Below are 57,098 nucleotides of genomic sequence, written 5' to 3'. Positions count from 1 at the left end.
TAAACCAGAAATAGCGCTGCACGCCGCCACCGTAACACACCTCCGAGCCGCCCCGGCCCGGACCGGATTGGGCAGGTGGTCCGCCCTGCACCGATCCAGATGAAAGCCGCTACGCTGTCCGCGGACTGTGACTGCACTCTCCCTGCGAGGAAAGACGGAGGCAACAGATGCGTGTCGGTGTGCTGACGGGGGGCGGCGACTGCCCCGGCCTGAACGCGGTGATCCGCGCGGTGGTCCGCAAGGGCGTCGAAGTGCACGGCTGGGAGTTCGTCGGCTTCCGCAACGGCTGGCAGGGCCCGCTGACCGGCGACAGCCGGCCGCTCGGCCTCGCCGACGTCGAGGACATCCTCACCCGCGGGGGCACCATCCTGCGGTCGTCGCGGACGAACCCGTACAAGGTCGACGGCGGCGTCGACCAGATCCGCAAGGTGCTCGCCGACCAGGAGGTCGACGCGCTGATCGCGATCGGCGGCGAGGACACCCTCGGCGTCGCCAAGCGGCTGACCGACGACGGCATCGGCGTCGTCGGCGTGCCCAAGACGATCGACAACGACCTCGGGGCCACCGACTACACGTTCGGCTTCGACACCGCGGTCTCCATCGCCACCGAGGCGATCGACCGGCTGCACACCACGGCCGAATCGCACCACCGGGCGCTCGTCATCGAGGTCATGGGACGGCACGCGGGCTGGATCGCGCTGCACTCCGGCCTCGCCGGCGGCGCGAGCGTGATCCTGGTGCCGGAGCGGCAGTTCTCCGTCGACCAGGTCGTGCAGTGGGTCGAGCAGCGCTTCGAGAAGGAGTACGCGCCGATCATCGTCGTGGCCGAGGGCGCGCTGCCCGAGGGCGGCGAGGAGAAGCTGCTGACCGGCGAGAAGGACGCCTTCGGGCACGTCCGGCTCGGCGGCATCGGCAACTGGCTGGCCGACGAGATCTCCGAGCGCACCGGCAAGGAATCGCGCGCGGTCGTGCTCGGCCACGTCCAGCGCGGCGGCACCCCGACCGCCTACGACCGGGTCCTCGCGACGCGCTTCGGCCTGCAAGCGGTGGACGCGGTCGCCGACGGCGACTTCGGCGTGATGGTGGCGCTCAAGGGCACCGACATCGTGCGCGTGAAGCTGTCCGAGGCGACGGCCGAGCTGAAGACCGTTCCGCTGGAGCGGTACCAGGAAGCCGAAGTCTTCTTCGGCTGAGGCTCTCCCGTGGTAGGGGCAACCCCACCACAGTGCCGGGGGCGCGCGGTATTCCGTGCGTCCCCGGCTTTTTTCTACCCTCGGCTCGTGCGAATCTTCCTGGCGGGCTTGGCGATTCTCTCGGTGGCCGCGGCCCCTCCATCCACTATGGACGGTGTCTGGCGGACCGACGGGTACGGGCAGGTGGTCCACGTGTCCGGCGGCAAGCTGACGACTTACGACGTCACCGAGGTCAGTTGCTTGCCCGGCACGCTTTCCGGAACTGGTGACGGCACAACGTTTTCCACGAACGAAGGCTCGGTCGTCACCATCCGGGCGGGCCGGATGAGTTTCGACGACAACCTCGGCGTGCGGTCGTTGCGTCGCGTCCCGGGTGGATTGCCGCCCGCGTGCCAGGCTTCGTCCGCAGACCTGTTCGACGTCTTCTGGCACACCTTCGCCGAGAATTATCCCTTCTTCCGGGCGAAAGGCGTCGACTGGAAGTCCGAAGGGGACGCTGCCCGCCGCGAGATCGCCGCGCATCCGGAGCGGCTCTTCGACGTCCTTTGTGGACTGATCCGTCCGCTGCACGACGCCCATGTCGGTCTGCTCGCCGCAGGCCAGCACTGCTCTTTCCCGCGACCCGGCACTCCTGATCTGAAAACGACCGTCCCGCGCGCGATCGCCGTAGCCGATGCGAATCTCGGCGCGCCGATTCAGCATTGGGCCGACGGAGCCATCGCCTACGCAGATCTGCCCGAGGGTCGCGGATACCTGCGGATCAGCGGATTCCACGATTACGCCGACACTTTCGCCGCCAGCAGCAAGGTCCTGGCGAAAGCGCTGGACGAGATCTTCACCGCCGACCGGGTGCACAAGCTGCGCGGCCTGATCCTCGACCTGCGCGTCAACGGCGGCGGGGACGACCCACTCGGCTTGCAGGTCGCCGCCCGGCTGACCGATGTCCCGCACTTCGCCTACGCCAAACGTGCCCGCAACGACCCGGACGACCCGACGCGATTCACTGTCCCGCAACCGTTCTTCGTGCAACCAGCCGCGGCACCGCGTTACACCGGCCCGCTCACGGTCCTGACCGGCAGCCTGGACGTCTCAGCGGGAGAGACCTTCCTGCAAGCGCTGCTGAACCGGCATCCGCGGCCGGTCCTGATCGGACAGTCCACTCAGGGCGCCTTCTCGGACCTGCTGGAGCGGACGTTGCCTAAGCCGGGCTGGAAGGTGGCGTTGCCGAACGAGGAGTACCTCGACCCGCACGGCCGCACCTACGACGGCACCGGCATCAGCCCGGACCTGCAGGTCCCGGTCTTCGCCCCGGACGATCTCGCCGCCGGACGGGATCCGGCGCTGGCCGCGGCCCGCCGGTAAGGTGAGCGCATGGGGTCGGTCAAGCAGGTCCAGGTCACTTTCGATTGCGCGGAGCCCGAGCGCGTCGCCCGCTTCTGGTGCGAGGTGCTGGGCTACGTCGTGCCGCCACCGCCGGAAGGGTTCGCCGACTGGGCGGAGTTCGACCGTTCGCTGCCGGCCGAGCATCAGGGCTCGGCGTTCGCCTGCGTCGATCCGAACGGAGTCGGACCGCGGCTGTTCTTCCAGCGCGTGCCCGAAGGCCGCGTGGTGAAGAACCGGGTGCACCTCGACGTGCGCGCAGGCACCGGTCTGGTGGGCGCGGAACGACTGGCGGCGCTGAAAGCCGAGGCCGACCGGCTGGTCGCGCTGGGCGCGTCCATCGTGCAGGTGCTGGAGGCGGACGGCGTGAACGAGTCCTGCATCCCGATGCAGGACGTCGAGGGCAACGAGTTCTGCCTGGACTGACAGAAACCGCCGTGCCGCGCCCGAGGCGACGGCACGGCGGCTGCCGGGTCAGGAAACGGAAACGTTGGCCGGAGCGGTGAACGAGCCGCCCGACACCTGGTAGATCTGCGACACGGTGAGGCTGCCGCCCGCCGGGATGCTGTCCTGTCCGGTGATCACGACGTGCCCGGTCGAGCTGGACGCGGTGCCCGGGTTCGTGTTCGACAGCGATTCGTTCGTAGCCAGGTCGAACGACAGCGTCCAGCCGTTCGACGCCGACGAACCGCCGTTGGTGATCGTGAAGTGGGCGAAGGCGCCGAACCCGTAGTCGTAGTCGGTGGTGAACTTCGCGGTCAGCTTGCCCACCGGAGCCGTCGTGACGGTCCAGGTGAACGGAGCCTGCGCGGTCGCCCCGGCGGAGTCAGTGGCCGTCACGGTGACGTTGCTGGTGCCCGCGGCGCTCGGCGTGCCGGTGATGGAGCCGGTCTTGCCGTCGATGGCCAGCCCGGCGGGGAGGCCGTCGGCCGAGTAGGTGTAGGGCGAGGTGCCGCCCGACGCCGTGACCTTCAGCGAAACCGCCTTGCCCACCACGCTGTTCTGGTTGCCCGGGTTGCTGACGCTCAGCTTGCCGTTGGTGCCGCCGCCGGGGGTCAGGCCGGTGACGCCGTGCGGGGTGCCGAGGCCGGTCGGGCCGTCCCAGCCGGTGCCGGCGTCGCAGATCACCGTGCCGCAGCTGCCGTTGCTGCCCGAGGTGACATCGTTGAAGTCGCCGGTGTGCGCGTACGGGTAGGTCGCGGCGTTGTCGCCGTCCTTCGGCGTGCCCGCGAGTGCCCAGATGCCGGCGACGATCGGGGTGGCGAGGCTGGTGCCGCCGTACTGCGACTGCTGGCCGTTGACGTAGATCGTGATGCCGCTGTTGGGATCCGCGTCAGCCGAAATGTCCGAAGTGGCCCGATTGTCGCACGCGGTGCTGATCCCGTTCTGGAACGCGGGCTTGCTGAACTTGCTCGAACAGCCGCTGCCCGCCTTGCTCCAGGCGGTTTCGGAGTAGTCGCTGCCGGACGCGGTCAGCGTGGTGCCGCCGACCGCGACGACCTCGGGCGACGTGGCCGGGTATTCCGCCTGGGAACCGCTTTCGCTGCCCCAGTCGCCGGTGGCGCCGAGGATCGCGACGCCCGGGTGGTTGTAGTGCTGCTCGGCGTCCGAGGGGATCGCGCTCTCGTGGTCGGCGTAGCTGTTCGACACGATCTTCGCGCCGAGGCGGACCGCGCTGTCGACCGCCGCCGCGAGGTCGCTGTCCTCGTTGCTGTTGCCTTCCACCAGCAGGATCTTGCAGTCCGGGCAGAGCGCGCTGACCGCGTCGACGTCGATGGCCATCTCGGTCGCCCAGCCCGAGTCGGTCTTGGACGGCAGCGTGCTCGTGCCGTCCTGGCCGACGACGGTGAGGCAGCCGTTCGCCTTGGTGCAGGAGCCCAGGTTCCAGTGCGAGCGGTAGTCGTTCAGATCCTTCTCGATGCCGGGGTCGTCGAAGGCGTCGACGATCGCGACGGTGGTCCCGCCGCTCTTCATCCCGGCGACGCCGTAGGCCTTCTGCAGGTCGGCCGGGCTCATCGCGCTGGCCGGGCGGGCTCCGGACGAAACCAGTTGCACGGCCTGGCATTTCGCGTAGCCGGCGGGCGCGTTGGCACACGACGCCGGGCTCAGCTGGGGTCCGGCGTCCGCGGCCGGGGCCGACAGCGCCGCCACCCCCGCTCCGAGAGCGAGCGCGGCACCGGCGGCGGCCAGCCGTCTCAAGGTCATTCCTGCACGCATCATCGCGTCCTTCCTCGTACGCCGCTGCCCGGAAGACGGGCGAAAAGCGGTGCCGCCATTGGATTTCACCGAGGCGGTGCGGAACCAGGAACAACCGGCACAACCGGCTGTTGTGCCGGGAGGAGGAACCCGACCTTCGGAGGATGTCTCGCGCCCCGGCGCGAGCGACGATGGAGCGGCAGGAGGTGCGGGACATGCCGGACGGCGCTGCGGAAACGTTCGACCGGACACTGGTCCGGTTGCGCCGGGCAGCCGGGCTGACGCAGGAACAACTGGCCCAGCGCTGCGGGCTGAGCACGCGCGGCGTGGGGAATCTCGAACGCGGGCAACGGCATCCGCGGCGAGTCACCGTGCAACTCCTCGCCGACGGTCTCGCACTGCCCGAGGACAGCCGGGCCGAACTGCTCGCGGCCGCCCGGCGCGGCAGGCGACAGCCGTTGGACCACCCGGTTCCGCCGCCTCGTCCGGCGCCGGACCTCATCGGCCGCACCGAGGAACACGCCTTGCTGGACAAGCACATTTCCGGGACAGGAAGGCCGTTTCTGGTCTTCGCGGGACAAACCGGAATCGGCAAGACCCGGCTGCTCGCCGAAGCCGCGGCGCTGGCCGAGGCGCGGGGAACGGTGGTGCTCTCGACGGCGTGCTCGCGTTATGGCGGAGAGCCGTACGCGCCGCTCTCCGAAGCGTTCGCGCGGCACGTTTCCGAGCATCCCGCCGGACCCGGCCTGGCGTTCCTGCTTCCCGAACAACGCACGGCCGAACCGGCTCCGGCCCGCTGGCAGATGTTCGCCGAAGCAGCGCGGTTTCTCGACACCCTGGCGCGACGCCGCGGCGTGCTCGTGATCCTGGACGACCTGCAATGGGCCGGTCCGGACGGGCTGGCGCTGCTGGCTTCGCTCGTCCAAGACGCCCGGCCGGATCGCGTCCGCTTCCTCGCTGCCTACCGCGACACCGAGATCGCCGCGGCCGAGCCATTGGCCGACACGCTGCTCGATTTGTACCGGAAAGGCTTGGTGACACAGCATTCGCTGGCCCCGCTGGCGGACGAGGACGCGACGATGCTGTTGCACCACAGCGCCGGAACCGAGGTCGGGCAGTCCGCCCGCGACCGCGTGCTCCGACTGGCAGGCGGACTCCCGTTGTTCCTGGTCCAACTGGGACACGTACTGGGCAGATCCGGCAAACCGCCCGCGGAACTGCCGTGGGGACTTGCCCACGCGGTGCGGCGGCAGGTCGGTTCGCTGCCCGAACGGACGGTCGAAGTGCTCACGCTGCTGGCGGTGGGGCAGCAGCGGATGGACCCGGACGTCCTGGCCGCGGCTGCCGGGCTCGATCCGGCCGAATTGTCCGAAGTGCTCGCTCCCGCGCACACCGCACGGCTGCTGGACGAGAACGCCGAGGGCGTCCGGCTGACCCACGAACTGGTCGCCGAGGTAGTGAACGGCGACTTGCCACCAAGCCGTCGGCACGCACTGCACCGCAGACTCGCCGAAGCATTGGGCGGCGCGGCGGCGGCCTACCACTACACGCACGCACAGGACACTGAACGCGCCGCGCAGACCTTAAGGCACGCAGCGGAAAAAGCCAGCAGACAAGCCGCGCACGACACGGCCGCCCAGCATCTGGGTGCGTTGGTCGACCTGCTGGACCGCACCGGTTCCCAGGCCGCCGTCGCCGAAGCCGCCGAAGCCTGGGCGGACGCGCTTGCCGCAGCCGGCCGGTACGACGCCGCGCTCGCCGCTGCTGAACGCGCGCTTTTGGTGTACCGCAAGGAAGGTGACGAGGAACGGCAACGCCTCGTTATCGCGAGGATCGGGTACCTGCACTACCAACGCGGCACTCCGCGCGAAGGCTTGGCCCGGATCGCGCCGACCCTGACCGAGGATCGCCCCGGCGGATCGTCCGTGCGGCTGCGGCTGGCTCGCGCCGCGAACCTCTACCAGAGCACGCGCTACCGGGAATCCGTCGAGGTTTCCACGGCCGCGATCGTCGCGGCGGAGTCGGTGGGGGACGAGCATGGCCTAGCGGGCGGCCACCTGCGCCGCGGCCTCGCGTTGCGCCTGCTCGGCCGCAACGAGGAAGCACTGGCCGATCTGCACACCGCCGCGGCCACCGCGGAACTGTGCGGCGACCGGGACATCGTCGTCCGCGCGCTGACCGGGGTCGCCGTGCTGCACCACTACCGCGGCGAACTGACCCGGGCGGACCGGCAGTTCGAGCGAATCCTCCGGCTGGCCGAAGAACTGGGCGACCGGGAGCTGCTCGGCCGAGCCGTCTGCAACGTCGGCGCGAGCGCGGTCTACGTCGGCCGTTGGGGCGCCGCGCTGCGCCGGTTCAGCCAGGCACTGGAACTGGCGGGACACGGCCGCTCGCCCATGTGCGGCGCGATGGCCCTCATCGGCCGGGGCGCACTGTGGTCAGCCTGCGGCCGCTACGACGTGGCGGCCGACGACCTGACTCAAGTGATCCGGCTGGGCGAAGAGAGCGACAATGCGGACATCATCTGCAACGCGTCCGCACAGCTGGCGGAGAACGACGTCCGCGCGGGCCGTCCTGAGCGAGGAGTGCGCCGGTTGCTGCCTTTGCTTGCGCTGCAAGGGGAACGGAGCTGGCAGATGACCGACGCACTGCCGTTCCTCGCCGAAGCACAACTGGCGGCCGGGGACCCGGTTGCTGCCGGGGAGACTGCTGCGGAGGCTGTTGCCTGCACTGAGCACATCGAGCACATCCTCGCCCGCACGGACGCGTTTCGGGTGCAGGGTCTGGCTTTTCTTCGGCGCGGGGACTTTTCGGCGGCGGGGGAGAGTTTGGAGGAGGCGGGTGCGCTGGCTGAGCGGGTGGGTTCGCCTTACTTGCACGCACGGGTGAGTGCGGCGAATGCTGTTCTGTCGGATTGGCGCGGCGATTGCCTTGCTGCGGCCCGGGATCGGGGGCGGGCGGAGGAGTTGTTCACGGCTTTGCGGCGGGACGCTTTGGCGGAGGACTGAGTCTGCGTGGAAACTCGAGTGCCTCGGCTGTCTTCGGTTTCTACACTCGCTGGCATGGAAGCGGACCTCCTGAACGTGGTCGACGTCGAGGCGACCTGCTGGGAGAAACAGCCGCCGCCCGGCCAGGCCAGCGAGATCATCGAGATCGGATTGACGGTCGTCGATCTGCGCGCGGGCGAGCGGGTGGCCAAGCACCGGATACTGGTCCGTCCGGCCCGGTCGGAAGTGAGCCCGTTCTGCACGGAGCTGACCGGCTTGACCCAGTCCGAAGTGGACGGCGGCTTGTCGTTCCAGGAGGCCTGCCGGACGCTGGCGGTGCGGCATCGCACGGCGGAGTTGCCGTGGGCCAGCTGGGGAGACTACGACCGCAATCAATTCGCTCGGCAATGCCGCCACACCGGCACCGAGTACCCGTTCACTGGACAGCACACCAACGCGAAGGTCGCGTTCACCGCGGCCTGCGGTCTGCGTCGCCGCCCCGGAATGGCGCAAGCGCTTGCCGTCGCGGGCCTCCCGCTCGAAGGCCGCCACCATCGCGGCGACGACGACGCGTGGAACATCGCCGCGCTGGTGCTGGAGATCGCGAAGCGCGGAGCGTGGCCCCGCGGCTGAATCCGTATCGCCGGGGTTCAGATCCGCGCCAGCTCGTCCAGAACTCCGGCTGCCTTGGCGATGTCCTCGGTCAACGGCCGATCCTCCAAACGCTCGTCCAACACCTCCACCGCGGCCGCGTACGCTGCCCGCACCGGGAGGTCCACCAGTTCGGCCTTCCGAATCCGCAACGCCCGCACCGCCGCGACCAGCTCGCAAGCCAGCACCTGTCGGTAAGCCCCAGCAGCCGCAGTTGCCGCGCGTGCGGCCTGGGTCGAGAAGCTCGCGTGGTCTTCGATCCCGCGTGACACCACGGCGGTCCCGAGCGTCGCGGGCAATGCCGCCTGCCGCAGTTCGGTCAGCGCGTCGTGCGCCACGTACTCCAGGATCATCACCCCGGAACTCCCCGGCGGACCGACCGCGAGGAACGGGCGCAACCCGGTGAACTCCGGTTCCACCAAGTCTCCCAACCGGGCCACGGACAGCTCCGCGACCTGATGCACTGTCGCGCGGGCTTGGTCGAGCGCAGTCGAGACGTACGCGGTGTGGAAGTGCGCGTGGTGGTACGCATCGCCGTGCACGGTGGAGATCATCGGATTTTCCGTGCTGGCATTGATCTCCACGGCGAGCACATCGCGCAAATAGTGGATCGCGTCCAGCGCGGGACCCTGGACCTGAGGAAAAGCGCGCAGCCCGAAGGGATCCTGAAGCCGCCGACCCGGCTTAGGGGTGCCGTGCATGCCCAACAGTCGACGCATCTCAGCCGCGCACGCCACCTGTCCGGCGTGCGGACGTGCTTCGTGCACAGGCGTCGCGTACGCCTCGGGGTTGCCGTCGAGAGCCACGTACGTGAGCGCGGCGACGGCGTGGCTCGCGCGGGTGAGCGTGTCCAGGCTCATCGCGGCGAGGGTCGCTTCGGCGAGCGTCGCGGCGTTGCTGCTCATGAACGCCAGCGCGTCGCCCGCGTGCACCGGAACCGGCGGCACCGTGCCGATCGCCCACTCGCGTTCCCCGGCCAACGCGAGCGCGGTCTCCGCGAGGGGAGCAAGGTCGCCGGTGCCGATCGCGCCCAGGCGGTGCACGACGGGCAAGGCACCGGTGCGCACGGCTTCGGCGAGCGCGCTGATCAGCTCGGGGCTGATTCCGGAGCGTCCGGCCAGCAATTGGTTGAGCCGGATCAGCAGCATCGCGCGGATCTGGCCGTCGGGCAGCAGTTCGCCACTGCCGCCGGCGTGGCTGCGCAGCAGGCGAAGGCCGTGTTCGGCGGGCTCGTCCACCGCGTCGTCCTTGTTCGCGCCGACGCCGGTGGTGCGGCCGTAGACCACTCGCCGGGTGCTCAGGTCCTCGGCCAGCTTCCACGAGTGCTCGGCGGCGCGCAGCGCGGCGATGGACACGTCGATCGCCAGCGGGCCGTCGGTGTGCGCCGCCGTGACCACGTCGGCGCACCGCAGGGTCCGGCCGTCCACTCGGATCACGACGTGCTCCTCACTCGGTTTCGTCCAGCCGCTGTTCGAGCGCGTCGAGCCGGTCGGCCCAGAACTGCCGGTACGGCGCGAGCCACGCGTCCACTTCGGCCAGCGGCTCGGCGCGCAGCCGGTAGCAGCGGCGCTGTGCGGACACCCGCACGGTCACCAACCCCGCCTCGCGCAGGACGCGCAGGTGCTTGGACACGGCGGGCTGGCTGAGCCGCAGTTCGGCCACCAGTTCGCCGACCGACCGCTCGCCCTCGAGCAGCAGGTCGAGCAGCGCGCGGCGGCGGGGTTCGGCCAGCACGTCGAAGGTCTGCATCACCCCGGAAATCTGCCTCGCGGCGCATATGCCTGTCAAGGAATGCGCGTACCGCCGAATGTCCGTTTTATGGTCTAAACCATTGACCTGGTGGTCTAGTCCACTTACGGTGCATTTGTCCCCGCCGTCACTGCCTCGTCACCGACGGTGACTCCTGAAGGGAGCAACGATGCTTCGCTTGCGCAGAACCCGCCTGCTGGCCTTGGCGACCGCGGCGTTCGCCGCCGCGGCCGCGCTCGTCCCCGCCGCCTCGGCCGCGGCCCCCGCGAGAACCGAGGCCGCGTCCGGCAAGGTCGTCGGCTACTTCACCGACTGGGGCATCTACGACCGCAACTACCACGTGAAGAACATCGAGACGTCCGGCTCGGCGAACAAGCTCACGCACATCAACTTCGCCTTCGGCAACGTCACGAACGGCGGCTGCGCGATCGGCGACGCGTGGGCCGACTACCAGAAGACCTACGACGCGGCGGGCAGCGTCGACGGTGTCGCCGACACCTGGGACCAGCCGCTCGCGGGCAGTTTCAACCAGCTCAAGAAGCTGAAGGCCAAGCACCCCGGGCTGAAGATCATCTGGTCCTTCGGCGGCTGGACCTGGTCCGGCGGCTTCGGCCAGGCCGCGAAGAACCCGGAAGCCTTCGCGAATTCCTGCTACAACCTGGTCAATGACAAGCGCTGGGCCGGGCTGTTCGACGGCATCGACCTCGACTGGGAGTATCCGAACGCGTGCGGTCTCACCTGTGACACGAGCGGTCCCGACGCGTTGAAGAAGCTTCTCGCCGCGGTACGGGGGAAGTTCGGTTCGTCGAAGCTCGTCACCGCCGCGATCACCGCGGACGGCAGCAACGGCGGCAAGCTCGACGTCACCGATTACGCGGGCGCCGCGCAGTACGTCGACTGGTACAACGTGATGACGTACGACTTCTTCGGCGGCTGGGCCGCGCAAGGCCCGACCGCGCCGCACTCGCCGCTGACGTCGTACAACGGCCTGCCGACGCAGGGCTTCTACTCGGACGCGGCCATCCAGAAGCTCAAGAGCAAGGGCGTCCCGGCCTCGAAGCTGTTGCTGGGCATCGGTTTCTACGGCCGCGGCTGGACCGGCGTCACGCAGAGCGCGCCGGGCGGCACCGCGACCGGACCGGCCCCTGGCAAGTACGAGCAGGGCATCGAGGACTACAAGATCCTCAAGACGAGCTGCCCGGCGACCGGAACCGTCGCGGGCACCGCGTACGCCAAGTGCGGTTCGAACTGGTGGAGCTACGACACCCCGTCGACCATCGCGGGCAAGACCTCCTACGCGAGGTCCCAGGGCCTCGGCGGCACCTTCTTCTGGGAGCTGTCCGGCGACACCTCGAACGGCGAGCTGATCACGGCACTCGCCAAGTAACCCCGTTCGATGCAGCCGGGGCGCCGATTCTGTCGGTGCCCCGGTTTATCGTGCTGCGGGTGAAGTTCAGCGGATTCGGGGAGCACGCCGTCGAGTTCTACGACGGGCTGCTCGCGGACAACACCAAGGCCTACTGGGACGACCACGTGGCGCTCTACAAGGAGCACGTCCGGGCTCCGATGGAGGCGCTGCTGGCCGAACTGGAGCCGGAGTTCGGCGCGGGCTTCGGCGAGGCGAAGGTGTTCCGGCCCTATCGCGACGTCCGGTTCGCCAAGGACAAGACGCCGTACAAGACGCACTGCGGCGGCGTGATCGAGGCCGGCCGCGGCGGGGGAGCGTATTACGTCGAGGTCGGCCCGGCCGGGCTGCGCGTCGGCGGCGGCTGCTTCCATCTGGCCTCGGACCAGCTGGCCCGGTACCGCACGGCGGTCGACACCGAACTGCACGGGCCCGCGCTGGAGAAGATCCTGGCGAGCCTGCGGAAGGCGGGCTGGGAAATTCTCGGTGACCGGCTGAAGTCCAAACCGCGCGGGTTCGCCGAGGACCACCCGCGCCTCGACCTGCTGCGGCACCGCTCGGTGTACGCCGTCCGCGCCTGGGAGCCGGACGACTTCCTGCACGAGCGCGAGGCACTCGACCGGGTGCGGAAATCGTGGCGCCAGCTGCGGAAGTTCAACGAATGGGCCCGCGACCACGTCGGTCCGAGCGAGAAACCGCGGCGCTGAACCCGGCCTCCCCCGTCCGGGTGATTCCGGGCGGGCCCGCGCGGCGCGGCCGCCCAGCGCACGCCGGTGCCCGGAACTGAATCCTTCCCGCGTTCTCCGGCCGGAGTTTCGGGATCGGTACAGACGCGAGCGGCCCGAGCGACTAGGCTCTCCGGACGTGAGCCGACGCGCGAAGATCGTTTGTACATTGGGTCCCGCGACCTCCACGCCGGAGAAGATGCGGGCACTCGTCGACGCCGGGATGGACGTCGCGAGGATGAACTTCAGCCACGGCAGCCACAGCGACCACAAGCAGGTCTACGACCTGGTCCGGTCCGCGGCCGCCGAAACCGGCCGGGCGGTGGGGATTCTCGCCGACCTGCAGGGACCGAAGATCCGGCTGGGCACGTTCGCCAGCGGATCGGCGGAATGGCACACCGGCGACGTCGTCCGGATCACCGTCGAGGACGTCGCGGGCACCCACGACCGGGTCTCGACCACCTACAAGGGCCTCGCCAAGGACGCCAAGCCGGGCGACCGGCTGCTGGTCGACGACGGCAAGGTCGGCCTGGTGGTCAAGGACGTCGAGGGCCCGGACGTCGTGTGCGAGGTGACCGAGGGCGGTCCGGTCAGCAACAACAAGGGCGTGTCGCTGCCCGGGATGGACGTCTCGGTGCCTGCGCTGTCCGACAAGGACATCGAGGACCTGGAGTTCGCGCTGCACCTGGGCGTCGACTTCATCGCGCTGTCCTTCGTGCGCTCGCCCGCCGACATCGACCTCGTGCACCAGGTGATGGACCGCGTCGGCAAGGGCAGGCTGCCGGTCGTCGCGAAGATCGAGAAGCCCGAGGCGGTCTACAACCTCGAGGCCATCGTGCTGGCCTTCGACGCGGTGATGGTCGCCCGCGGCGACCTCGGCGTCGAGCTGCCGCTCGAGCAGGTCCCGCTGGTGCAGAAGCGCGCCATCCAGATCTGCCGCGAGAACGCGAAGCCGGTCATCGTCGCCACGCAGATGCTGGAGTCGATGATCAGCAACTCCCGCCCGACCCGCGCCGAGGCGTCCGACGTCGCGAACGCGGTCCTCGACGGCGCCGACGCGGTGATGCTGTCCGGCGAGACGAGCGTCGGCCGGTACCCGATCGAGACGGTCCAGACGATGGGCCGGATCGTCGAGGCCGTCGAGACGGATTCGCCGGTCGTGCCGCCGCTGTCGCACGTGCCGCGCACCAAGCGGGGCGTGATCTCCTACGCCGCCCGCGACATCGGCGAGCGGCTCAACGCCAAGGCGCTGGTCGCGTTCACCCAGTCCGGAGACACCGTGCGCCGCCTCGCGCGGCTGCACACGCGGCTGCCGCTGATGGCGTTCACGCCGGAGCAGAGCGTCCGCAGCCAGCTGGCGCTGACCTGGGGCACCACGACGCAGATCGTGCCGCGCGTGGACTCCACCGACCAGATGATCCAGCAGGTCGACCACGCGATGCTCGAAATGGGCAAGTACCAGCGCGGCGACCTCGTGGTGATCGTCGCGGGCTCCCCGCCCGGGACCGTCGGGTCGACCAACCTGATCCACGTCCACCGGCTCGGTGAAGACGACCACGCATAAGGGACATGCCGGAACCCTGTTGCATAGGGTTCCGGCATGACTGAGATGGCCAGGGAAGCCGCCACCGAACTCGACACGAGCCCCGGTGGCGGCGGGCAGCCCGTGCTGGACAAGCTCGTCGCGCTGCTCGACCTGGAGAAGATCGAAGAGAACATCTACCGCGGCGTTTCGCCCGCGCACTCGTCGGTGCGGGTGTTCGGCGGGCAGGTCGCCGGGCAGGCGCTCGTCGCGGCGGGCCGGACCGTTCCGGAGGAGCGGCGGGTCCATTCGCTGCACGCGTACTTCATCCGCGGCGGCGACCCGAGCGTCCCGATCGTGTACGAAGTGGACCGCATCCGCGACGGCCGTTCGTTCACCACCCGGCGCGTGGTCGCCGTCCAGCACGGCAAGGCGATTTTCTCGCTGTCCGCGTCGTTCCAGAAGGACGAACCGGGCATCGACCACGCCGAGACGATGCCGGCGGACGTGCCCGACCCCGAGTCGCTGCCGACCTTCCCCGAGCTGACCGCGGGCTACGGCCTGCGCTTCAGCGAGATCCCGCGGCCGATCGACATCCGCTACGTCGGCGAGCCGCCGTGGGTCACCCGCACCACCGGCGAACGCCCGACCCACCACCGGGTCTGGATGCGGGCCGACGGCACCCTCGCCGACAACCAGCTGCTGCACGTCTGCGTGCTCACCTACGCCTCGGACATGACCCTGCTCGACTCGGTCCTCGCGCGGCACGGCGTGTACTGGGACGTCGACAAGGTGCTCGGCGCGAGCCTCGACCACGCGCTCTGGTTCCACCGTCCGTTCCGGGCCGACGAGTGGTTCCTCTACGACAGCACCTCGCCGAGCGCCTCGGGCGCCCGCGGGCTGGCCACCGGACGGTTCTTCACCCGCGACGGCCTGCACGTCGCCACCGTGGTCCAAGAAGGACTGCTTCGGGTCCGATAAGGACGGCCGCCCCGGCGATGACCACTCAGAGTGGCTGTCTGCAGAGGAAAACGTCGGAAACCGTCACACTCCCGTGGCGAAATTGCGCGGGAATACCCGTTTGAGTAATGCCGCGAAGCAAAGGAAGGTGCCCGGGACCGGTCGGGGGGCGGCCCCGGACACCGTGGTCGTCCGCTTTACCGCGGTCTCCGCGAATAGCCGAGGACGGCCGTCGTCTACGCTGCTCAGGGCTGTCGGCGCGGCTGGATTCGCGTCTCGGCCCGCAGGATGCCAGAGTACAAGCGCACTCTGCACAATGCAGGTCGGAACCAGGTCGGAACCAGCGATGGCGGGCTCCCGCCGCGGCAGTGGGAATTCGCCGGTGTTATTACTCCACTGACAAGTCGATCACCTGGTTAGATATGCAGTGCGGGCAACAATACGAACCGGAGGTGCTGCCGTGGCGAGAGGCCAGGGACCGACTGTTCGCCGCAGGCGCCTCGCGAGCGAGCTGCGGAGGCTGCGCGAAGCGGCCGATCTGACCATCGACGAGGTCGGCGAAAAGCTGGAGTGCTCGGCGTCCAAAGTGAGCCGCATCGAGACCGGCCACGTCGGCGTCACCCCGCGCGACGCACGCGACATGCTCGCGCTGTACGGCATCACCGGCGACGAGCAGGAAGCGCTCGTCCAGCTGGCGCGCGAAGCACGCAAACGCGGCTGGTGGCACGCGTACAACGAAGTCTTCACCGGCACCTTCGTCGGCCTCGAAGCCGACGCGAGCTCGCTGCGCGCGTTCCAGGCGCTGCTGGTCCCGGGTTTGCTGCAGACCGAGCGCTACGCGTTCTCGGTGATCCGCGCGCTGCGCCCGGACGCCGAAGAGTCCGAGACCCGCCGCCGGGTCGCCGCGCGGATGGCGCGCCAGCAGCTGCTGACCGACGACCCGCCGGTCGAGTACTGGGCGGTGATCGACGAGGCGGTGCTGCACCGCGTGGTCGACAGCCCCGAGGTGATGGCCGAGCAGCTGTACCGGATCACCGCGATGGCGGAAAAGCCGAACGTGACCGTCCAGGTGGTGCCGTTCGGCGCCGGGGCGCACCCCGGCATGGAGGGACCGTTCCTCATCATGGGCTTCCCCGAGCAGGCCGATCCCGACGTGGTCTACGTCGACGACAGCACTTCCAGCGGCCTGTACCTCGAACAGCCCGACGACGTCCGGCGCTACGCGCTGATGTTCGACCACCTGCGCGCAGCAGCGCTGAAACCGGACGATTCGGTGGCGCTGATCACCGACGCGGCCGGCCGGTTCGCCGAACAGGCCGCCGTGGTTCAGGAACCGAGGAACACCGACCCGAGACAGTGAGGATGTGGGGACCATGATGGCCGACCTTTCCGGTGCCCAGTGGCGCAAGAGCAGCTACAGCGGCGGCGGCAACGACTGCGTCGAGGTCGCCTTCGTCGCAGGCGGCGCCGCGGTGCGCGATTCCAAAGACCCGGAAGGCGGGGCGTTCCGCCTGCCCGCCGCCGGCTGGCAGGCGCTCCTGGACGCGGTGCGCGGCCAGGGGCAGGCTTGACCCGTTCGCCCGGCTGATCGCTCAGCTGAGACCCCTTACCCCGCTCGACCTGGACTTCCCCGGTCGAAGCCGCGGGTAAGGGGTCTTTTCGCGTCCCGGTGTAGGCGATCACCCGATGCCCGGGGCGGCCCCTCAGCACGAAAGTGGTCTTCGTCAGACAACGAGACCCGCTGGGGAGAAGAAAATGAGCGACTACAACTGGGACGCCACCCGCGCCGAGGTCGACTACCGGATGGCCGAACTGCGCCGCGCCGCCCGCCAGGCCCGCCTGAGCCGGGGCAACCGGGTGGTCCGCTGGGTGCGCACACACCGCATCACGAACGTCGAGGTGCCCCGCCAGGAAAGGCGCACGGCGACGGTACCGGAGGCCAGGGCGCGACATAGCGCATGAGCCTCAGGGTGTCGGGGACGGTAAGGGGGTCGGGCGGGGCGGCCGCGCCGGGACATGGTTTCCGGGTGTCCGCTCCGCCCGCCGGACGCACCCGGCCCCCGCCCGCGCGAACCTCCCGCAGAGGTCCGTGAAGGGCTCCTTGAGGGAATCAGATTCCCCCAAGGAGCCCTTCACGGACTTTCTGCATCGCGTGTGCCGCGGTCCGCGCGCCGATGCGACCCCGGAGCACCGCCCGGACCGGCCCTCCGGCGACTCGGCGGGGCCGCCCATTGGACGGAGATCACGGCTCGAACCGGCCGCCACGAGGAAATCCATGTCGGAACTGTCGGGGGTGTAGGTGAGAATGCATCTCGTGCCTCGTCTCGGTTCCGGTATTCCGCTCGTCGCCCGCACGCAGGAGATGCGGCGGCTGCGCGCGGCCTTCGCGCGCGCTGAACGCGGAGAAGCAGGTGCGGTGCTGATCGCGGGCGACGCCGGGGTCGGCAAGACCCGCCTGCTCACCGCGCTCGGCGAGCACGTCGCGGGCTGCGGCGGGCTCGTGCTCACCGGCCGGTGCATCGACGTGCGCGACGGCGGCCTGCCCTACCTGCCGTTCGCCGAGGCGCTGGCTCCGCTCGGGTCGTCGGCCGATCCGGCGGTGTCGGCCGCGGTGCGGGCTCGGTCCGCGCTCGGGATGCTGCTGCCGCAAGGCGATCCGCGGCCCGCGGCCACCGGCGACCACGGGCAGGTTTCGGAAGGGGAGCGCGAGGGCGGGCGCCGGGTGCGGCCCGAGCAGGACCTCGGCCAGCTCCAGCTGTTCGACGCGGTGCTGGGCGTGCTGACCGAGGTCGGCCAGGAGCAGCCGGTGGTCGTCCTGCTCGAAGACCTGCACTGGGCGGACTCCTCCACCCGCAACCTGCTGTCCTTCCTGCTCAGCCGCCTGCGCGCGCAGCGGCTGCTGGTCGTCGGCAGCTATCGCGAGGAGGACGTCCACCGCAGGCATCCGCTGCGCGGTCTGCTGTCCGAGCTGGTCCGGCTGAACACCGTGGAACAGCTCTCGCTCGCCCCGTTCGGACCGGCTGACGCGCGGGCGTTCGTCGCGGCGCTGGCGGAGGAACCGCTGTCGCCGGACGTCGTCGCGGACATCGCCAAACGGTCCGAGGGCAATCCGTTCTTCGTCGAGGAGCTCCTCGCCACCGGCGCCGACTGCCAAGATCTCCCCGCCGGGCTCGCCGAAGTCCTCCTCGCCCGCCTCGAACGCTTCCCGGCCGAGACGCGCCGGGTGCTGCGGGTCATCTCGGTGGCCAACGAATCGGTGTCGCATGCCGCGCTCGCGCAAGTCGCGGGCATCGGCGATCTGGAGCTGGACGAGGCGCTGCGGGAAGCCGTGCAACACCACGTCCTGGTCATCGAGCGCGGTTTCTACACCTTCCGGCACGCCTTGCTGCAGGAGGCGGTCTACGCGGATCTGCTTCCCGGCGAGCGTACGCGGATGCACGCGGGGTATGCCGCGCGGATCAAGTCGATGCCGCAGGGGCGCGGCCACGACGCGAAGCTCGCCTTCCACAGTCTGGAGAGCCGGGACTTCGACACTGCCTTGTCCGCGTTGCTGCGCGCTGCCGACGAAGCGGAAAAGCTCGGCGCGCCTGGCGCTGCGCTGCGGCATATCGAGCAAGCACAGTCCATTTGGGACGCCGTGGCCCCGGAGAATCGTCCGGAAGGCGTGGACGAGCTGAAGCTGCTCAGCGAGGCGTCGTACTTCGCTGGCACGTCGGGCGAGCCGGAGCGCGCGGTCGCGTACGCGCGGTCAGCGACCGAAGCACTCAAGCCGGACGCGTCGCCCGAGCACGCGGCGAAGGTCTGGCGCCGGCTGGCCGAAACGCTGCTCACGCTGGAAGGCACGTTCGACGAGGCGGTTCGGGCGATCGAGCGGGCCTGGGAGCTGGTCGCGGATCGGGAGCCGAGCGGGGCGCGGGCCTGGGTGCTGGCGTCGCGGGCCGGGTTCCAGCGGCTGCTCGACCAGCCGGACGAGGCGTTGGCCAGTGCGCACACCGCGGTTGCCGACGCACGTGCCGTCGGGGCGGTCGGTGCAGAGGCGTCGGCGCTGGTCACGCTGGGCACGCTGGCGGACGGCGCGGGCGATCCGGTCGAGGCTCGCGAGCGGTTGTGCGAGGCCGAACGCAAGGCGCACAACGCCGGTGCGCTGAACGTCGAGATCCGGGCGATGTACTTCCTCGCCCTCAGCTGCGACGACCAGGCGGAGATGGATCTGGCGCTCGCCCACGCCGCCCGTGGGGTCGAGCGGGCGGAGGCGGTCGGGCTGACCTGGAGCGCGTACGGGCTGGAACTGCGTGCCCGGCTCCTGTATTTGCGGTATCTCAGCGGAGATTGGCCGAAGGAGGACGCCGCGGGGCGCGCCCGGCGAGGCGTGTCCAGTGCGGTCGCTGCGCGGATCTTGGCCAACTGGGTCCTGTTCCTGGTGGGGCGCGGGCGATTCGCGGACGCGGCCAAGGCGTTGCCGGGATTGCGGCAGCAGTGGATGGCGGATCCGCAGATCGCCTTGTCTGCGGGCGACGCGGCGATCGAGCTGGCCGCTTGGCGCGGGGAGCATGCCGAGGCGCTGCGGATCACCGACGAATTGGTGTCCTGGCTGGAGAAGGTCGAGACGGCGCTGCTCGGCGGGATCCGGATCGTGGCGCTGGCGATTCCGTCGGCGGCGGCGTTGGCCGCGGAGGCCCGCGCCAAAGGGGATCCGGCCGCGGCCGATCGGTTTGTGGCTGTGGGGCGACGGCTGGTGGAGCACGGGCGGCGTTGTGCTGCCGAGGGGCATCCCCGGTCCGGAACTATCGGGCCGGAGGGGCGGGCTTGGCTGGCCCGGATGGAGGCCGCGGCGTCCGGGCTGGAGGGCCCGGCCGATCCGGAGCTGTGGGGTGCGGCTGCCGAGGCTTATTCGTACGGGGCGGTTTACGAACAGGCGGTTTGCCGGTGGCGGCAGGGGGAGGCGTTACTGGCCGCCGGACAGCCGGGGGCCGCGGAGGCGTTGGAGGCGGCGCATTCCGTGGCGGTGAAGCTGGATGCGGTTCCGTTGCGGGATGCGGTGCGGGAGTTGGCGCATCGGGCTCGGGTCGAGTTGGCTGGGGTTGAGGTCGTTCCTGCTCGGGCGCAGGTGAATCCGTTGACTGACCGGGAGCGGGATGTGCTGGAGCGGGTGGCGCTGGGGCGGACTAATCGGCAGGTGGGGGAGGAGTTGTACATCAGCGAGAAGACGGTGAGCGTGCATCTTTCCCGGGTGATGGCGAAGCTGGGGGCCAGTCGGCGGGCTGAGGCTGTGGCTATTGCTTATGACCGGGGGTTGCTTACTGTGCCGGAGTGAGTTTCGGCTCGTCGCCTGGCGGCGACATCGGCTTTTGGTTGCGTGGGGCACCCCGAAGCTTGATTGTGCTGACGGGCGGTGGGTGCTTGTCAAGGCGGGAAAGATGCCTTGACAAGCACCCACCGCCCGCAGGGAGGCTTCGTATCGGGGTGCGGGGGAGGGGCTGGGTTCCTCGCTCGTTGGGTGCACTGGTGCGGGTGGGTCGGTNTCGGGGTGCGGGGGAGGGGCTGGGTTCCTCGCTCGTTGGGTGCACTGGTGCGGGTGGGTCGGTGGGTCGTGAGGGGAACCCTCACGGAATCAGAGTCAATGAGGGTTCCCCTCACGGACGTTTTTAGCGGCCGGGGAGGTGGCGCAGAAGTTTCATGCTTACGGTCATGAAGCGCGCCCACACTGAGCCTGGCACTCCCTTGGGCGGGCGTAGGGCCAGGCCTCGTTGTACGGCGATGGACTGCGCTTCCGTGTACTTCAGCAATCCCTCCGCGCCGTTTCGTCGGCCTGCGCCGGATTCCTTCATGCCGCCCATGGGGACGCCGACCGTTCCGAAGGTTGCTGCGTAACCCTCGTTGACGTTGACCGTGCCTGCTTTCAGGCGGGCGCCTACTTCCCAGCCTGCGCGGCCCCTTTTGGTCCAGACGCTTGCGTTCAAACCGAAGGGGGTGTCGTTTGCTCGCTCGATCGCGTCGTTGACGTCGCTGAATCCGTAGATCGACACCACTGGGCCGAAGGTTTCCGAGGCGAACGGGGTCATTCCGGGGCGTACGTCTGTCAGGACCGTCGGTTCGTAGAACAGCGGGCCCAGGTCTGGGCGGGGGCGTCCGCCGGTCAGGACGCGGGCGCCTTTTGCTCGGGCGTCTTCCACGTGGGCCGTCACGGTTTCCAGTTGGCTCTTCGACGTCAGCGAACCCATTCCGGCGTGGTAGTCCAGTGAACCGCCCAAACGCAGTGCTGCTGTGCGGGCCACGAATTCGCGGGTGAACTCCTCGCGGATGCTGTCGTGCACGTAGATCCGCTCCACCGACACGCACAGCTGGCCTGCCGACGAGAAGCACGCGGTGACGGCGCCGGCGGCGGTTTTGGCGATGTCTGCGTCCGGCAAGACGATCATGGGGTTCTTGCCGCCCAGTTCCAGCGAGTAGCTGGTGAGTCGTTGCGCGATGCGACCTGCCAGGTCCTTGCCGGTCGGGGTGGAGCCGGTGAAGCACAGGTAGTCGCATTCTTCCAGCAGGGCGTTGCCGATTTGCGAGCCTCGGCCCAGCACGATCTGCCACAGACCGGAGGGCAGACCTGCCTCTTCCGCCAGCTCTTGCAGCCACAGGGCGGACAGTGCGGTTTGGTTGTCCGGTTTCTGCACGACTGCGTTCCCGGCGACGAGCGCGGGGAAGACGTCCATCGCGGTCAGGGCCAGCGGGTAGTTCCAAGGGGAGATGATCCCGACGACGCCCTTGGGGTGCCGCAGCTCGCCCGCTCGCGTCAGGCCCGGGATGACGCCGGGGGCGCGGCGCGGGGAGAGGATTTTCGCGCTGTGCTTGCCGTAGTAGGCCGCGACCAGCACGGTGGCGCTGACCTCGTCGAACGCGTCGATCCGGGCCTTGCCTGCTTCGACCTGGACCAGGTCCAGGACTTCCGCTTGCCGGGCGAGGACCAGGTCGTGCAGTCGCACGAGGAACTGCTGACGGCGGGTCACCGGCAACGCTGCCCACTCGCGTTGCGCTTCGCGGGCGGAGGCGAAGGCGGCGCGGACTTCGGCGTCGTCGGCCTGGGGGAGGGAGGTGATCGGCTGGCCGGTGAAAGGCGCGGTCATCTGCACCGGCGCGTTGTCGGCGCCGCCGGTTGCGCGGGCTACGAGTGCGGCCGCGCGGGACGCGGACGGGGCGCCTGCTACGCCGCCGACGGTTGCGGGCAGGGGCTGGCCGGTGAGGTTCGCCGGGGTCGTACTCGTCATCGAGCGCACCTTCTTCCGTGCGGGGCCGGGTGTTACCGACGAGTACACCATACCGGCGGTATGGACACTAGTCGCCCGAGTACAGCAGCACGGCGATCCGCTTCCACTCCTCCAGCAGCTGGCGGCGACGGCGCGGGTCGCCGCCCAGTTCGGCGTCCAGTGCGAGGCCGCGGGTGAGGTTCACGGTGAGCCAGAACAGCATCTCCGCACGTTCTTTCGGCAGGTCGCCCGCGACGTCGCTGATGTGCTCCAGCGTCGCCCGGCCCAGTGCGCGGTCGACCGGCCGGATCGCGGCGCGCAGCTCCGGGTCGGTGCGGGCGGCGACCCACAGCTCGGTGACCGCGGTGGACAGCGTGCCGGAATAGCCCTCCCACAGCAGGTCGATCGCCGCCGCGACGCCGGACGCGCCGCCCGGCAGCGAGCCGAGCGAGGCGGCGAGCTGGGTGCGCAGCTTCGTGGTGAGGTGCTCGACCGCGGCCGCCATCAGCTCCGCCTTCGTGGCGAAGTAATGCTGCACCGCGCCCTTCGAGACGCCGGCCCGGGTGCAGATCTCTTGCACCGACGCCCGCGAATACCCGATCTCGACCAGGCAATCGATCGTCGCGTCCAGCAGTGCGGTGCGCGTCTGCTCGCGGCGTTCGGCCTGGGTGCGGTGTCCCCGGGCGACCTCAGTCATCGCGGCTCCTGCTTTACGTACCGGACGGATGGGATGTACATTCCGGCTAGAACTTACCTGCCAAGCGTCATGTTTTCCAGTCCGCGGGAGGCCAAGCCGTGCCGTTGCAGATCCAGAAGAGCTCGTGGAGCACCACCGAACTCGAAGACCTCCGGGAGCTCGCCCGGTCGTTCCTGCAGAAGGAATTCGTGCCGAACCAGGAGCGCTGGGCGGCGGAGAAGAAGCTCGACCGGGAGATCTGGACCAAGGCGGGCGAACTCGGCCTGCTGTGCCTGTCGATCCCGGAGGAGTACGGCGGGGGCGGCGGCACGTTCGCGCACGAGGCCGTGCTGTACGAGGAGCAGGCCCGGGCCGGGGACAGCGCGTGGGGCGTCACCGTCCACAGTGGAATCGTCGCGCACTACATCCTGGCGTACGCGTCGGAGGAGAAAAAGCGCGAGTGGCTGCCGAAGATGGCCACCGGCGAGATGGTCGGCGCGGTCGCGATGACCGAGCCCGGCACTGGTTCAGACCTTCAGAACATCAAGACCCGCGCGGTCCGCGACGGCGACCACTACGTGATCAACGGCGCGAAAACGTTCATCACCAACGGTTTCCACTCCGACCTCGTGGTGGTCGCGTGCAAGACCGACCCGGACGCCGGCGCGCAGGGCGTCTCGCTGATCGTGGTCGAGACCGACACCCCTGGCTTCCGCCGCGGCCGCGTGCTCGACAAGGTCGGGCTCAAGGGGCAGGACACCGCCGAGCTGTTCTTCGACGACGTCCGCGTGCCCGCCGCGAACCTGCTCGGCGACGCCGAGGGCCAGGGCTTCATCCAGCTGATGCTGCAGCTGCCGCAGGAACGGCTGATCATCGCGGTGACCGCGGTGGCCGGGCTGGAAGCCGCGGTGAACCTGACCATCGACTACACCAAGGAACGCACCGCGTTCGGCCGCCCGATCTTCAACTTCCAGAACACGAAGTTCAAGCTCGCCGAGGCGGCGACGGAAGCCGCGGTGTCGCGCGCGTTCCTCGACCAGTGCATCGAACGGCACCTGCGCGGCGAGCTCGACGTACAGGGCGCGGCGATGGCGAAACTCTGGACGACCGAGCGGGTGAACAAGGTCGTGGACGACTGCCTGCAGTTGTTCGGCGGCTACGGCTACATGACCGAGTACCCGATCGCGCGCGCCTGGGCCGACGTGCGGATCTCGCGGATCTTCGGCGGTACCAGCGAGATCATGAAAGAAATCATCTCCCGCACGCTCTGAAATCCGTTGCAGCGAAAGGACTTCTCCGTGAAACAGGGTCCGCTCGCCGGGCTGCGGGTGGTGGAGCTGGCCGGGCTGGCGCCGGCTCCGTTCGCCTGCATGATCCTGGCCGACCTCGGCGCCGACGTGATCCGCGTCGACCGCGCCACCCCGGGCGCCGACGTGCTCGGCATCCCGAACGACCCGCTCGCCCGCGGCAGGCGGTCGGTCGGGGTGAACACGAAAACGCCCGAGGGCGTCGAGCTCGTGCTGAAGCTGGCCGAGCGCGCCGACGTGCTGATCGAAGGCTTCCGGCCGGGCGTCGCGGAACGGATGGGCATCGGCCCGGAGCAGGTGCACGCCCGCAATCCGCGGCTCGTCTACGGCCGGATGACCGGCTGGGGCCAGGACGGTCCGCTCGCGTCGGCGGCCGGGCACGACATCAACTACATCAGCGTCGCCGGTGCGCTCGACCCGATCGGCCGCGCGGGCGAACGCCCGGTGCCGCCGCTCAACCTGGTCGGCGACTTCGGCGGAGGCGGACTCATGCTCGCGATGGGCGTGCTGGCCGCGCTGCACGAGCGCACGACGTCCGGACGCGGCCAGGTCGTGGACGCGTCGATGGTGGAAGGCGCGGCACTGCTGACCACGAGCCTGCACGGGATGCGCGCGGCGGGCGTGTGGCCGGGCGAGCGCGGCGAGAACCTCCTCGACGGCGGCGCCCCGTTCTACGACACCTACGAGACCGCGGACGGCAAGTACGTCGCCGTCGGCGCGATCGAGATGCGGTTCTGGGGCGACCTCGTCAAGGTGCTCGGGCTGGAGAACGAAGACCTGCCGATGCACGTCGACCAGAGCCAGTGGCCGCGGCTGCGCAAGATCCTGGCCGAGGCGGTCGGCCGGTTCACGCGCGACGAACTGGTCGCGCGGGCGGAAGGCACCGACGCGTGCCTCACCGCGGTGCTGTCGCCGTGGGAAGCGGCCGGGCATCCGCAGAACGCGGCGCGCGGGACGTTCGTGGACATCGGCGGCACGGTGCAGCCCGCTCCGGCGCCGCGGTTCGACCGGACGCCCGCGGCCACGCCGGAAGCACCGCACGAGAAGGGCTCGGACACCGCGGAGGTGCTGGCGGAGCTGGGTTACGACGACGCGGGTGTCGCGGCGTTGAAGGAGGCCGGAGCGATCGCCTGACCGCTCACGACGGCAGATCGGACCGGATCACCGAGTAGAGGATGTGATCGCGCCACTGCCCGTCGCGGAAATCGAACCCGCGCAGGATCCCCTCGCGGGTGAACCCGGCCTTCTCCAGCGAACGCTGGCCGGCCCGGTTGCCGACCTCGGTGCTGGCCTCGACGCGGTTGAACTGCGTGTGCGCGAACAGGTAGCGCACGAGCTGCCGCTGCGCCTGCGCGCCGAGGCCGTGCCCGCGCGCCTCCGGAAGCAGGACCATGCCGATGTTCCAGCAGTAGGTGTGCGGGCCGGTCCGCGTGCGATGCCACGAAACGAGCCCGAGCGGACGTTCGTCGAGCGTGGGGACGAGCATACCGTTGTCGGTGGTCAGCATGCCGTTTTCGCGCCAGAGCCGCCGGACGTAGCCGGGGTCGTGCCAGCCGAACCACTGGTGCTCGCCGACCGTCTCCGGGTCGTTGGTCAGGGCCTCCAGCAGACCGAGGTCGGACTCGCGCACCGGGCGGAGAGTCACTGGGCCGTCGTCCATCGCCGGAGCGTACCGGGGGCGCTCTCCGGGCCCGGGTCACCCGATGGTGACCAGGGTCACCCGGCCGTGAGCTTTCTGGCTGGATCGGGGCCTGCGACGGGCCATTCCGGCGTGCCGTCACTACAGTGGGAGCCGACTCTGCCGAGGCGGGGCCGGCGTCCGACCGGGCGCCGGGGGAGCGGAGGGGAACGAAGCCATGTCGAGCGGCCTGAAGAAGATCGTCGTCGTCGGAGTGGTCGCGCTCGTGCTGTTCTTCCTGATCACGCAGCCCACCAACTCCGCGGCCTTCGTGCACCGCGTGCTCGGCTGGCTCAAGGACGGCGCTGAAGCGATCGTCACGTTCTTCAAGAGCCTCTTCGCCTGACCCCGGTTTTCCGCTCGCCGGACCGCCCTCGCGCGCCCGTCCGGCCACTTAGTCACGCTTTGTCACCGGATCCCGGGATTCGGGCACTTCGCTCGACCATCCGGGTGGATTGGCCCGTAAAACCGCCTGGTCACCGAATTTCCGGGGTCCGGGGTATGGCGGAGAAAGCGGGTGCCGCCCTACGGTGCTCACATTGCGTGATCAGCCGGTTCTCCGGTCCCCCGGGAGCCGGGTCACGGCGGGTTTTCGGCCCGGTCACGCGTGGGGAGCCAATCGTGGACGCGCAACGGGGCAGGCGGTCGAAATGCCTGCCCGTCGGGGACCGATGAGGAGGCAGGGATGACCGGAGATCCCGGAGTGGACGCGTTGATCCGGCAGTGGTCGGCCGAGCGCGAGAAGACCCCCGAGGAGCAGGAGGTCGACCGCATCGCCTCGGCCTGGCTGGCCGACGCGCCGGCCGCTCCGCCCGGCATCCCCGGCCAGCGCGCCCGGTCCGGACCCGCCCGCTGGGCCCCGGTCGAGGCCGCCGACCCCGGCTACCTCGACGCGATGCGCGCCCGGCTGCCGGAGGTCCCGGAAGAACTGCTCGTCGCCGCCGCGGGCTGGTGGCAGATGGTCGGCGACGTCGCCGAAGCGCAGCAGTGGTGGGACGCCGGGATCAGCCCGCTGGACCAGCGAGCCCTCGACTACCGGGCGGCCGGTCTCGCACCGTCCGACCTCGCGCGGCGGCTCGGCCCGATGACGGTGCTGCAGCACCTCCGCCGGGGCAGCGCGCCCGCCTGGTGCGTCGCGCGGCTGGCGCGGCAGCAGAAGCCTGCCTGACCGTTCGGTTCGCGCGGTTCTCGCGGGGCGAAGTGCCTGAACGTCCGTTCCGTGCGGCTGGCGCGGGCGGATGTGGCTGATCGTTCGTTCCGCGGTTCGTGCGGGAGGAAGCGGGCGGTCGTTCGTTCCGTGTGGTTCGTGCGGGTGGATGTGGCTGACGGTTCGTCCGTGCGGCTTGCGCGGGAGCAAGCGCCTCATAGTTCGTTCCATCCGGCTCGCGCCGGAAGAAGTGCCTAACTGTTCGTCCCGCGGTTCGCGCGGGAAGAAGCCTGTTTGACAGCTGTGTTGCCTGGTCGGCGAATCGGCCAGGCAACACGGCGAAGCGCCCGTCGCGGTGCGGTGGAAAGCACTCCTTGCCGGGAGCGCCGGAAGCCGCATGCGGCGGACGTTTTTGTTTGGCGGTGCCGCACCGCGGCGAAGGGCAGGGGAAGCCCGCCTGGCGCGTCCGGTCGGCGAACCGCGAAGGCAGCCGCTCCGGCCGAACCCCGCCTCGACGTGGGGCTTCGCTTCGGCCAACCCCGCCTCGACAGCGGGCTGGTGAGTGTTTGTGCGGCGTGAACCGTCCACCTGACGGAACCGGGTTACCCGGCCGGGTGAACCGGCGTGGCGGGGGCCATGGCGATGCGTGCGTAACGCTAACCTGCGCGGGCTCGTTGTGTGTTGCGAACCCCAAGCCATGCTGGAGGACCGGAGTTTCGTGCCCGCCACCGGACAGACCCCCGACACCGAGCGGACCGGGGACGAGACCGCGGCTCCCGCTGCCGCCCCGTCGCCCGCCCGTCGCGGTCATGGCGCCGCGCTCGCGGTGCGGCTCGCCGTCGTCGTCGCGGTGCTCGCCGTCGCGGGCGGCGGGGTCTGGATCGTCACCAGGGCGGCCGCCCCGGAAGCCAGCCCGACCACGACGGACATCCCGGCGCTGAGCGTCAAGGCGGTCGACGTCAAACCCGGTTCGATCGCGCCGGTCAACGCCGTCGTCGCGGGCGGGGCGGCGGACCAGGGCACCGCGCCGCAGTCGGCCCGCCCGACCGGCGGCGACCCGCTGCAGGCCTGGGCGGACAAGGTCGCGCCCGCCACCGGCATCCCGGCGCGGGCAGTGCGCGCGTACGGCAACGCGGAGCTCGCGATGCGCGAGGTCGACCGCGGCTGCCACATCTCCTGGGCGACGCTCGCCGGCATCGGCCGCATCGAGTCCAACCACGGCCAGTACGGCGGAGCGGTCCTCGGCGCGGACGGCCGCCCGTCGAAGCCGATCATCGGCGTCCCGCTCGACGGTTCCTCCGGGGTCCGCGCGATCGGCGACACCGACGGCGGCCAGCTCGACGGCGACCCGGTCGCGGACCGCGCGGTCGGCCCGATGCAGTTCATCCCGGGCACCTGGCGCAAGTGGGCGTCGGACGCCACCGGCGACGGCCGCGCCGACCCGCAGCAGATCGACGACGCCGCCCTCACCGCCGCCCGCTACCTGTGCGCGGGCGGCCGCGACATGGCCAGCCCGGCGGGCTGGTGGTCGGGGATCCTGTCGTACAACAACTCGACGGAGTACGCGCAGAAGGTCTTCGGCCTCGCCGACGGCTACGCGAAGGCGGCGCAGAAGGTGCAAGCGGGCTGACGCTCCGGACCGCCCGCTGCTTCCCGGCCACCGATCCCGCCGCCGCCCGGCATGCGCCCCAATGTGGCGTTGGGTGCGTCCGACGCACCGAATGCCACATTGGGTGCGTGACATGCACCCAATGTGGCATTGGGGCGTTTGGCCGAGCCGGGTCGCGGTGCGGAGGCGTTCCGGCGCGCGACCAGGGTCGGCGGGCCGCTCGACGCCGGTGCCGGTGCCGGCCACCCGGCGAATCCGGCCGCGAACGCCGGATGGGGCCCGGTCACGACCTCGCCGCCTCTCAGCAACGTCGTCCCCGGCCAGTGCTAGCGTCGATACCGTGCCCGCAGATCCCGGCCCGGCCGCGTCCCCGCTCGGGCGCCGGCTCATGATCGTCGCCACGAGCCTCGTGAGCCTGGCGTTGTGCTGCGGGCTGGCCTGGTGGCAGTGGGACCGGTTCACGTCCGCCACCGGCACCTTCCAGAACCTCGGCTACGTGCTGCAATGGCCGCTTTTCGGGCTCTTCCCCGCGTTCATGTTCTGGCGCATCAAGAAGCTGCGCGAACGCGAAGAGCAAGCCGCCGGGCAGCCCGAACCGCCTGCTCCGGCCCCGGTCCGCGTGCCCGCGCCGCGACCGGCCGCGGCTCCCGTCGAAGAAGACGACGAACTCGCCGCCTACAACCGCTACCTGCGCGAGCTCAACGCCCGCGACCAGCAGTCCTGAACGCCCGCGGAAATGAGGACGCTCCCATGACGACCAGCACCGACGGTGCCGCCCCCGCTCGCCAGTCGAAGGTGTCCGGCTCGCTGACCCGGTTCCGGGCCAGCGCGTACGTGACCGGTGTCGGCCTGCTCGCGCTCTGCGCCACCATGATCATCGAGTACGGCTTCGGCAACGCCACGCCCGCGCAGGTGTACTCGCCGATCCACGGCGTGCTCTACATGATCTACCTGGTGCTCACCATCGACCTCGCGATCAAGGCCCGCTGGTCGATCAAGAGCACCGTCCTGGTGCTGCTGGCCGGGTGCGTCCCGTTCGTGTCGTTCGTCGTCGAGCGCCGGGTGACCCACCGGGTGCAGGCCGGGCGCGACGTCTTCTGAGCACCGAAAAAACCGCGGCGCCCGGAAATCCGGACGCCGCGGTTTTCTTGTGCCAGGGGATCAGGAGCCGAAGCCGACGCCGGTCAGGGACCGGACCTCCATCTCCGCGTGCTTGGCCGGATCGCTCTTCGAGCGGCCGACGAACGTGCCGATCGCGCCGCACAGGAACGACACCGGGATCGACACCAGGCCCGGGTTCTTCAGCGGGAACCAGTGGAAGTCGATGCTCGGGAAGATCGAGTCCGAGGCTCCCGACACCACCGGCGAGAACAGCACCAGCACGACGCAGGCGATGAGCCCGCCGTAGATGCTCCACAGCGTCCCGGTGGTGTTGAACCGTTTCCAGAACAGCGAGTACAGCAGGGTCGACAGGTTCGCCGACGCCGCCACCGCGAGCGCGAGCGCCACGAGGAACGCGATGTTCTGGCCGTTGGCGAGGATGCCGCCGAGGATGGCGAGCACGCCGATCACGACCGCGGTCAGCCGGGCGACCCGGACCTCGTCCTCCGGCTCCGCCTTGCCGCGCTTCATGACGTTCGCGTAGACGTCGTGCGCGAACGAGGCGGACGCGGTCAGCGTCAGCCCGGCCACCACGGCGAGGATCGTCGCGAACGCGACCGCCGAGATGACGCCGAGCAGCACCGTCCCGCCCACGTGCAGGGCCAGCAGCGGCGCGGCCGAGTTCTCGCCGCCGGGCGCGGCCTTGATCTCGTCCGGGCCGACGATCGCCGCCGCGCCGAAGCCGATCACCAGCGTGCACAGGTAGAACACGAACATGCACGCGGTCGCCCACACCACCGAGCGGCGCGCCTCGCGGGCGTTCGGCACGGTGTAGAAGCGCATCAGCACGTGCGGCAGCGAGGCGACGCCGAGCACCAGCGCCAGCGACAGCGACACGAAGTCGAGCTTCGTGGTGCCGTCCTTGCCGTAGGAGCCGCCGGGGGAGAGCAGGTCCTTGCCCATCGGGCTGCGGTCGGCGGCCGCGCGCAGCAGGCTCGAGAAGTTGAAGCCGTACTTGCCCATCAGGAACACCGTGATCAGCGAGGCCGCGGTGAGCAGGATGGTGGCCTTGATGATCTGCACCCAGGTGGTGCCCTTCATGCCGCCGAGCAGCACGTAGGAGATCATCACCAGCCCGACCACGGTGATCACCACCGCCTGGCCCCACTTGGAGTGGACGTCCAGCAGCAGCGCGACCAGGCCGCCCGCGCCCGCCATCTGCGCGAGCATGTAGAAGAAGGAGATCACCAGCGTCGACGTGGCCGACGCGGCGCGCACCGGGCGCTGCTTCATCCGGAAGCTGAGCACGTCGCCCATGGTGAAGCGGCCGGTGTTGCGCAGCAGTTCCGCGAGCAGCAGCAGGTCGACGAGCCACGCGACGAGGAAGCCGATGGAGTAGAGGAAGCCGTCGTAGCCGTTCATCGCGATCGCGCCCGCGATGCCGAGGAACGACGCCGCGGACAGGAAGTCGCCGGACAGCGCGACGCCGTTCTGCCTTCCGGTGAAAGCGCTGTCGGCGGTGTAGTAGCCCGACGTCGACGAGCGGCGGTTCCCCGCGCGGTACACCACGTAGAGGGTGATCGCGACGAACAGCGCGAACACCCCGGTGTTGATCAGCGGGTTGCTCTCCGAAGCTCCTTCGGCGAGCGAAACGGTGGTCACTGAGGCGTTCCTTCCGTGACAGGGGCGGCCTGCGCTCGGATCTCGGCGGCGCGCGGGTCCATCTCGCGGTCGGCGAAGCGGACGTACAGCGCGGTGATGACCGCGGTGGTGAGGAACTGGCCGAGGCCGAGCAGCATGCCGACGTTGACCAGGCCGAAGACCGGCGTGCTCATGAACTCGCCCGCGTAGGCGGCGAGCACGACGTAGACCAGGTACCAGACGAAGAACCCGATGCTCATCGGGAACACGAACCGGCGGAAGCGGCTGCGCAGCGCGCGGAACTGGGGGCTGCGCTGGATCTGCTCGTAGTCCGGGCCGCGCTTGCGGCGCCTGCCGCGCGGTGCGGCGTCGCCTCCTTCGCGGTCGAACAGCGCGGGCATCTGACCGGTGTCCTCGGCTGCGGAGGCCGGTCCGGTGGTGCGCGCGACGTTGTGCATGGCTGCCTCCGGCAACTTGCGCGGTGGAAGGCGGCGGGCATCGTTCGAGAAAGCGCCCGGATCGCCCTTGCGGACTGGGAGGCGGCCATAGTAACGACGGCGCCGGAACGCGGAAAAAGCCGGTTCGCGAGGGCACCGGAAATTCCTTTTCGCCCGGGAAATAGCGCGGAACGGCGCGTCCGGGCAGATCACAGGCTGATCACTCGGAATAGTGAGCACCGATGTCACGGGGAGTCGCCGCGGTCGGTCCGGGTTGCGGCAGACGGCGGAGTGACGGGCCGGTCAAGATCCATTACGGTGACCGGTCGTAGCCGCCGGGCGGGGCGGCCGCTCCGTTTCGGCGGACAGGTGGCCGGCCGGGCGGGGATTCCCAGGCAGGGAAGGGAGGCTGGCAAAAATCACCGGGTCGGGCGGCGCGTCGCTGCATCTCCACAACATCGGGTTCAACTTCCGGGTGCACCCACCCGATGGGGGCACGGAGCGTAGTCCCATCGAGGGTGTTGCTTACCCTGTGTGGGCTAATCGGGTGACGGCCGGACGCCGAGGCCGAGAGCGCCGGGTAACCGGAATTCCCGCGCCGGGCGGCCGGGTGCGAATCCATGGCTCCGAGTTTCCGAGTTTTGACTATTTTCCCAGGTCAGCCCCCCGATGCGGAACGCAATAACGCAGGCGGCGATTGGTGTACGATTCTTTGGCCCCAGCCGCCCGCAGCGATCGATAGGCGCAGACAAGTTGATCTCGACCACCGCCGTGCAGTCCGCAAGTTGCGTCGTGCACGTGCATAGTCCCGGGAAGCCGATCGTCTCCCGGACCGGTGAAGGATCGACCCGGTCGTGCCCGCCCCCGGTCGGACGCGCGGGCAGGCGGACCGCGGGACTCCGCGCCGGAAGCGCGCTGCGCACCGGGAGCACGGAGGACCGAGGGGACCGCCGACGGGCCGCCACGACGCCGGACAGGGAGTCACTTTCGTGACCGTTGCAGGAGAAGGCCAAGTGCCTGTGGAAAAGCTGCTCGGCCGCCCGCCCAAGCGGCCGCGCTGGTCGTCGGGCTGGCGGGCGGCGTTGCGCTGGCGGGACTGGAGCCTGCCGGTCAAGCTGTCGGCGGTCACGATCGTCCCCATCGTGCTCGCGCTCGTCCTCGGCATCACCGCCATCGCGGGCCAGGTCTCGCGCTCGAGCGACTACCAGCGGATCGACCGGCTCGTCGCGCTGAGCACCCAGCTGCGCGCGCTCACCGACGGGCTGCAGCGCGAACGCACCCAGACCGCCGCCCAGCTGATCGCGGGCACCTCGGGCGTCACCCCGGAACTGAAGGCGGCCCGCGCGGCCACCGACGCTGCGGTCGCGCCGTTCACCGAGGCGGCCGCCCGGGTCGGGGCCGACGGTTCGAGCGTGTCCGGCGCGGTGAACTCGGCGAACGCGCAGGTCAACGAGATCGCGGTGATCCGCCAGCAGGTCGGGGCCGGCCTGCTGAACGCGGCCGAGGCGGTCGGCGACTACAACGCCGTCACCAGCGCGCTGATCGGAGCCGACACCGCGGTGTCGGCGGGCGCGAGCGCCGACGCGCTCGGCAGCACCCCGAGCGCGCTGCACGACCTCGAAGCGGCCAAGGAACAGGTGTCGGTCACCCAGTCCCTGGTGGGCTACGGCATCTCCGCGGGCACGCTGACCCCGCAGCAGCTGAGCGACGTGCGCGACGCGGAACTGCGGTTCGACGACCGCGTCGCCGACTTCAACGCCGCCGCCACCGCGCCGCAGCGGCTCGACTTCGAGAGCACGATCAAGCCGGACACCTCCTACGACCGCAAGCGGATGCTCGGCACCGTGCTCGGCGGGCAGGGCGTCTCGTCCGACGACGCGCTCAAGCGGATTTCGGCGCAGGAGTGGAACACCGCCTCGAACGCGGTGACCTCGCAGCTGTCCGAGGTCTCCGGCCGGATGAGCACCGACTTGACCGCCGCCTCGTCCGAGCTGGTCGAGGACGCGGGCAGCAGCGCCGGTCTGCTCGCCGTGCTGCTGTTCGCGGCGCTCGCCGCGGCCGCCGCGGTCGTGTTCGTCATCGCCCGCCAGCTGCTGCGCTCGCTGAAGGTCCTGCGACGGTCCGCATTGGACGTCGCGGAGAAGGACCTGCCCGAGGCGGTCCGCAACATCCAGGAGGGCCGCGCGCAGAGCGTCGAGGTCGAACCGGTGCCGGTCCAGGTGCAGGACGAGGTCGGCGAGGTCGCGCGGGCGTTCGAGAAGGTGCACAGCCAGGCGCTGAAGCTGGCGACCGAACAGGCCGCCATGCGCGCCGGCTACTCCAGCGTGTTCGTCAACCTCTCGCGGCGCAGCCAGAGCCTCGTGCAGCGGCAGCTGCAGCTGATCGAGCGGCTGGAGCGCGACGAGGAGGACGCCGACCAGCTCGCCACGCTGTTCCAGCTCGACCACCTCGCCACCCGGATGCGGCGCAACAACGAGAACCTGATGGTCCTCTCCGGCGCCGAGCCGGGCCGCCGTTCCGGCCAGCCGGTCGCCACGCACGACGTGCTGCGCGCCGCGGTGTCGGAAATCGAGCAGTACCAACGGGTTTCGGTGCAGCACCCGCCCGCGGTGAAGATCGTCGGGTTCGCCGCCAGCGACGTCCAGCGGCTCATCGCGGAGCTGCTGGACAACGCGACCGCGTTCTCCGCGCCGGAAACGCAGGTGACGGTCGCGACGCGGCTCGCCGAGGACGGTTCGCTCAACGTCGACATCCTCGACAAGGGCATCGGCATGAACGAGTACGAGGTGGTGGAGGCCAACGGCCGGCTCACCGACTCGGGCTCGGTCGACCTCGCGACCTCGCGCCGGATGGGCCTGTTCGTGGTCGGCCGCCTCGCCGGCCGCCACCGCATCGGCGTTTCGCTGCACGGCGGCAAGGACATCGTCGGCGTGCGGGCCACCGTGGTGGTGCCGCCGGAGCTGGTGATGACCGGACTGGCCACGGTGCCCGGCGACCGGGGCGAACCCGGCCAGCTGCCCGGTCCCAAGGCGAGCCTCGCCGCCCCGCCCGCCGCTCCCGGCGGACTGCCCCGGCGCCAGCGTCCGGCTTCCAACGGTTCGGCCGTGCCGGGTCTCGTTCCGCAGCAGGGCAGCAACTCCGAGGAAACGCAGCGCTGGCCCTCGGCGGGCGACCTCGCCGGGTTCTCCGGGGACAAGGTCGCGCGTCCGCCGTCCGACCTCGAGGTGTCCGGGACCGCGCTGTTCAGCCCGATCCCGCGCGACGACGACACGCCCGCCCCGCCGCCGCCCGCGCCGAAGCTGCCGCAGACCGTGGACGTCCCGCCGCCGCGTCCGGAGCCCGAACCGGAACCGGCCGCGGAAACCCGCGACGAGCGCGACGGCGAACTGCCCTCGGGCAAGGACCTGTTCTCCGCGGCCAACGCGACGACGCTGAGCGACTGGTGGAATCAGGCCGCGCAGCAGGTGCCGGAGGTCCCGCCGCCGTCCGCGGCGGAGACGACGATCGAGAACACGCCGATCTTCGACGAGATGCTGTCGGCCTGGTTCCGTTCGCCCGCGCAGCCGCCGCCCGCGGCCGCCTCCCCGGCGGCTTCGCCCGCGTCCGGCACAGCCGCCGAGGAGCCGGAGGCGGATTCCGACCAGCAGCAGCGCAATTGGGATTTCGCGAGCGACGAAAACTGGCGGACGGTGCAGGCACTGTCCCAAGTGGAGCCGACCGCGTTCACCAAGTCGGGCCTGCCCCGGCGCCGTCGCGGCGAACAGCTCATGCCGGGCAGCGCCACGCCGGAACCGGCGGCTCCCGCGGCCGAAACGCAGGGCAGCGACCTCCCGGTCCGCGACCCCGCGGACGTGCGGGGACGGCTGAACAGCTTCCAGCGCGGCGTCACGCGCGGACGTCAGGAAGTCCGCGGGACCGCGCCGGAAACCACTGGCGCCACAGCGGATTCCCCGGCCGCGGACGCTTCGAGCGCCACGACGGCGCCCTCGCCGGAGCGGGCCCGCGCCCACGACGCGGCGGTCCGGCGGCGGCAGACGGTCGCGGGTGCGTTCGGCGTTCCCGCCGAGCAGAACCGGCCCGGCGGGATGCCGCAGCGCACCCCGGGTTCGACCGCCCCGTTCGGCGCGACGGACGCGCCCGCCGGGTTCGGCACCCGGCCCGCGGACGCGGACTCGCCGGACGAGACGGCTCCCGTCCCGGCCGTGCCCCCGGCGTTCGACCCGGACGGCGGCTGGCCGCGCCAGGAGCCCGCCGCGCGCACGGAACTGCCCGCGCCGCAACCGGATCGGACCGTCCGGCCGGACAAGCCGGACAGCCTGCCGACCCGCCGCAAGGGCGCGAGCAGCCTCCCGCCGCCTCCGCCGACCGCCGACCCGAACCAGGTCCCGGCCGCCGTGGCCGGGCTCGAGGCCGCGGTCTCCGGCACCGGGCAGACGCCCGCGTCGCAGGCGGCGCAGGCTTCGGCCAACGGCCAGACCGCGACGCCGGAGAAGACGGACAGCCCGGCTTCGGCGAACGGACAGGCTTCCGCGCCTGCCGAGTCCCCGAGCACGGAGCAGACCTCCTTGTGGGGCAAGCCCGCCGAGAACCCGGGCCAGGCTTCGCCGCTGACGACGTGGCGCGCCGCGCAGCCTCCGGCCGCCGCGCCGGGGCAGCAGGCGGAGAAGGCGGAACAGTCCGGCACGACGGCGGATTCGGCTTCGGCTCCGGCGGCTTCGGCTTCGGCGCAGGGATTGGCCGGGGGATTGGGCCAGACCCGGGTTCCCGGGCAGAACGTGCCGGGCCAGTCCGCGGCACCGGGCGAGTCCGCGACGCCGGGGCAGCAGACCGGGTTGTGGGGTCAGCCGCTGGTGCCGGGACAGGCTCCGTCGCGGCAGTCCTCCGCCGGGCAGGACGCCCCGCCGACCCCCGCCGAGCCCGCCGGTTCGGACGGGTCGGCCAGCCCCTCCACGACTCCTGCCGAAGGCGCCGCTGAGTGGAACTTCGGTTCCGACGAAGGGTGGCGGACGGTCCAGTCGGTGTCCCAGTCGACACCCGCTTCCTTCACTTCGGCAGGATTGCCTCGGCGCCGCCGAGGAGAACAGCTTCTTCCCGGCAGCGCACCGCCGCCCGCCGGGTCGGCGAGCCCCCGTCCGTCCCGCGATGCGCACGACGTGCGCGGTCGCCTGAGCAGTTTCCAGCAGGGGATCCAGCGCGGCAGGCACCGCACCGCGCAGGCCGCTGAGAAGAACCACGAAACATTGGAGGGTGAATGACCTCGCCGAATGCGGCCCAGCCGCAGCAGAACCAGTTCGGCTGGCTGGTGAACGACTTCGCCGACCGCGTCCCGGGCGTCGCGCACGCGGTCGTCGTGTCGGCCGACGGTCTCCTGCTGACGGCCTCCAACCGGCTGCCGCTCGACCGCGCCGACCAGCTCGCCGCCGTGGCGTCCGGGCTCGTCAGCCTCACCCAGGGGGCCGCCCGCTGTTTCGAGGCGGGCTCGGTGCGCGAGACCGTGGTCGAGATGGAGCTCGGCATCATGGTGCTGATGTCCATCAGCGACGGCTCCTGCCTGGCGATCCTCGCCGCGCCCAACTGCGACATCGGGCAGGTCGCCTACGAGATGACGATGCTCGTCGACCGCGTCGGCCAGATCCTGACCCCGGAGCTGCGCGCGCAGCTGCAGGGCGCCGGGGGCTCGCTGATCGGCGAACCGGTGGGATGATGGCGCGATGAGCCAGGGGTCCGGATTGTTCGGCGAAGAGCCCGGTACCGGCGGCGAGCCCCCGCGCGGGGACGAGCCCGCCGCCGGGGACGACGGCACGTTCGCCGACGTCCTCAACGGGTTCAGCCTTGATTCGGGCCGCTCGCGCAGAAAACGGAAGAAGAGCGGCAAAGAAAAGAAGGAATCCCAGTCCCCAGTGCCGCCCGCCGCGGGAGCGCACGCGGCAGCGGACCCGCCTGCGGCACCCGTGCCGCAGGCCGACCAAGGAGATGGTGTGACCTCTCTCGTCTCTCCACCGGGCAGTACGGACTCCGACGGCCCCAGACCAGGCGGGCTCTTCGACCCGGGACCGCCGAGCGGCGAGTTCTCGATGCCGTCGGCGATCGTCCGGCCCGAGCGCCACGATCGGGTGGACCCGGCCGAGGAGACGTCGATCGTGCGCCCGTACGCTCTCACCGGCGGGCGCACCCGGGCGAACTACGCGCTCGAACTGGAGACGTTGATCTCCACCAAGGACCATGTCGCCGCGGGGGGCTTCCCCCAGGCGGCGGCGGAGCAGATCGAGAGCATCTCGATCATGGAAGCGTGCCGGACCCCGCGTTCGGTGGCGGAGATCGCCGCGGTGCTGTCGGTGCCGCTGGGGGTGGCGCGGGTGCTGATCAGCGACGCGGCCGACGCCGGTCTGGTCACCGTGCACCGGACGATCTCGGGCCAGGACGGCGCCGAAGCACACTTGATGTTGATGGAAAGGGTTTTGAGTGGACTCCGTCGGCTTTAAGGCACCGCGGGAAACCGCGCCCCCGACCATGACATCGGCGAAGATCGTGGTGGCGGGCGGCTTCGGAGCGGGCAAGACGACCTTCGTGGGCTCGGTGTCGGAAATCGTCCCGCTCACCACCGAGGCGATGATGACCGACGCCAGCCGCGGCATCGACAACCTCGACCAGACGCCGTACAAGACGACCACCACGGTCGCCATGGACTTCGGCCGCGTCTCGCTCGACGCGGACCTGATCCTCTACCTGTTCGGCACGCCCGGCCAGCAGCGGTTCTGGTTCATGTGGGACGACCTGGTGCGCGGCGCGATCGGAGCGGTCGTGCTCGCCGACACCCGGCGGCTCGCGGACTCGTTCGCGCCGATCGACTTCTTCGAGGACCGCGGCCTGCCGTACATCGTCGGCGTGAACACGTTCGACGGCGTGCTGGAACACGACATCAATGATGTGCGCGAGGCGCTGTCGATCGATGCGAGCATCCCGATCGTCCGGTGCGACGCCCGGGAGCGGGAATCGACCAAGCAGACGCTGATCACGCTGGTCGAGTACGCGATGCGGCAGTGGATCGCGTTGCGCGCGGCGAAAGCGCACCAGTAAGCGAAAACCGGGTCACGCTTGGGTGGCCCGGTTTTTCTCTGCCTTGAGCGCTTGACGTCGAGCACCTGCAGTTCCGCGCGGCCGTCGCGCGGAAAGTTCTCAGTACTCGTCGTGACGGCGCCACCAGCTGCTGGGTGCGTCGGTGCCGCGGGACTCTTCTTCCCATGCCTCCTGCCGTCCGAACGGGGTGACGTCGAGGTACCGCAGCGTGCTGATGAACTGGTCGCCGCCGCGGCCGTCGGTGAAGTAGGTGCGGTAGACGTCGTCGCCGTCGCGGAGGAACACGCTCACGCCGAAGCCGCCGTCGATGCCGCAGTCCGCCGGGAAATCCGTGCCCGCGGCGGAAACCCACGGGATCGTCCAGCCCATCCTGGCCCAGTACCGCTCGATCTCCGGCGGCGTCGCGGGCGCGGCGACCTTGAGCGTGACGTCCCGGGCGTGCAGATGCGCGAGGTTGCTCATGTTGTCCACGAGCAGGGAACAGCCGGGACAGCCCACTTCGTCGCCGGGGTACAGCATGAAGTGGTAGACGATCAGCTGGCGGCGGCCGTCGAACAGGTCGAGCAGGCTTTGCGTGCCTTCCGGACCAGTGAATTCGTACTGCTTCGCGAAGCGGACCATGGGCATCCGGCGACGTTCGGCGGCCAGCCGGTCGCCTGCTCGCGTGTGTTCTTTTTCCTTGCGCAGCAACGATTCGCGGGCGCTGGCCCATTCTTCGGGCGAGACGACGCGGGGGAGTGCGGCGGTCATTTCAGGTCCTCCAGGATGCGGTCGAGATCTTCGAAACCGGATTGCCAGCCGTCGATGTGGCCGTCGCGCTCGGCGATGTCCGGGAACGGGGCTTGGTGGAACGTCATCGAGGTTTTTCCTGCCAGCTCGGCGAAATCGATGGTCACGAGGGTTTCGCCGACTTCGTCCTGCGGGTGTTGCCAGCGGAACGTGAACACGAGCCGGGACGGCGCCGAAACCTCGCGGTAGACGCCGGACACCCGGCGGTCGACGCCGTCATCAGTGCTGGTGATCCGGCTGTGCCAGGTCCCGCCGGGGCGCGGGTCCGTGCTGGTCTCGGACGCGACGAAGCCGTGCGGGCCGAACCAGCTCGCGAGGTGCGCCGGGTCGGTCCAGGCCTGGAACACCAGGTCCCTCGGTGCGTCGAAGACCCGCACGATGGTCAGCTCGCTCATTCAGTCCCCTCCTGCAACTGCCGCAGGTGCTCGTCCAGGCGGTCGAATCCGGACTCCCAGAACCGCCGGTACTCCGCGACCCAGCCGGCGACGTCCGCCAGCGGGCCCGCTTCCAGACGGCACGGGCGCCACTGCTTGGTGCGGCCCCGGCTGATCAATCCGGCCTGCTCCAGCACTTTCAGGTGCTTCGACACCGCTTGCAGGCTCACCTCGAACGGCTCGGCCAGCTCGTTGACGGTGGCCTCGCCGCGGGTGAGCCGGGCGAGGATCGCGCGTCGGGTCGGGTCCGCCAGCGCGGCGAACGTGGTGCTCAGCTGATCTGTCGGCATCGGTGCTCAATCACTTGGTTAATTAACTAATGAGTTGAATATAGCTCCGATGTCAACCCTTGAGAGCCGGGTCACCTCGGGCTCGGGTTTCCAATAGTAGGAAGTCCTAGTAAATTGGGAGGATGAGCGGCAGCGACCTGTACCGTCCCGCGAACCCGGTCCGGTTCGTCACGGCATCCAGCTTGTTCGACGGCCACGACGCCTCGATCAACATCATGCGCCGGATCCTGCAGTCCCAGGGCGCGGAGGTGGTGCACCTCGGCCACAACCGGTCCGTCGACGAGGTGGCCACGGCCGCGATCGCCGAGGACGTCCAGGGCGTCGCCATCTCCGCCTACCAGGGCGGGCACGTCGAGTACTTCAGCTACCTCGTGGAGCTGCTGAACGAGCGCGGCGCGGGGCACATCAAGGTGTTCGGCGGCGGCGGTGGCGTCATCGTGCGCGAGGAGATCGACCTGCTGCATTCGCGCGGCGTGGCGCGGATCTTCTCGCCCGAAGACGGCTACGAGATGGGCCTGCCGGGCATGATCAACATGATGATCAAGGAGTGCGACAGCGACCTGTCCGCGCAGCCGCCCGCCTCGGTCGACAAGCTGCTGTCCGGCGACGTTCAGGCGCTTGCCCGGGTGATCACCCAGCTGCAGCGCGAAAACCTGCCCGCCGAATGGCTGTCGGCGATCAACGAGGCCGCCGGGAAGAAGCACGTGCCGGTGCTCGGCATCACCGGCACCGGCGGTTCCGGCAAGTCCTCGCTGACCGACGAGCTGATCCGCCGTTTCCGCCTCGACCAGGAAGACAAGCTGCGCATCGCGGTGCTCGCGGTGGACCCGTCGCGGCGCAAGGGCGGCGGGGCGCTGCTCGGCGACCGCATCCGGATGAACTGCCTCGACGGTTCGCCGGTGTACTTCCGTTCGCTCGCCACCCGCACCACCAGCGGCGAGATCCCGGCCGGGCTGAGCGAGTCGATCCTCGCCTGCAAGGCGGCCGGATTCGACCTGGTGATCGTGGAGACGCCGGGCATCGGCCAGGGCGACGCGGGCATCGTCGACTACGTGGACGAGTCGCTGTACGTGATGACGCCGGAGTTCGGCGCCGCGTCGCAGCTCGAGAAGATCGACATGCTCGACTTCGCCGACGTGGTCGCGATCAACAAGTTCGAGCGCCGCGGCGCCGAGGACGCGCGTCGCGACGTCGCGCGTCAGCTGGTGCGCAACCGCGAGGCGTTCGGCTCCGCGCCCGAAGAGATGCCGGTGTACGGCACGAGCGCGGCGAAGTTCAACGACGACGGCGTGACCGCGTTGTACCAGCACCTGCGCGACATGCTCGCCGATCGCGGGCTGTCGGTGTCCGCCGGTACGCTGCCGGCGGTTTCGGGCAAGGTCTCGACGGACGCCAGCACGATCATCCCGGGCAACCGGGCGCGCTACCTCGCCGACATTTCCGAGACGGTGCGCGGGTACCACGAGCAGACCGAGAAGCAGGTCGCCGCGGTACGCAAGCGCGAGCACCTCGCCGCGGCCAAGGCCGCGCTGTCCGAAGTGGACGCGAACACCGACGCACTGGACGGCCTGCTCGCCGCCGCGGAGTCCGACGTGGCCGGCGAGACCACCAAGCTGCTCGAGCGGTTCCAGGCGCTCGCCGCGGAATACCGCCAGGACGAGCTGGTCGTGAAGATCCGCGACAAGGAACTGCACACCCAGCTGTGGCGGGAAACCCTGTCCGGCAACCGGATCCCGCGCGTCGCGCTGCCGCGCTACACCGAGTCCGGCGAGCTGCTTTCCTTCCTGCGCCGGGAAAACCTGCCCGGCTACTTCCCGTACACCGCGGGCGTGTTCCCGTTCAAGCGCGAGGGCGAGGACCCGGCGCGGATGTTCGCCGGCGAGGGCGACGCGTTCCGCACCAACCGCCGGTTCAAGCTGCTGTCGGCCGATTCCGAGGCCAAGCGGCTGTCGACGGCGTTCGACTCGGTCACCCTCTACGGCCACGACCCGGACACCCGCCCGGACATCTACGGCAAGGTCGGCACCTCCGGCGTCTCCATCGCGACGCTGGACGACATGAAGGCGCTCTACGACGGGTTCGACCTGACCGCGCCGAACACCTCGGTGTCGATGACGATCAACGGCCCCGCGCCGACGATCCTCGCGTTCTTCCTCAACACCGCGATCGACCAGAAGTTCGCCGCGTTCCGCGAGGAGCACGGGCGCGAGCCGTCCGCGGACGAGGCGGCGCAGCTGCGCGAATGGGCGTTGCGGAACGTGCGCGGCACGGTGCAGGCGGACATCCTCAAGGAAGACCAGGGCCAGAACACCTGCATCTTCTCCACCGAGTTCAGCCTGCGGATGATGGCCGACATCCAGGAGTGGTTCATCCAGCACGGGGTGCGCAACTTCTACTCGGTGTCGATCTCCGGCTACCACATCGCCGAGGCCGGGGCGAACCCGATCTCGCAGCTGGCCTTCACGCTCGCCAACGGGTTCACCTACGTCGAGTCGTACCTGGCGCGCGGCATGGACATCGACGATTTCGCGCCGAACCTGTCGTTCTTCTTCTCCAACGGGATGGACGCGGAGTACTCGGTGCTCGGCCGGGTCGCGCGGCGGATCTGGGCCGTGGCGATGCGCGAGCGCTACGGCGCGAACGACCGGTCGCAGAAGCTCAAGTACCACGTGCAGACCTCGGGCCGGTCGCTGCACGCGCAGGAGATGAGCTTCAACGACATCCGCACCACGCTGCAGGCGCTGTGCGCGCTGTACGACAACGCGAACTCCTTGCACACCAACGCGTTCGACGAGGCGATCACCACGCCGTCGGAGTCCTCGGTGCGCCGGGCGATGGCCATCCAGATGATCATCAACAAGGAGTGGGGCCTGTCGAAGAACGAGAACCCGCTGCAGGGTTCGTTCGTCATCGACGAGCTGACCGACCTGGTCGAGGAGGCCGTGCTCACCGAGTTCGACCGGATCTCCGAACGCGGCGGCGTGCTCGGCGCGATGGAGACCGGCTACCAGCGCGGCCGGATCCAGGACGAATCGCTGCTGTACGAACGCAAGAAGCACGACGGCTCGCTGCCGATCATCGGCGTCAACACCTTCCGCAACCCGAAGGCGGGGGAGGACGACGTCGAGGTGGAGCTGGCCCGCGCGACCGAGGACGAGAAGCAGTCCCAGCTGCGCAGGCTCGCCGAATTCCAGCAGGGGCACCGCGAGGAGGCCCAGCAGGCGCTCAAGGCGCTGCGCGACGCGGCCACCCGCGGCGGCAACCTGTTCGACGTGCTGATGGATGCCGCGCGGGTGTGCTCGCTCGGTCAGATCACCGAGGCGTTCTTCGAGGTCGGCGGCCAGTACCGGCGCAACGTCTGACCCGTCACGCCCGGTCGGCCGCCAGCCGCCACATCGGGACGAGGACCCGGCCCTGCTCGTCGACGTCCAACGCGTCGAGCGCGGTCGGGTCCGGCTTTTCGTCCTCCGAGACGGCGGCGACCGCGGCGATGAGGCCCTCGCGGCTCATCGCGGTGGTGTAGACGGCTGGTTCGAGAGCGCTGATCGTCCAGCCGTCGCCGACCGTTTCGCGCAGATTCTGCTCGGTGATCCGGTACGGCACCGGGAAGTTCGCCGGCACTGAGTCGGAGAAGCAGAAGATGTTCAGCCGCGCGCCGGGCTTGGTCGCGCGCCCGAGCGCCGCCACGTACGCGTGCCGCTGGTCTTCGTCGAGACAGTGGTAAAGCGCACTGTCGAGGACCGCGTCGAAGCGGCCTTCGTACCCGTCGAGCCGGGTTGCGTCGGCCTGGTCGAAGGTGACCTCCAGGCCGCGCTTCGCGGCGGTTTCGCGGGCCCGTGCGAGCGCGGTCGGCGCGCCGTCGAGACCCGTGACGCGGTGTCCGCGAGACGCGAGGTACAGCGCGTTTTCGCCCAGGCCGCAACCGATGTCGAGCACTTCGCCGCGGAATCCGCCGTCCGCTTCGAGCGCGACCACCGCGGGCTGCGGGCCGGCGATGTCCCACGGGATCTTCTCCCCGATCGGGGTCTTGCCTTGGTACATCTCCTCGAAGTCGACGTCCGTCACGTCCATCCGGAGCCTCCCTATTCAACGGGTGATGATTTAACGCTAGCGGACCGGACCGGTGATCTGTCAACAGCCCGCGGGAATACCTGCCCGATCCGCGGAGTAGAAGGAGGCATGGATTTCGGGATCTCGACGTTCGTGACCGACGAAGGCATCCGGCCCGACGTGCTGGGCGAGGCGGCGGAGGAGCGCGGGTTCGCGTCGCTCTTCCTCGCGGAGCACTCGCACATCCCGGTGAGCCGCGAAACGCCGTACCCCAGCGGGGGCGAGCTGCCGCGCATCTACTACCGCACGCTCGACCCGTTCGTGGCGCTGACCGCGGCCGCGGTGAACACCTCGGAGCTGGTGCTGGGCACCGGTGTCGTGCTGCTGATCCAGCGCGACGTCATCCACACCGCGAAGGAGGCGGCGTCGCTCGACCTGGTGTCGCGCGGACGGTTCGCCTTCGGCGTCGGAGCCGGGTGGAACCGCGAGGAAATGGCCAACCACGGCACCGACCCGAAGACCCGGGGCGCGCTGCTGAACGAGCAGATCGCCGCGCTGAAGGCGATCTGGACCCAGGAGCAGGCGGAGTTCCACGGCAAGCACATCGACTTCGACCCGATCTTCGCGTGGCCGAAGCCGGTGCGGACGCCGCATCCGCCGATCCTGGTCGGCGGCGCGAGCGACGCGGCGCTGAAGCGGCTGATCGAGCACGGCGACGGCTGGATCCCGAACCCCGCGGTGTCGCCGGACGACGTGCGCCGCGTGCGGCAGCAGCTCGCCGAGGCGGGCCGCGGGGACATGCCGTCGCAGCTCTTCGGCGGGCCGGCCGACGCGGACGCGATCAAGCAGTACGCCGACGCCGGGCTGGACCACTACGGGATCATGCTGCCGACGCTGCCGGAGGCGGAAACGCTGGCGCTGCTGGACGAATACGCCCGTCTCGCCGCTGCTTTCCGCGCCGAGTGACGTGCCGTGAAGGACTCCTCGATCGCCTTGAGGAGTCCTTCACGGACGTTCAGCGGGGGAGCCCGAGCACGCGTTCCGCGGCGGCGGAGAGCAGGACCTGCGTGGTGCCGCCCGCGATGGAGAGGCAGCGGGTGAGCAGAAACTCTTGCGCCGCTGGGGTTTCCGCGACCAGCTCCGGCGCGAGTTCGAGGGCGAACTCGGCTGTTTCCTGCCGATGCCGCACCCCGAGCAGCTTCGCCACCGACGATTCCGCCCCCGGCCCGAGCCCGTCCAGCCGCCGCAGCGTCGCCCGCAGGTCGAGCACCGAACACGCGCTTCCTTGTCCGATCAACGCGCCGAGCCGGTCGCGATCCACGTTCTCGGGCGCGGATTCCAGCAGCGCCTCCACGTTCTCACCCACTGCGGATCCGCGGCCCAGCGCGACGCGTTCGTTCGCCAGCGTCGTGCGCGCGAGCTTCCAGCCCGCGCCGGGTTCGCCGACGACATCGGCGTCCGGAACGAAGACGTCGTCCAGGAAAACCTCGTTGAACACGCTCCGCCCGGTGATCTCGCGCAGCGGCCGCGTGGTGATGCCGTCGGTGCGCATGTTGACGAGGAAGTACGTGATTCCCTTGTGCTTCGGCACATCCGGGTCGGTGCGGGCGAGGCAGATCGCCCAATCCGCTTCGTGAGCCAGCGACGTCCACACCTTCTGCCCAGTCAGCAGCCAGCCGCCGTCGGTCCGGCGCGCCACGGTGCGCAGCGACGCGAGATCCGAGCCGGCACCCGGTTCACTGAACAGCTGACACCACGTCACTTCGCCGCGGAGCGTCGGCTTGGCGAAGCGTTCGCGCTGGTCGTCGGTGCCGTGCGCGAGAATCGTCGGCACTGCCCAGCCGCCGATCACCATGTCCGGCCGTCGGATGTCCGCCGCGGTCAAGGCGGCGTCGATCCGCAGCTGCGTCGCCGCGTCCGCACCCAGGCCGTACGGCTGGGGCCAGTGCGGGGCCAGCAACCCCGAGTCCGCGAGCGCCGCGCGGCGGTTTTCTTCCGGCAGGGCAGCGATTTCCTCGACCAGCCGGGTCACCTCGGCATCCTCGCCGACGTTCACCCCAAGCGTCCGCCGTTTCCCTGCCAACGCCAGGTCCGCGGCCCGCTGCCGCCACTTCCGGGAACCGCCGAGCCACTGCCGCAACGCCAACGCGCGCCGCAGGTACAGGTGCGCCTCGTGCTCCCAGGTGAACCCGATCCCGCCGAGCACCTGGATGCAGTCCTTCGCGTTCTCGACGGCAGCGTCCAACGCCACCGCCGCAGCGCTCGCGACGGCCAGCGGGTCGCCGACCGACGAAGCCGCGTCCCACGCCAGCGCCTCGGCCGCTTCGGTGCGGCACAGCATCTCCGCGCAGAGGTGTTTCACTGCCTGGAAAGCACCGATCACCTGGCCGAACTGCTCCCGGACCTTGGCGTACTCGACGGCCGTCGTCAGGCACCAGCGCGCCACGCCCGCCGCTTCCGCGACCGCGAGCGTCGCCGCGAGATCGCGGACGTCCGGCAGGTCCAGCACCTCGCCCGGCACGTCGGCCCTTACCCGCCCCAGCGACCGGGAAAAGTCGAAGGGCACCAACGGTTCCACCGCTGTTCCGGGCGGACTCAAGACGTACCGATCACCGCGCGGCACGAGCAGCCACGACTTAGCGTCCGCACCCGGTACGGTCGCCGACTCTTCCAACTGCACCGCGACCTGCGCGGTCCCCTCGGCGATCTCGGCGGCGAGTTCCTTCGAATGCTCCGCGAGCAGTAGCCCCGCCAGCGCGGTGCTCAGCAGCGGCCCCGGCACCAGCGCCTCCGCCGCGGCGGCAAGCCCGGCCGCGAGATCCGCGACAGTCCCGTCCGCACCGTTCACCGACGCAGGCAACGCGACGCCGGTAATGCCGAGCGCGGCGAACCCGTCCGGGAGACTGGCCCCCGTAGTTTCGGCCGCGCGCACAGCGGCGACCGGATCGTGTGCCGCCGCCCAATCCCGCACAGCGGCGGCGAGCGCGGTTTGTTCCTCGGTGAGCGCGACCGGCATCGGTCTCCTCCTCGCGGGGTACAGAGCTACTGGCGAGTGTAGAACGTGTTACAGTTTTTCCGCCAGGCGGTCGAGAGTTGAACCTTTCTCCAGGGCAGGTACGCTTAGCCGGAAACTGGAACGAGTTCCGCAAGACGGCTTGCGTGACGACAGAGGGGATTGCGATGCCGGGGAAGGCGAAGACGCCGGCGGCGAAAACGCGGGCGAACGGCCTCGGCGCGATGGGCGAAGAACTGGGCTCCGCGGCCCAGCGGGACCGCCGCCGCCGCATCATCGACGCGACGCTCTCGCTGGCCTCGAAGGGCGGCTACGACGCGGTGCAAATGCGCGCGGTCGCCGAGAAGGCGGACGTCGCGCTGGGCACGCTCTACCGGTACTTCCCGTCGAAGATTCACCTGCTCGTGTCAGGGTTGGCTCAGCAGTTCGAGGCCGCGCACGAAAAGATTCAACGAAGCGCGATCCCCGGCGAAACCCCCGCCGAACGCCTGATGTTCGTCCTGGGCCGCAACACCCGCCTGATGCAGCGCGATCCGCACCTCACCGAGGCGATGGTCCGCGCGTTCATGTTCGCCGACACGTCCGCGGCCGCCGAGGTCGAACTGGTCGGCAGGCTGATGGAAGACATGTTCGCGAGCGCGATGGGCATCGACGACCCCACCGAAGCGGACCGCGACATCTTCCACGTAGTCGCCGATGTATGGATGGCGAACCTGGTCGCCTGGGTGACCCGCCGCGCCTCCGCCGCCGATGTGGCCAGCCGCCTGGAGCTGTCTGTCCACCTGCTGCTGGACAAATAGCCGCGGGCGTGAGGGCCACCCTGAGGGAATCAGATTCCGTGAGGGTTCCCCTCACGACCCTCGGCTAGCCCGCGACGCCCCGCGACGCCCCGCGACGGCCGTGAGGGGCCCCTTCACGGACTTGGATTCCCTCAAGGAGCCCTTCACGGCCCGCTCGCCCCGCTCGCGCCACGCCCGCTTGCCCCGCGCCCGCTTGCCCCGCGCCCACTCGCTTCGCGCCCGCTCACCTCGCGCCCGCTCGGGATGCCGCCCCAATGCGGCATTGGGTGCGTCCCACGCACCGAACGCCACATTGGGTGCATCCCGTGCACCCAATGCCACTTTGGGTGCGTCACATGCACCCAATGCCACATTGGGGCGCAAGCCCCAACCCCCAAACCAAACCGCAGCCGATGCACTCAACTGTCGGTGCACCCACACCACCCCCGCACCCCGATACGAAGCTCTCCTGCGGTCTGAGGGTGCTTGTCAAGGCATCTTTCCCGCCTTGACAAGCACCCTCAGACCGTCAGCACAATCAAGCTTCGGGGTGCCCCGCGCAACCACAAGCGATGTCGCCGCCAGGCGACGAGCAAAACTGTCAGACCCGAACGTTACGGTGCTGGAGTGGAGTCCGACCAGACCACCCAAGCCACCTACCTCCCCTCGGATCCCCCGCGAGAGGGAGTCCTGGCGCTGTGGGGCGACGAGATCGAGGGAGACACCCCGATCCAGCTAGTCCTGCCCGGCGGCGGAAAATTCTCCCGCACCGAGGTCATGGCGAGACTCGTCCCACTGGAGAAAGCGATCCCGCGCCTCCTCGTGGTACCGGACGAAACCAGCCCCGCCCTGTCAGCCTGGTCGGCAGTAGTCAACGCCGGAGTGAACCTGGTAGCGCGCGGCCGCCTGCGTCCAGCGTCGACCCCGAGCGGCCTGGGCACCTGGCGAGTAGGCCCCCTCGACGCATCCGACGAAGAACTCCTCCGCGGACTAGCCGCCGCATTGCCGCCCGAAGCACACGCCCTCCCCCTATCCGGCGTGAAACGAATCCGCCTGCACTCACCGGAATCCCTGGTCCGCGCGGTATGGGACGCCGCAGCGGACGTCCTCGTGCGCAGTCCCGCCGCAGCGATCGGTTCCGGCGGCGCAGCATTCGCGGAATCACAGCCCACCCTGTTGGACCCAGACGGCGCGGCCTGGCTCACCGAACTGGAAGCCCGCAGCCCAGACGGCGCACAACTGCTGCTGCGGATCGAAGCGACCGACGAGGAATTCGCCGGAGTCCTAGCCGTCCGCTCGACCCTGGAACCGAGCCTGGTCGTCGAAGCCGCCACTCTCTGGGACGCACCGGAAGCGGTCCTGCACCGGCTGGGCGACCAGGTCGAAACACAGCTCCTGCTGGGCCTGAGGCGAGGCGCCCGAGCCTGGCCGCCGCTGGGCCGGATCCTGTCCGAACCGGCACCGACCACGCTCCCGCTCACCGACGACGAGGTAGTCGACCTGCTCGGCACCGGCGCACGCGACCTGGGCGGCGCGGGCATCGAAGTCCTGTGGCCCAAGGATCTTTTCGCCGGTGAGGTACGGGCGAAGGCGAGCGTCACGCAGGCTCCGGCGAGCGAATCCGGTCCGGCGTTCCCGCTCAACGGCCTGCTGGAGTTCCGCTGGCGGCTCAGTCTCGGCGGCAGCGAGCTCACCGACGAGGAGGTCGCGGCGCTCGCCGAAGCCAAACGTCCGCTGGTCCGGTTGCGCGGGCAGTGGGTGAAGCTCGATCCCGCCTTGCTGGCGCGGATGCGGGCCCGGCGCTCGCGGCTCACCGGTGCGGAAGCGCTGGCCGCGGCGCTCACCGGCGAGCTGGAGGTCGACGGCGAACGCGTCGAGTTCGCCCCGCAACCAGCGTTGTCCGGGCTCGCCGAACGGTTGCGGGAAAGGGAACCCGCGCCGGTCGAGGAACCGGCTGGGCTCACCGCCACGCTGCGGCCGTATCAACGGGCTGGGCTCGGCTGGCTCATCGCGATGACCGAACTCGGCCTGGGTGCCTGCCTCGCGGACGATATGGGTCTGGGCAAAACAATCCAGCTCATCGCCCTGCACCTGCACCGCCGCGCGCAGGCGGCGGGTCCGACGCTCGTGCTGTGCCCGACGTCGTTGCTGGGCAACTGGGAACGCGAGTTCGGCAAGTTCGCGCCGGACGTGCCGGTGCGCCGATTCCACGGCGGCGGACGGCATCTCGACGACCTGGCCCCGGACGAGGTCGTGCTCGCCACGTACGGGGTGCTGCGCCGCGACCGGGAGCTGCTGTCCGAAGTGGACTGGGGCATGGTCGCCGCCGACGAGGCGCAACACGTCAAGAATCCGTTGTCCGCCACGGCGAAAGAGCTGCGGCAGGTACCGGCGGCGGCCCGCGTCGCGCTCACCGGCACTCCGGTGGAGAACCGGCTCACCGAACTGTGGTCGCTGCTCGACTGGACCACGCCGGGGCTGCTCGGTCCGCTGGAGAAGTTCCGCCGCACCGTGGCGCGGCCGATCGAACGGGACCGGGACGAGACGGTCACCGGAAGGCTCGCCGCGACGGTCCGTCCGTTTCTGTTGCGCCGCCGCAAAACCGACCCGGACATCGCGCCGGAACTGCCGCGGAAAACCGAGACCGACCGGTACGTCCCGCTCACCGCCGAGCAGACCACGCTGTACGAGGCGGTGGTGCGGGAGAACCTCGCGCAGATCCGGGAAGCACAAGGGGTTCAGCGGCGCGGCCAGGTGCTGAAGCTGCTCACCGAACTCAAGCAGATCTGCAACCACCCGGCGCACTACCTCAAGGAAAGCAGCGGCGCGCTGAGCGGACGGTCGGGCAAGCTCGCCGCGTTCGAGGAACTGCTGGACGTCATCCTCGACGAGGGCGAGAGCGTGCTGGTGTTCAGCCAGTACGTGCGGCTGTGCCGGTTGCTGGAGCGGCGGCTCGCCGAACGCGGGCTGCCCACCGCGCTGCTGTCCGGCGAGGTCGGGCCGAAGCAGCGCGACGAGATGGTGGCCGCGTTCCAGTCCGGCGAGGTGCCGGTGTTCCTGTTGTCGCTCAAGGCGGGCGGCGTCGGGCTCAACCTCACCCAGGCCACGCACGTGATCCACTACGACCGCTGGTGGAACCCGGCGGTGGAGGACCAGGCCACCGACCGCGCGTACCGGATCGGGCAGGACCGGCCGGTGCAGGTGCACCGGCTGATCGCCGAGGGCACGCTGGAGGAACGCGTCGCCGCGGTGCTGGAAACCAAGCGCGGGCTGGCCGACGCGGTCGTCGGGGCGGGGGAGGACTGGATCACCGAACTGTCCGACGACCAGCTCGCCGACCTGGTCCGGCTCGGGAGCGGCTGATGCCGCCGCGGCGGACGTTCGGCCACCGGTGGTGGGGCCGGGCGTGGGTGGAGGCGCTGGAGCAGCGCGCCAAACTCGATCCGAACCGGCTGCCGCGCGGGCGGACGTACGCGCGTAAGGGCGTCGTGGACCAGCTGGCGATCAGCGCGGGCGAGATCACCGCGTGGGTGCGGGGAAGCCGCCCGGATCCGTACCGGGTCGCGATCCGGATGCGCGAGTTCAGCGCGTCGGAATGGGACAAGCTGCTCGACGTCGCCGGTCGCCGCCTCGGGCACGCCGCGGCCCTGCTCGACGGCGAACTGCCCGAGGAACTGGCCGTCCAGTCGCGGGAGGCCGGGGCCGACCTGCTGCCCGGACCAGGCGATCTGCGGCCGCGCTGTTCCTGTCCGGACAGCGCGAATCCGTGCAAACACGTGGCGGCGGTGTACTACCTGGTCGCCGACGAGGTGGACGCCGATCCGTTCGTGCTGTTCACCCTGCGCGGCCGGGGCCGGGACGAGGTTTTGGCTCAACTGCGCGAATTGCGGACCCCCAGTGCCGCTCGCCCGGCTCGCGCGCCGGAGGTCGGGCTGACGCCGAAAAAGGCGTACGCACGGCGGATCGCGCCGCTGCCGCCGTTGCCCGCGATTCCCGGCGAACCCGGTCCGCCCGCCGTGCTCGACCTCGACCCGCCCGCGCGCTCCGGCCTGACGTCCGCCGGCCTCGCTGCCCTGGCCGCCGACGCCGCGTCGCTCGCGCTAGACCTGCTGCACGCCCGGGATGCCTTGGCGGACTTGACTTTCGCCGAGGACCTGGCGCGTCGAGCCGCCCGGCCGGGCGCGGACGTGTTCGGACTGGCCGCTGCCGCCGAGGTCGCGCCGTCGGAGCTGATCGTGTCGGCGCAGGCATGGCGAGAAGCGGGCCGGAGCGGACTGGCGGCACTGCGGGACGTGTGGAGTCCCGGCCCCGGACCGTTGGCGGCGGCTCGGGCGGAACTCGCGGAGTTGGCGGGGGAGGCGAAGGTATGGCGCAACCGGGTGACGGCCGGACCGGTGCAGCTGCGATACGGACGGGACAGCCGGTGGTACCGATTCGTGCGCGTCGCGGGGCAGTGGTGGCCGGACGGACCTCCGGCCGAGCAGCCGGTCGATCTCGCTTACCCCGCGGAGAGCTGAATCGCTTACGGAGAGTAAAACGAGACGGTACGTCTCGTTTCGTGCTAGCGTCGGCGGCATGACGAGAACATGGGTGATCACCGGGGCGAGCCGCGGCCTGGGGCAGGCGCTGGCTTTGGCCGCGGCGGAGGCGGGCGACCGAGTGCTGGCGACCGTCCGCACGCCGGGCAGCGCGCCGGAACACCGGAACGTCGTGGAGCACGTGCTCGACGTACGGGACCGGGCCGCCGCGCGGGAAACCGTGCAGCGGGCCGTGGCCGAGTTCGGCCGGCTGGACGTCGTGGTGAACAACGCCGGGTACGGACTGGTCGGCATGGCTGAGGAGGTAAGCGAGGAGGAAGCGCGGAACATTCTGGAGACGAACCTGCTGGGCGCGTTGTGGCTGACCCAAGCCGCGCTGCCGGTGTTGCGCGAGCAGAAATCGGGGCACGTCGTGCAGATCTCTTCGGTCGGCGGTGCCGGTTCGGTGCCGGGATTCGGGCTGTACAACGCGAGCAAATGGGGCCTGGAGGGGATGAGCGAGGCGATCGCGCAGGAGGTCGCGGAGTTCGGCGTGCGCGTGAGCATTGTCGAACCGGGCGGGATGGACACCGAATGGGCGACCGGCAGCATGCGGTTCACCGCCCCGAACCCGGCGTACGACGGGTTGCGCGAGCGGATGTTCGGCACGACGACCGTCCCGTGGGCGACCGCCGGCACCGGCGGCGGCACTCCGCCCGCCGAGATCGCCGCGGAGATCCTGCAGCACGTCAACGACCCCGCCGACCAGCGCCTGCGCGTCCTGACCGGTGCCGATGCCCCCGGAATGGTCGCGGCAGCACTGTCCGGACGGCTGACGGATTACCGTCAGGACAAGCGTTTCTCCGACGCGGAGATCTGAGATGGCACGCGCCAGCACCCGAGCCCGAGTGCACGCCGCGGTGCTCTCCCTCGCCGCCGAATCCGGTTTCGGCGGCCTGACCATGGAGGGCATCGCGGCCCGCGCCGGTGCCGGGAAGCAAACGCTGTACCGCACATGGTCCTCGCCCGCCGCGGTGCTGCTTGACGCGCTGCTGGAGCAAAGCCTCGACGCTTCCGGCGAAGTCGCCATCCCGAACACCGGCGATCTTCGAGCGGATCTGGAAACCCTGGTCCGCGGCATGATCGCCGAACTGACTGATCCGGCGACCGACCGCCTGCTCCGCGCGGTGACCGCCGAACTGCAAACCGATCCGGCCATCGGCGCCGAAGTCCTGGACCGCCTGCTGGGCCCGCAACTGCGCGCGATCGCCGACCGCCTGGCCCGCGCCGAAGTCGCATGCCCGGAAGACGGCGCGGAACTGCTGCTGGGCCCGGTTTTCCACCGCTGGCTCCTGCGCACCCGGCCGTTCACGGAGGACTGGCCCGCCGCCCACGTGGAAAGGGTGCTGCGCGCGGTGTCGCCGGGCGGCTAGTTTCGCGTCGAGCACTGCGTACTGCTGAGTGCTGACCGCGCGGTGCCACGGAACAAGGCTGATTCTCCGCAGCAGAACCAGCCCGGAGACGATTCGCGCGCCGCTTGGCGACCTCGCTGGCGCCCCTGCGCGGAGATTCAGCCGGGAGCTCGATCCGAACCGCGCGCAGGCCAGGTCAGCTACCGGCTGACTCGGTCCCCCGAAGCTCCACGCAACACCCGCCGTCGCGCGGCGCGACCCGGGCTGTCGTCACCCCGGGGACCTGGAGTCCTTCCACGACGCCGCTCAAGAACCGGTCCGTCATCCCGCACACCAGGTCCGGTGCGCGGCCGGCCAGCGGCTGGAACGGGCAGTTGCGCAGGCGCAGGCACACCGGCGTCTCGCGGTTCGGCTCGAAACCATGCCGGGCCAAAACCGTGCTCGTCAGGGTCAGTCCGCGTTCCGTGCCCAGCCGACCTGGGCGGGAGCGTTCGCGTTCGGCGGCTCCGGCGGCGGCGCCGTGCCGTCCGGCCTCGCGCAGGGCGGCGTCCCTGGCCGGTTCGCCGGGGGCCGCCGACGCGACCGCGTCCACCAGGATCGCGGCCAGGACGTCCGGCTGCCGGGGCGGGATGGAGATCGCGAAGTCGGTCGCGGCGGGTTCGTAGACCTTCGGGGCGCGGCCCACCTTGCGGACGCCGCCGACGGTCTCGTAGCGGGCGCGCAGGAGGCCGGCCGCCACGAGTTTGTCCAGGTGGAACGCGGCCAGCTTGCGCGAGATGCCGACCGCCGCGGCCGCCTCCTCGCGCGTCACCGGGCGGCCGGCGTCGCGGATGAAGGCGTACATCCCCCGGCGCAGGTCCTCGTCCAGCGCCGCTACCGCGCGGATGGTCGCCAGGTCACTCGTCACACACCCACGATAACGCCCAGCGAGGTTCCCGGAAGCCTCCACCTGGCTTGTTCACCTGGTCACATTGACTCCGCCGGGCAATAAGACAAAGATTTATCGGCGAAACCCTGTCCTGTCGCCGCCTGAAGCCCGAGGATCGCCCATGCAGTCGTCCGGAACCGCCCTCCGCGTCGTCCACGAGCCCGTCCCCGGCTTCGACCTGGCCGCGGCCGAAAACGCGGCGGGGGACTTCCTGCGCGCGCTCGGCATCAGCCTCGACTCGGAGAGCCTGCGCGGCACCCCCGGCCGGATGGCCCGCGCGTACGCCGAGCTGTTCACGCCGCGCGCGTTCGACCTCACCACGTTCCCCAACGACGAGGGCTACGACGAACTGGTGCTGGCCCGCGACATCCCGGTCCGGTCGGTCTGCGAACACCACCTGCTGCCGTTCATCGGGGTCGCGCACGTCGGCTACCTGCCGGGCGAGCGGATCCTCGGACTGTCGAAGCTGGCGCGGGTTGTCGAGCATTTCGCGTGCCGCCCGCAAGTGCAGGAACGGCTGACGAAGCAAATCGCGGGCTGGCTCGGCGACCAGTTGTCCCCGAAGGGCGTCGGCGTGGTGATCGAGGCCGAACACACGTGCATGACCCTGCGCGGCGTGCAGGCGACCGGCTCGTCCACGGTGACGTCCACTTTGATGGGCACGCTGCGTGAGGACGCCCGGTCGCGTCAGGAGTTTTTCTCGTTGACCGGGGTCAACGCCTGAGCGTGGGCCCAGTCGAGGAAGTGTTCGACGCCGCGCACCACGTGGGCGCTGCGGATTGAGGGGAACACGTCGAACGCGTGCTGCGCCTCCGCGACGGGGTCGTCGACGCGGATGGGCACGCTGCGTGAGGACGCTCGCTCGCGTCAGGAGTTTTTCTCGTTGACCGGGGTCAACGCCTGAGCGTGGGCCCAGTCGAGGAAGTGTTCGACCCCGCGCACCACGTGGGCGCTGCGGATTGACGGGAACACGTCGAACGCGTGCTGCGCCCCCGCGAGTTCCGCGTACGCCACCGGGTGGGCGGATTTAGCGCGCAACCGGGCGACGAACTCCCGCGCCTCCGCGACCGGGACGAGTGAATCGTGCTTGCCGTGGATCACGAAGAACGGCGGTGCGTCCTCGGCGATCCGGTCCATCGGGGACGCGGCGAGGTAGTCGTCCAGCCGGTGCTCCGGCGCGAACACCCGGCGCGCCATCAGGCTTTCCAGGCGGTACCGGCTTTCCTCCTCGCCGGTCGACGCGGCGATGTCGTACACGCCGTAGTGCGGCACGCAGGCCTGCACGCTCGTGTCCGCCTCCTCGAACCCGGGCTGCAGCGCCGGATCGTTCTGGGTCAGCGCGAGCAGCGCGGCCAGGTGCCCGCCCGCCGAACCGCCGGTCACCGCGACGAAGCGCGGGTCGCCGCCGTACTCGGCGATGTGTTCGCGAATCCAGGCGAGCGCTTGCTTGGCCGCCACGATGTGCGCCGGCCAGCGCGAGGCGGGGGAGAGCGGGTAGTTGATCGCGACGCAGACCCAGCCGCGGCGGGCGAGGTGGCGCATCAGCGGCAGGCCCTGCTGTTCCTTGTTGCCGATCGTCCACGCGCCGCCGTGGATCTGCAGCAGCACCGGGGCGTCGCGGACGGTTTCGCGCGGACGATAGACGTCCAGCAGGAACCGTTTGCCGCCCGGGGCGTACGCGACGTTCCGGTCGCGCACGACGTCCGGCTCGTGCATCCGGAACGGCATCAGCAGGCGTCCCCACGGCGTCGAGAAGTCCGAAGGGTTCTCCAGGCTGTCCCGGTAGTCCTCGCCGAGCGCTTCGACGAGCGCGGCCTCGACCTCGAGGCGCGCTTTCAGCGAGGTCCCGATAAGCGACGCGAAACCGGCCGCGGACAGCCCGGCCAGCGCCAGCCCGATCCGGTCGCTCGGGCGGCGCACCCCGTGGCGCGCGACGTGCTGCACGGTGTCGGCCGCGGTGAGCGCGAGCAGGTGCGGCGCGAGTTCGCCGGTGAGCCAGCCGGCGAAGAACACCGGGATCGAGGTCGGTCGCGGTTTCGGCGGCCGCAGGGCGAGCGCGGCGAGACCGAGCTGCGCCGCCCGGCGGGTCACGAAGTCCGGTTTCACCTGCCCGATGCTACCTCCGCCGAGCGCCGTCGCCAGGGTTCTGCCTTACGCTGGAAGACATGCAGCGACTGAGCGGGCTGGACGCGAGCTTCCTCTACCTGGAG

Annotated in this window: 49 protein-coding genes (1 of these 49 only partly in view); 33 read left to right on the top strand and 16 right to left on the bottom strand. The window is 70.2% G+C overall.

The window, feature by feature from the left end; genetic code table 11:
- Positions 1–167 precede the first annotated feature (167 nt).
- From EIZ44_RS23680 to EIZ44_RS23670, 3 genes are all read left to right on the top strand, one after another.
- Positions 168–1,193 (top strand): 6-phosphofructokinase, encoded by a 1,026-nt coding sequence (locus tag EIZ44_RS23680; protein WP_043829128.1) that lies wholly within the window; start codon positions 168–170, stop codon positions 1,191–1,193.
- Positions 1,194–1,280: 87 nt separating this feature from the next.
- Positions 1,281–2,555 (top strand): S41 family peptidase, encoded by a 1,275-nt coding sequence (locus EIZ44_RS23675; RefSeq protein ID WP_240691385.1) that lies wholly within the window; start codon positions 1,281–1,283, stop codon positions 2,553–2,555.
- Positions 2,556–2,564: 9 nt separating this feature from the next.
- The gene (locus tag EIZ44_RS23670; protein WP_043829132.1) at positions 2,565–2,999 is read left to right on the top strand and encodes a VOC family protein; all 435 of its coding nucleotides are present in this window, start codon (positions 2,565–2,567) and stop codon (positions 2,997–2,999) included.
- A 48-nt stretch (positions 3,000–3,047) separates the two neighbouring features.
- Here EIZ44_RS23670 and EIZ44_RS23665 read toward each other — a convergent pair whose 3' ends face one another.
- Complete coding sequence (locus tag EIZ44_RS23665) at positions 3,048–4,793, bottom strand: putative Ig domain-containing protein (protein ID WP_134731243.1); 1,746 nt, start codon at positions 4,791–4,793, stop codon at positions 3,048–3,050.
- Positions 4,794–4,984: 191 nt separating this feature from the next.
- On the opposite strand from EIZ44_RS23665, the gene EIZ44_RS23660 reads away from it, so the two are divergent.
- Together EIZ44_RS23660 and EIZ44_RS23655 are read left to right on the top strand one after the other, a co-directional pair.
- Positions 4,985–7,777 (top strand): ATP-binding protein, encoded by a 2,793-nt coding sequence (locus EIZ44_RS23660; RefSeq protein WP_167754250.1) that lies wholly within the window; start codon positions 4,985–4,987, stop codon positions 7,775–7,777.
- A 54-nt stretch (positions 7,778–7,831) separates the two neighbouring features.
- Positions 7,832–8,389, top strand: coding sequence for a 3'-5' exonuclease (locus tag EIZ44_RS23655; protein WP_134668529.1), 558 nt, complete (start codon positions 7,832–7,834; stop codon positions 8,387–8,389).
- A gap of 17 nt (positions 8,390–8,406) precedes the next feature.
- Here EIZ44_RS23655 and EIZ44_RS23650 read toward each other — a convergent pair whose 3' ends face one another.
- Both EIZ44_RS23650 and EIZ44_RS23645 read right to left on the bottom strand, forming a co-directional pair.
- A complete protein-coding gene (locus EIZ44_RS23650; RefSeq protein WP_134731239.1) occupies positions 8,407–9,843 on the bottom strand; it encodes an aromatic amino acid ammonia-lyase in 1,437 nt (478 codons plus the stop codon).
- A 10-nt stretch (positions 9,844–9,853) separates the two neighbouring features.
- Positions 9,854–10,156 (bottom strand): ArsR/SmtB family transcription factor, encoded by a 303-nt coding sequence (locus tag EIZ44_RS23645; protein WP_182890918.1) that lies wholly within the window; start codon positions 10,154–10,156, stop codon positions 9,854–9,856.
- A gap of 169 nt (positions 10,157–10,325) precedes the next feature.
- Here EIZ44_RS23645 and EIZ44_RS23640 point away from each other — a divergent pair, with 169 nt between their 5' ends.
- From EIZ44_RS23640 to EIZ44_RS23605, 8 genes are all read left to right on the top strand, one after another.
- Positions 10,326–11,543 (top strand): glycoside hydrolase family 18 protein, encoded by a 1,218-nt coding sequence (locus tag EIZ44_RS23640; protein WP_037809873.1) that lies wholly within the window; start codon positions 10,326–10,328, stop codon positions 11,541–11,543.
- A gap of 59 nt (positions 11,544–11,602) precedes the next feature.
- Complete coding sequence (locus tag EIZ44_RS23635; RefSeq protein ID WP_037810119.1) at positions 11,603–12,268, top strand: DUF2461 domain-containing protein; 666 nt, start codon at positions 11,603–11,605, stop codon at positions 12,266–12,268.
- Between the two features lie 157 nt (positions 12,269–12,425).
- Positions 12,426–13,850, top strand: a complete 1,425-nt coding sequence (gene pyk, locus EIZ44_RS23630; RefSeq protein ID WP_037809875.1) for a pyruvate kinase — start codon at positions 12,426–12,428, stop codon at positions 13,848–13,850.
- A gap of 36 nt (positions 13,851–13,886) precedes the next feature.
- Positions 13,887–14,789, top strand: a complete 903-nt coding sequence (locus EIZ44_RS23625) for an acyl-CoA thioesterase (RefSeq protein ID WP_134731237.1) — start codon at positions 13,887–13,889, stop codon at positions 14,787–14,789.
- Positions 14,790–15,228: 439 nt separating this feature from the next.
- Positions 15,229–16,128 carry a helix-turn-helix domain-containing protein gene (locus tag EIZ44_RS23620; protein ID WP_037809879.1) on the top strand — a complete coding sequence of 300 codons (900 nt, stop codon included), beginning with the start codon at positions 15,229–15,231 and terminating at the stop codon, positions 16,126–16,128.
- Positions 16,129–16,141: 13 nt separating this feature from the next.
- Complete coding sequence (locus EIZ44_RS23615; protein WP_037809881.1) at positions 16,142–16,339, top strand: DUF397 domain-containing protein; 198 nt, start codon at positions 16,142–16,144, stop codon at positions 16,337–16,339.
- 184 nt (positions 16,340–16,523) lie between these two features.
- Entirely contained in the window at positions 16,524–16,730 is a 207-nt protein-coding gene (locus EIZ44_RS23610) for a hypothetical protein (protein ID WP_037809883.1), read from the top strand.
- 343 nt (positions 16,731–17,073) lie between these two features.
- On the top strand, positions 17,074–20,082 hold the full coding sequence (locus EIZ44_RS23605; protein ID WP_134731235.1) for a helix-turn-helix transcriptional regulator: 3,009 nt from the start codon (positions 17,074–17,076) through the stop codon (positions 20,080–20,082).
- A 331-nt stretch (positions 20,083–20,413) separates the two neighbouring features.
- Here the strand turns inward: EIZ44_RS23605 and EIZ44_RS23600 are convergent, their stop codons facing one another.
- A complete protein-coding gene (locus tag EIZ44_RS23600; RefSeq protein WP_134731233.1) occupies positions 20,414–22,024 on the bottom strand; it encodes a succinic semialdehyde dehydrogenase in 1,611 nt (536 codons plus the stop codon).
- A gap of 67 nt (positions 22,025–22,091) precedes the next feature.
- Complete coding sequence (locus tag EIZ44_RS23595) at positions 22,092–22,700, bottom strand: TetR/AcrR family transcriptional regulator (protein ID WP_037809889.1); 609 nt, start codon at positions 22,698–22,700, stop codon at positions 22,092–22,094.
- Between the two features lie 98 nt (positions 22,701–22,798).
- On the opposite strand from EIZ44_RS23595, the gene EIZ44_RS23590 reads away from it, so the two are divergent.
- Together EIZ44_RS23590 and EIZ44_RS23585 are read left to right on the top strand one after the other, a co-directional pair.
- Complete coding sequence (locus EIZ44_RS23590) at positions 22,799–23,950, top strand: acyl-CoA dehydrogenase family protein (RefSeq protein WP_037809891.1); 1,152 nt, start codon at positions 22,799–22,801, stop codon at positions 23,948–23,950.
- Between the two features lie 27 nt (positions 23,951–23,977).
- On the top strand, positions 23,978–25,120 hold the full coding sequence (locus EIZ44_RS23585; RefSeq protein WP_134670379.1) for a CaiB/BaiF CoA transferase family protein: 1,143 nt from the start codon (positions 23,978–23,980) through the stop codon (positions 25,118–25,120).
- Positions 25,121–25,124: 4 nt separating this feature from the next.
- Here the strand turns inward: EIZ44_RS23585 and EIZ44_RS23580 are convergent, their stop codons facing one another.
- On the bottom strand, positions 25,125–25,646 hold the full coding sequence (locus EIZ44_RS23580) for a GNAT family N-acetyltransferase (protein ID WP_009075302.1): 522 nt from the start codon (positions 25,644–25,646) through the stop codon (positions 25,125–25,127).
- Positions 25,647–25,842: 196 nt separating this feature from the next.
- On the opposite strand from EIZ44_RS23580, the gene EIZ44_RS44830 reads away from it, so the two are divergent.
- The 5 genes from EIZ44_RS44830 (at position 25,843) to EIZ44_RS23560 (ending at position 29,521) form a co-directional block, all read left to right on the top strand.
- The gene (locus tag EIZ44_RS44830; RefSeq protein ID WP_162836029.1) at positions 25,843–26,010 is read left to right on the top strand and encodes a hypothetical protein; all 168 of its coding nucleotides are present in this window, start codon (positions 25,843–25,845) and stop codon (positions 26,008–26,010) included.
- Positions 26,011–26,349: 339 nt separating this feature from the next.
- Positions 26,350–26,832 (top strand): hypothetical protein, encoded by a 483-nt coding sequence (locus EIZ44_RS23575; RefSeq protein ID WP_037713183.1) that lies wholly within the window; start codon positions 26,350–26,352, stop codon positions 26,830–26,832.
- Positions 26,833–27,508: 676 nt separating this feature from the next.
- Positions 27,509–28,441, top strand: coding sequence for a lytic transglycosylase domain-containing protein (locus tag EIZ44_RS23570; RefSeq protein ID WP_051171803.1), 933 nt, complete (start codon positions 27,509–27,511; stop codon positions 28,439–28,441).
- Between the two features lie 367 nt (positions 28,442–28,808).
- On the top strand, positions 28,809–29,144 hold the full coding sequence (locus EIZ44_RS23565) for a hypothetical protein (protein WP_205673280.1): 336 nt from the start codon (positions 28,809–28,811) through the stop codon (positions 29,142–29,144).
- 26 nt (positions 29,145–29,170) lie between these two features.
- On the top strand, positions 29,171–29,521 hold the full coding sequence (locus tag EIZ44_RS23560; RefSeq protein WP_037809898.1) for a DUF3817 domain-containing protein: 351 nt from the start codon (positions 29,171–29,173) through the stop codon (positions 29,519–29,521).
- A 60-nt stretch (positions 29,522–29,581) separates the two neighbouring features.
- Here EIZ44_RS23560 and EIZ44_RS23555 read toward each other — a convergent pair whose 3' ends face one another.
- Both EIZ44_RS23555 and EIZ44_RS23550 read right to left on the bottom strand, forming a co-directional pair.
- The gene (locus EIZ44_RS23555) at positions 29,582–31,183 is read right to left on the bottom strand and encodes a monocarboxylic acid transporter (RefSeq protein WP_037809902.1); all 1,602 of its coding nucleotides are present in this window, start codon (positions 31,181–31,183) and stop codon (positions 29,582–29,584) included.
- Entirely contained in the window at positions 31,180–31,620 is a 441-nt protein-coding gene (locus tag EIZ44_RS23550; RefSeq protein ID WP_037809904.1) for a DUF485 domain-containing protein, read from the bottom strand. The genes EIZ44_RS23555 and EIZ44_RS23550 overlap by 4 nt, the downstream gene beginning before the upstream one ends.
- 992 nt (positions 31,621–32,612) lie before the next feature.
- Between EIZ44_RS23550 and EIZ44_RS23540 the strand changes: the two genes are divergently transcribed.
- Genes EIZ44_RS23540 through EIZ44_RS23525 form a run of 4 tightly spaced genes read left to right on the top strand, consistent with a single transcriptional unit; the run spans position 32,613 to position 38,676 of the window.
- Positions 32,613–36,854, top strand: coding sequence for a sensor histidine kinase (locus EIZ44_RS23540; RefSeq protein ID WP_167754251.1), 4,242 nt, complete (start codon positions 32,613–32,615; stop codon positions 36,852–36,854).
- Positions 36,851–37,303 carry a roadblock/LC7 domain-containing protein gene (locus EIZ44_RS23535; RefSeq protein ID WP_037809909.1) on the top strand — a complete coding sequence of 151 codons (453 nt, stop codon included), beginning with the start codon at positions 36,851–36,853 and terminating at the stop codon, positions 37,301–37,303. The genes EIZ44_RS23540 and EIZ44_RS23535 overlap by 4 nt, the downstream gene beginning before the upstream one ends.
- 7 nt (positions 37,304–37,310) lie before the next feature.
- Positions 37,311–38,081 (top strand): DUF742 domain-containing protein, encoded by a 771-nt coding sequence (locus tag EIZ44_RS45175; protein WP_205673277.1) that lies wholly within the window; start codon positions 37,311–37,313, stop codon positions 38,079–38,081.
- Positions 38,062–38,676 carry a GTP-binding protein gene (locus tag EIZ44_RS23525; protein ID WP_081654960.1) on the top strand — a complete coding sequence of 205 codons (615 nt, stop codon included), beginning with the start codon at positions 38,062–38,064 and terminating at the stop codon, positions 38,674–38,676. The genes EIZ44_RS45175 and EIZ44_RS23525 overlap by 20 nt, the downstream gene beginning before the upstream one ends.
- A gap of 99 nt (positions 38,677–38,775) precedes the next feature.
- Here the strand turns inward: EIZ44_RS23525 and EIZ44_RS23520 are convergent, their stop codons facing one another.
- The 3 genes from EIZ44_RS23520 to EIZ44_RS23510 are packed head-to-tail and all read right to left on the bottom strand — an operon-like array spanning position 38,776 to position 40,189.
- On the bottom strand, positions 38,776–39,426 hold the full coding sequence (locus EIZ44_RS23520; protein ID WP_134731229.1) for a DUF899 domain-containing protein: 651 nt from the start codon (positions 39,424–39,426) through the stop codon (positions 38,776–38,778).
- Positions 39,423–39,860: an SRPBCC family protein gene (locus tag EIZ44_RS23515; protein WP_134731227.1), complete on the bottom strand. Its 438-nt coding sequence runs from the start codon at positions 39,858–39,860 to the stop codon at positions 39,423–39,425. Before EIZ44_RS23515 ends, EIZ44_RS23520 begins: the two co-directional genes overlap by 4 nt.
- Entirely contained in the window at positions 39,857–40,189 is a 333-nt protein-coding gene (locus EIZ44_RS23510; protein ID WP_037809913.1) for an ArsR/SmtB family transcription factor, read from the bottom strand. The genes EIZ44_RS23515 and EIZ44_RS23510 overlap by 4 nt, the downstream gene beginning before the upstream one ends.
- Before the next feature lie 122 nt (positions 40,190–40,311).
- Between EIZ44_RS23510 and icmF the strand changes: the two genes are divergently transcribed.
- On the top strand, positions 40,312–43,551 hold the full coding sequence (gene icmF / locus EIZ44_RS23505) for a fused isobutyryl-CoA mutase/GTPase IcmF (RefSeq protein WP_134731226.1): 3,240 nt from the start codon (positions 40,312–40,314) through the stop codon (positions 43,549–43,551).
- A gap of 4 nt (positions 43,552–43,555) precedes the next feature.
- On the opposite strand, the gene EIZ44_RS23500 is transcribed toward icmF, so the two are convergent.
- Complete coding sequence (locus EIZ44_RS23500; RefSeq protein WP_134668222.1) at positions 43,556–44,260, bottom strand: class I SAM-dependent methyltransferase; 705 nt, start codon at positions 44,258–44,260, stop codon at positions 43,556–43,558.
- A 108-nt stretch (positions 44,261–44,368) separates the two neighbouring features.
- Here EIZ44_RS23500 and EIZ44_RS23495 point away from each other — a divergent pair, with 108 nt between their 5' ends.
- Positions 44,369–45,205 carry an LLM class F420-dependent oxidoreductase gene (locus EIZ44_RS23495; RefSeq protein WP_134731224.1) on the top strand — a complete coding sequence of 279 codons (837 nt, stop codon included), beginning with the start codon at positions 44,369–44,371 and terminating at the stop codon, positions 45,203–45,205.
- Between the two features lie 49 nt (positions 45,206–45,254).
- Here EIZ44_RS23495 and EIZ44_RS23490 read toward each other — a convergent pair whose 3' ends face one another.
- Complete coding sequence (locus EIZ44_RS23490; RefSeq protein ID WP_134731222.1) at positions 45,255–47,255, bottom strand: acyl-CoA dehydrogenase family protein; 2,001 nt, start codon at positions 47,253–47,255, stop codon at positions 45,255–45,257.
- Between the two features lie 164 nt (positions 47,256–47,419).
- Between EIZ44_RS23490 and kstR the strand changes: the two genes are divergently transcribed.
- From kstR to EIZ44_RS23460, 5 genes are all read left to right on the top strand, one after another.
- Positions 47,420–48,052, top strand: a complete 633-nt coding sequence (gene kstR / locus EIZ44_RS23485) for a cholesterol catabolism transcriptional regulator KstR (protein ID WP_037809922.1) — start codon at positions 47,420–47,422, stop codon at positions 48,050–48,052.
- 606 nt (positions 48,053–48,658) lie between these two features.
- Positions 48,659–51,394, top strand: coding sequence for an SCO1167/SCO6262 family helicase (locus EIZ44_RS23475; protein ID WP_134731220.1), 2,736 nt, complete (start codon positions 48,659–48,661; stop codon positions 51,392–51,394).
- Positions 51,394–52,548 (top strand): SWIM zinc finger family protein, encoded by a 1,155-nt coding sequence (locus EIZ44_RS23470; protein WP_037809925.1) that lies wholly within the window; start codon positions 51,394–51,396, stop codon positions 52,546–52,548. Before EIZ44_RS23475 ends, EIZ44_RS23470 begins: the two co-directional genes overlap by 1 nt.
- Before the next feature lie 58 nt (positions 52,549–52,606).
- Positions 52,607–53,428 carry an SDR family NAD(P)-dependent oxidoreductase gene (locus EIZ44_RS23465; RefSeq protein ID WP_037809927.1) on the top strand — a complete coding sequence of 274 codons (822 nt, stop codon included), beginning with the start codon at positions 52,607–52,609 and terminating at the stop codon, positions 53,426–53,428.
- 1 nt (position 53,429) lies between these two features.
- Positions 53,430–53,981, top strand: coding sequence for a TetR/AcrR family transcriptional regulator (locus EIZ44_RS23460; RefSeq protein WP_134668216.1), 552 nt, complete (start codon positions 53,430–53,432; stop codon positions 53,979–53,981).
- A gap of 175 nt (positions 53,982–54,156) precedes the next feature.
- Here the strand turns inward: EIZ44_RS23460 and EIZ44_RS23455 are convergent, their stop codons facing one another.
- Positions 54,157–54,867 carry a helix-turn-helix transcriptional regulator gene (locus EIZ44_RS23455; protein ID WP_037809931.1) on the bottom strand — a complete coding sequence of 237 codons (711 nt, stop codon included), beginning with the start codon at positions 54,865–54,867 and terminating at the stop codon, positions 54,157–54,159.
- A 142-nt stretch (positions 54,868–55,009) separates the two neighbouring features.
- Between EIZ44_RS23455 and folE the strand changes: the two genes are divergently transcribed.
- On the top strand, positions 55,010–55,612 hold the full coding sequence (gene folE / locus EIZ44_RS23450) for a GTP cyclohydrolase I FolE (protein ID WP_037809932.1): 603 nt from the start codon (positions 55,010–55,012) through the stop codon (positions 55,610–55,612).
- On the opposite strand, the gene EIZ44_RS44825 is transcribed toward folE, so the two are convergent.
- Both EIZ44_RS44825 and EIZ44_RS23440 read right to left on the bottom strand, forming a co-directional pair.
- Positions 55,576–55,731 (bottom strand): hypothetical protein, encoded by a 156-nt coding sequence (locus tag EIZ44_RS44825; RefSeq protein WP_158714424.1) that lies wholly within the window; start codon positions 55,729–55,731, stop codon positions 55,576–55,578. The genes folE and EIZ44_RS44825 overlap by 37 nt on opposite strands.
- A gap of 24 nt (positions 55,732–55,755) precedes the next feature.
- Entirely contained in the window at positions 55,756–56,994 is a 1,239-nt protein-coding gene (locus EIZ44_RS23440; RefSeq protein ID WP_037809933.1) for an alpha/beta hydrolase, read from the bottom strand.
- A 59-nt stretch (positions 56,995–57,053) separates the two neighbouring features.
- Here EIZ44_RS23440 and EIZ44_RS23435 point away from each other — a divergent pair, with 59 nt between their 5' ends.
- Positions 57,054–57,098 carry the start of a WS/DGAT/MGAT family O-acyltransferase gene (locus EIZ44_RS23435; RefSeq protein WP_037809934.1) on the top strand. It continues 1,350 nt past the right edge of the window, so only the first 45 of its 1,395 coding nucleotides appear in the window; it begins with the start codon at positions 57,054–57,056; the stop codon falls past the right edge of the window.

The sequence above is a fragment of the Amycolatopsis nivea genome (assembly GCF_004522235.1).
GTDB lineage: Bacteria > Actinomycetota > Actinomycetes > Mycobacteriales > Pseudonocardiaceae > Amycolatopsis > Amycolatopsis nivea.
The sequence above is the reverse complement of the archived record's forward strand: the minus strand, read 5'-3'. Positions and strand labels throughout refer to the sequence as shown.

Coding starts and splice junctions, on each gene's coding strand:
- EIZ44_RS23580 (WP_009075302.1), bottom strand. CDS start 25,646: ATGGACGACGGCCCAGTGACTCTCCGCCCGGTGCGCGAGTCCGACCTC.
- EIZ44_RS23520 (WP_134731229.1), bottom strand. CDS start 39,426: ATGACCGCCGCACTCCCCCGCGTCGTCTCGCCCGAAGAATGGGCCAGC.
- EIZ44_RS23595 (WP_037809889.1), bottom strand. CDS start 22,700: ATGACTGAGGTCGCCCGGGGACACCGCACCCAGGCCGAACGCCGCGAG.
- EIZ44_RS44830 (WP_162836029.1), top strand. CDS start 25,843: ATGTCGAGCGGCCTGAAGAAGATCGTCGTCGTCGGAGTGGTCGCGCTC.
- EIZ44_RS23665 (WP_134731243.1), bottom strand. CDS start 4,793: ATGATGCGTGCAGGAATGACCTTGAGACGGCTGGCCGCCGCCGGTGCC.
- EIZ44_RS23565 (WP_205673280.1), top strand. CDS start 28,809: ATGATCGTCGCCACGAGCCTCGTGAGCCTGGCGTTGTGCTGCGGGCTG.
- EIZ44_RS23550 (WP_037809904.1), bottom strand. CDS start 31,620: ATGCACAACGTCGCGCGCACCACCGGACCGGCCTCCGCAGCCGAGGAC.
- EIZ44_RS45175 (WP_205673277.1), top strand. CDS start 37,311: ATGAGCCAGGGGTCCGGATTGTTCGGCGAAGAGCCCGGTACCGGCGGC.
- EIZ44_RS23605 (WP_134731235.1), top strand. CDS start 17,074: ATGCATCTCGTGCCTCGTCTCGGTTCCGGTATTCCGCTCGTCGCCCGC.
- icmF (WP_134731226.1), top strand. CDS start 40,312: ATGAGCGGCAGCGACCTGTACCGTCCCGCGAACCCGGTCCGGTTCGTC.
- EIZ44_RS23680 (WP_043829128.1), top strand. CDS start 168: ATGCGTGTCGGTGTGCTGACGGGGGGCGGCGACTGCCCCGGCCTGAAC.
- EIZ44_RS23570 (WP_051171803.1), top strand. CDS start 27,509: ATGCTGGAGGACCGGAGTTTCGTGCCCGCCACCGGACAGACCCCCGAC.
- EIZ44_RS23460 (WP_134668216.1), top strand. CDS start 53,430: ATGGCACGCGCCAGCACCCGAGCCCGAGTGCACGCCGCGGTGCTCTCC.
- EIZ44_RS23490 (WP_134731222.1), bottom strand. CDS start 47,255: ATGCCGGTCGCGCTCACCGAGGAACAAACCGCGCTCGCCGCCGCTGTG.
- EIZ44_RS23560 (WP_037809898.1), top strand. CDS start 29,171: ATGACGACCAGCACCGACGGTGCCGCCCCCGCTCGCCAGTCGAAGGTG.
- EIZ44_RS23655 (WP_134668529.1), top strand. CDS start 7,832: ATGGAAGCGGACCTCCTGAACGTGGTCGACGTCGAGGCGACCTGCTGG.
- EIZ44_RS23640 (WP_037809873.1), top strand. CDS start 10,326: ATGCTTCGCTTGCGCAGAACCCGCCTGCTGGCCTTGGCGACCGCGGCG.
- EIZ44_RS23515 (WP_134731227.1), bottom strand. CDS start 39,860: ATGAGCGAGCTGACCATCGTGCGGGTCTTCGACGCACCGAGGGACCTG.
- EIZ44_RS23645 (WP_182890918.1), bottom strand. CDS start 10,156: ATGCAGACCTTCGACGTGCTGGCCGAACCCCGCCGCCGCGCGCTGCTC.
- EIZ44_RS23470 (WP_037809925.1), top strand. CDS start 51,394: ATGCCGCCGCGGCGGACGTTCGGCCACCGGTGGTGGGGCCGGGCGTGG.
- EIZ44_RS23600 (WP_134731233.1), bottom strand. CDS start 22,024: ATGACGAGTACGACCCCGGCGAACCTCACCGGCCAGCCCCTGCCCGCA.
- EIZ44_RS23670 (WP_043829132.1), top strand. CDS start 2,565: ATGGGGTCGGTCAAGCAGGTCCAGGTCACTTTCGATTGCGCGGAGCCC.
- EIZ44_RS23660 (WP_167754250.1), top strand. CDS start 4,985: ATGCCGGACGGCGCTGCGGAAACGTTCGACCGGACACTGGTCCGGTTG.
- EIZ44_RS23495 (WP_134731224.1), top strand. CDS start 44,369: ATGGATTTCGGGATCTCGACGTTCGTGACCGACGAAGGCATCCGGCCC.
- kstR (WP_037809922.1), top strand. CDS start 47,420: ATGCCGGGGAAGGCGAAGACGCCGGCGGCGAAAACGCGGGCGAACGGC.
- folE (WP_037809932.1), top strand. CDS start 55,010: ATGCAGTCGTCCGGAACCGCCCTCCGCGTCGTCCACGAGCCCGTCCCC.
- EIZ44_RS23535 (WP_037809909.1), top strand. CDS start 36,851: ATGACCTCGCCGAATGCGGCCCAGCCGCAGCAGAACCAGTTCGGCTGG.
- EIZ44_RS23615 (WP_037809881.1), top strand. CDS start 16,142: ATGATGGCCGACCTTTCCGGTGCCCAGTGGCGCAAGAGCAGCTACAGC.
- EIZ44_RS23465 (WP_037809927.1), top strand. CDS start 52,607: ATGACGAGAACATGGGTGATCACCGGGGCGAGCCGCGGCCTGGGGCAG.
- EIZ44_RS23510 (WP_037809913.1), bottom strand. CDS start 40,189: ATGCCGACAGATCAGCTGAGCACCACGTTCGCCGCGCTGGCGGACCCG.
- EIZ44_RS23610 (WP_037809883.1), top strand. CDS start 16,524: ATGAGCGACTACAACTGGGACGCCACCCGCGCCGAGGTCGACTACCGG.
- EIZ44_RS23625 (WP_134731237.1), top strand. CDS start 13,887: ATGACTGAGATGGCCAGGGAAGCCGCCACCGAACTCGACACGAGCCCC.
- EIZ44_RS23575 (WP_037713183.1), top strand. CDS start 26,350: ATGACCGGAGATCCCGGAGTGGACGCGTTGATCCGGCAGTGGTCGGCC.
- EIZ44_RS23500 (WP_134668222.1), bottom strand. CDS start 44,260: ATGGACGTGACGGACGTCGACTTCGAGGAGATGTACCAAGGCAAGACC.